This window comes from Dactylosporangium sucinum (assembly GCF_014647515.1).
In the GTDB taxonomy this organism is placed as follows: domain Bacteria; phylum Actinomycetota; class Actinomycetes; order Mycobacteriales; family Micromonosporaceae; genus Dactylosporangium; species Dactylosporangium sucinum.
In genome coordinates this window covers 57,672-102,703 of record NZ_BMPI01000018.1, presented here as the reverse complement: position 1 = coordinate 102,703, position 45,032 = coordinate 57,672, and the positions used below count along the sequence as shown (strand labels likewise).

At 71.8% G+C, this 45,032-nt stretch carries 37 protein-coding genes, 1 other RNA gene and 1 pseudogene (1 of these 39 only partly in view); 13 read left to right on the top strand and 26 right to left on the bottom strand.

Annotated elements, in window-relative coordinates:
- Positions 1–70: 70 nt before the first annotated feature.
- The 9 genes and pseudogenes from ssrA to IEZ31_RS19990 all read right to left on the bottom strand — a co-directional run bounded on the left by ssrA (position 71) and on the right by IEZ31_RS19990 (position 9,351).
- Positions 71–444, bottom strand: a transfer-messenger RNA (tmRNA) gene (ssrA, locus tag IEZ31_RS20030).
- Between the two features lie 94 nt (positions 445–538).
- On the bottom strand, positions 539–1,819 hold the full coding sequence (locus IEZ31_RS20025; RefSeq protein WP_190251425.1) for an SRPBCC domain-containing protein: 1,281 nt from the start codon (positions 1,817–1,819) through the stop codon (positions 539–541).
- Positions 1,820–1,888: 69 nt separating this feature from the next.
- Entirely contained in the window at positions 1,889–2,368 is a 480-nt protein-coding gene (smpB, locus tag IEZ31_RS20020; RefSeq protein WP_190251424.1) for an SsrA-binding protein SmpB, read from the bottom strand.
- Between the two features lie 61 nt (positions 2,369–2,429).
- Complete coding sequence (locus IEZ31_RS20015) at positions 2,430–3,704, bottom strand: M23 family metallopeptidase (RefSeq protein WP_190251423.1); 1,275 nt, start codon at positions 3,702–3,704, stop codon at positions 2,430–2,432.
- A gap of 178 nt (positions 3,705–3,882) precedes the next feature.
- A pseudogene (gene ftsX / locus IEZ31_RS20010) lies at positions 3,883–4,733 on the bottom strand (permease-like cell division protein FtsX).
- Between the two features lie 63 nt (positions 4,734–4,796).
- Complete coding sequence (gene ftsE / locus IEZ31_RS20005) at positions 4,797–5,477, bottom strand: cell division ATP-binding protein FtsE (protein WP_190251422.1); 681 nt, start codon at positions 5,475–5,477, stop codon at positions 4,797–4,799.
- A 199-nt stretch (positions 5,478–5,676) separates the two neighbouring features.
- Positions 5,677–6,795, bottom strand: coding sequence for a peptide chain release factor 2 (gene prfB / locus IEZ31_RS20000; protein WP_190251421.1), 1,119 nt, complete (start codon positions 6,793–6,795; stop codon positions 5,677–5,679).
- Between the two features lie 29 nt (positions 6,796–6,824).
- Positions 6,825–7,340 (bottom strand): PadR family transcriptional regulator, encoded by a 516-nt coding sequence (locus IEZ31_RS19995; protein ID WP_190251420.1) that lies wholly within the window; start codon positions 7,338–7,340, stop codon positions 6,825–6,827.
- Positions 7,341–7,428: 88 nt separating this feature from the next.
- Positions 7,429–9,351 (bottom strand): serine/threonine-protein kinase, encoded by a 1,923-nt coding sequence (locus IEZ31_RS19990; RefSeq protein ID WP_190251419.1) that lies wholly within the window; start codon positions 9,349–9,351, stop codon positions 7,429–7,431.
- Positions 9,352–9,511: 160 nt separating this feature from the next.
- Here IEZ31_RS19990 and IEZ31_RS19985 point away from each other — a divergent pair, with 160 nt between their 5' ends.
- Positions 9,512–11,038, top strand: a complete 1,527-nt coding sequence (locus tag IEZ31_RS19985) for an amino acid adenylation domain-containing protein (protein ID WP_190251418.1) — start codon at positions 9,512–9,514, stop codon at positions 11,036–11,038.
- 4 nt (positions 11,039–11,042) lie between these two features.
- On the opposite strand, the gene pruA is transcribed toward IEZ31_RS19985, so the two are convergent.
- On the bottom strand, positions 11,043–12,668 hold the full coding sequence (gene pruA, locus IEZ31_RS19980) for an L-glutamate gamma-semialdehyde dehydrogenase (protein ID WP_190251417.1): 1,626 nt from the start codon (positions 12,666–12,668) through the stop codon (positions 11,043–11,045).
- Positions 12,669–12,759: 91 nt separating this feature from the next.
- Between pruA and IEZ31_RS19975 the strand changes: the two genes are divergently transcribed.
- A complete protein-coding gene (locus tag IEZ31_RS19975; RefSeq protein WP_190251416.1) occupies positions 12,760–13,659 on the top strand; it encodes a hypothetical protein in 900 nt (299 codons plus the stop codon).
- Here IEZ31_RS19975 and IEZ31_RS19970 read toward each other — a convergent pair.
- Positions 13,652–14,158: a DUF6912 family protein gene (locus IEZ31_RS19970; protein WP_190251415.1), complete on the bottom strand. Its 507-nt coding sequence runs from the start codon at positions 14,156–14,158 to the stop codon at positions 13,652–13,654. The genes IEZ31_RS19975 and IEZ31_RS19970 overlap by 8 nt on opposite strands.
- Before the next feature lie 80 nt (positions 14,159–14,238).
- On the opposite strand from IEZ31_RS19970, the gene IEZ31_RS19965 reads away from it, so the two are divergent.
- Together IEZ31_RS19965 and IEZ31_RS19960 are read left to right on the top strand one after the other, a co-directional pair.
- Positions 14,239–14,475, top strand: a complete 237-nt coding sequence (locus tag IEZ31_RS19965; RefSeq protein ID WP_190251414.1) for a helix-turn-helix domain-containing protein — start codon at positions 14,239–14,241, stop codon at positions 14,473–14,475.
- Between the two features lie 107 nt (positions 14,476–14,582).
- Entirely contained in the window at positions 14,583–15,125 is a 543-nt protein-coding gene (locus IEZ31_RS19960) for an Rv3235 family protein (RefSeq protein WP_190251413.1), read from the top strand.
- A gap of 85 nt (positions 15,126–15,210) precedes the next feature.
- Here IEZ31_RS19960 and secA read toward each other — a convergent pair whose 3' ends face one another.
- Positions 15,211–18,132, bottom strand: a complete 2,922-nt coding sequence (secA, locus tag IEZ31_RS19955) for a preprotein translocase subunit SecA (RefSeq protein ID WP_190251412.1) — start codon at positions 18,130–18,132, stop codon at positions 15,211–15,213.
- Between the two features lie 172 nt (positions 18,133–18,304).
- Between secA and IEZ31_RS19950 the strand changes: the two genes are divergently transcribed.
- Genes IEZ31_RS19950 through IEZ31_RS19940 form a run of 3 tightly spaced genes read left to right on the top strand, consistent with a single transcriptional unit; the run spans position 18,305 to position 21,443 of the window.
- Entirely contained in the window at positions 18,305–19,456 is a 1,152-nt protein-coding gene (locus IEZ31_RS19950) for a GNAT family N-acetyltransferase (RefSeq protein ID WP_190251411.1), read from the top strand.
- Positions 19,453–20,289 (top strand): GNAT family N-acetyltransferase, encoded by an 837-nt coding sequence (locus tag IEZ31_RS19945; RefSeq protein WP_190251410.1) that lies wholly within the window; start codon positions 19,453–19,455, stop codon positions 20,287–20,289. Before IEZ31_RS19950 ends, IEZ31_RS19945 begins: the two co-directional genes overlap by 4 nt.
- Positions 20,290–20,330: 41 nt before the next feature.
- On the top strand, positions 20,331–21,443 hold the full coding sequence (locus IEZ31_RS19940) for a glycerophosphodiester phosphodiesterase (protein WP_190251409.1): 1,113 nt from the start codon (positions 20,331–20,333) through the stop codon (positions 21,441–21,443).
- A 132-nt stretch (positions 21,444–21,575) separates the two neighbouring features.
- Here IEZ31_RS19940 and hpf read toward each other — a convergent pair whose 3' ends face one another.
- The 5 genes from hpf to mtrA all read right to left on the bottom strand — a co-directional run bounded on the left by hpf (position 21,576) and on the right by mtrA (position 28,079).
- The gene (hpf, locus tag IEZ31_RS19935) at positions 21,576–22,217 is read right to left on the bottom strand and encodes a ribosome hibernation-promoting factor, HPF/YfiA family (RefSeq protein WP_190251408.1); all 642 of its coding nucleotides are present in this window, start codon (positions 22,215–22,217) and stop codon (positions 21,576–21,578) included.
- Between the two features lie 732 nt (positions 22,218–22,949).
- Complete coding sequence (locus IEZ31_RS19930) at positions 22,950–23,798, bottom strand: ComF family protein (protein ID WP_190251407.1); 849 nt, start codon at positions 23,796–23,798, stop codon at positions 22,950–22,952.
- A 3-nt stretch (positions 23,799–23,801) separates the two neighbouring features.
- On the bottom strand, positions 23,802–25,715 hold the full coding sequence (locus IEZ31_RS19925; protein WP_190251406.1) for an LpqB family beta-propeller domain-containing protein: 1,914 nt from the start codon (positions 25,713–25,715) through the stop codon (positions 23,802–23,804).
- Positions 25,712–27,370, bottom strand: coding sequence for an MtrAB system histidine kinase MtrB (gene mtrB / locus IEZ31_RS19920; RefSeq protein WP_190251501.1), 1,659 nt, complete (start codon positions 27,368–27,370; stop codon positions 25,712–25,714). Before mtrB ends, IEZ31_RS19925 begins: the two co-directional genes overlap by 4 nt.
- Before the next feature lie 19 nt (positions 27,371–27,389).
- Entirely contained in the window at positions 27,390–28,079 is a 690-nt protein-coding gene (gene mtrA / locus IEZ31_RS19915) for an MtrAB system response regulator MtrA (RefSeq protein WP_190251405.1), read from the bottom strand.
- 151 nt (positions 28,080–28,230) lie between these two features.
- On the opposite strand from mtrA, the gene IEZ31_RS19910 reads away from it, so the two are divergent.
- From IEZ31_RS19910 to IEZ31_RS19890, 5 genes are all read left to right on the top strand, one after another.
- On the top strand, positions 28,231–29,082 hold the full coding sequence (locus IEZ31_RS19910) for a hypothetical protein (protein WP_190251404.1): 852 nt from the start codon (positions 28,231–28,233) through the stop codon (positions 29,080–29,082).
- On the top strand, positions 29,079–29,627 hold the full coding sequence (locus IEZ31_RS19905; RefSeq protein ID WP_190251403.1) for a DUF4129 domain-containing protein: 549 nt from the start codon (positions 29,079–29,081) through the stop codon (positions 29,625–29,627). The genes IEZ31_RS19910 and IEZ31_RS19905 overlap by 4 nt, the downstream gene beginning before the upstream one ends.
- Positions 29,624–31,279, top strand: a complete 1,656-nt coding sequence (locus IEZ31_RS19900; RefSeq protein ID WP_190251402.1) for a DUF4350 domain-containing protein — start codon at positions 29,624–29,626, stop codon at positions 31,277–31,279. The genes IEZ31_RS19905 and IEZ31_RS19900 overlap by 4 nt, the downstream gene beginning before the upstream one ends.
- A gap of 17 nt (positions 31,280–31,296) precedes the next feature.
- The gene (locus IEZ31_RS19895) at positions 31,297–32,277 is read left to right on the top strand and encodes an AAA family ATPase (RefSeq protein ID WP_190251500.1); all 981 of its coding nucleotides are present in this window, start codon (positions 31,297–31,299) and stop codon (positions 32,275–32,277) included.
- A 136-nt stretch (positions 32,278–32,413) separates the two neighbouring features.
- Positions 32,414–33,760 (top strand): DUF58 domain-containing protein, encoded by a 1,347-nt coding sequence (locus IEZ31_RS19890; protein WP_373294637.1) that lies wholly within the window; start codon positions 32,414–32,416, stop codon positions 33,758–33,760.
- A gap of 157 nt (positions 33,761–33,917) precedes the next feature.
- Here IEZ31_RS19890 and IEZ31_RS19885 read toward each other — a convergent pair whose 3' ends face one another.
- Complete coding sequence (locus IEZ31_RS19885) at positions 33,918–34,913, bottom strand: stage II sporulation protein M (protein ID WP_190251401.1); 996 nt, start codon at positions 34,911–34,913, stop codon at positions 33,918–33,920.
- 257 nt (positions 34,914–35,170) lie between these two features.
- On the opposite strand from IEZ31_RS19885, the gene IEZ31_RS19880 reads away from it, so the two are divergent.
- Positions 35,171–36,187: an RDD family protein gene (locus IEZ31_RS19880; protein ID WP_229835550.1), complete on the top strand. Its 1,017-nt coding sequence runs from the start codon at positions 35,171–35,173 to the stop codon at positions 36,185–36,187.
- 98 nt (positions 36,188–36,285) lie between these two features.
- Here IEZ31_RS19880 and IEZ31_RS19875 read toward each other — a convergent pair whose 3' ends face one another.
- The 8 genes from IEZ31_RS19875 to efeU form a co-directional block, all read right to left on the bottom strand.
- Complete coding sequence (locus IEZ31_RS19875; RefSeq protein WP_190251400.1) at positions 36,286–37,332, bottom strand: ABC transporter ATP-binding protein; 1,047 nt, start codon at positions 37,330–37,332, stop codon at positions 36,286–36,288.
- Positions 37,329–38,450: an ABC transporter ATP-binding protein gene (locus IEZ31_RS19870; protein WP_190251399.1), complete on the bottom strand. Its 1,122-nt coding sequence runs from the start codon at positions 38,448–38,450 to the stop codon at positions 37,329–37,331. The genes IEZ31_RS19875 and IEZ31_RS19870 overlap by 4 nt, the downstream gene beginning before the upstream one ends.
- Complete coding sequence (locus IEZ31_RS19865) at positions 38,447–39,367, bottom strand: ABC transporter permease (protein ID WP_190251398.1); 921 nt, start codon at positions 39,365–39,367, stop codon at positions 38,447–38,449. The genes IEZ31_RS19870 and IEZ31_RS19865 overlap by 4 nt, the downstream gene beginning before the upstream one ends.
- The gene (locus IEZ31_RS19860; RefSeq protein ID WP_190251397.1) at positions 39,360–40,346 is read right to left on the bottom strand and encodes an ABC transporter permease; all 987 of its coding nucleotides are present in this window, start codon (positions 40,344–40,346) and stop codon (positions 39,360–39,362) included. The genes IEZ31_RS19865 and IEZ31_RS19860 overlap by 8 nt, the downstream gene beginning before the upstream one ends.
- 76 nt (positions 40,347–40,422) lie before the next feature.
- Positions 40,423–42,180, bottom strand: a complete 1,758-nt coding sequence (locus IEZ31_RS19855) for an ABC transporter family substrate-binding protein (protein ID WP_190251396.1) — start codon at positions 42,178–42,180, stop codon at positions 40,423–40,425.
- A 275-nt stretch (positions 42,181–42,455) separates the two neighbouring features.
- Entirely contained in the window at positions 42,456–43,712 is a 1,257-nt protein-coding gene (efeB, locus tag IEZ31_RS19850) for an iron uptake transporter deferrochelatase/peroxidase subunit (RefSeq protein WP_190251395.1), read from the bottom strand.
- A gap of 57 nt (positions 43,713–43,769) precedes the next feature.
- Positions 43,770–44,897 carry an iron uptake system protein EfeO gene (gene efeO, locus IEZ31_RS19845; RefSeq protein WP_190251394.1) on the bottom strand — a complete coding sequence of 376 codons (1,128 nt, stop codon included), beginning with the start codon at positions 44,895–44,897 and terminating at the stop codon, positions 43,770–43,772.
- 37 nt (positions 44,898–44,934) lie between these two features.
- Positions 44,935–45,032, bottom strand: the end of a protein-coding gene (efeU, locus tag IEZ31_RS19840; RefSeq protein ID WP_190251393.1) for an iron uptake transporter permease EfeU. The gene runs 757 nt beyond the window's last position; the window shows 98 of its 855 coding nt (coding positions 758–855); its start codon lies off the right edge, out of view — the gene reads right to left on this strand; its stop codon occupies positions 44,935–44,937.

Sequence of the window (45,032 nt, the reverse complement as noted above, 5' to 3'; positions counted from 1 at the left end):
AGGCGAAGCCTGCGCGAGGAATCCGGAACCACAAAGCGAAGCGCCCCCCGCGCTGAGCAGGGGGCGCCTGTGGTGGAGGTGCCGGGAATCGAACCCGGGTCCTTCGTCGCTTTGTTAGGACTTCTCCGAGCGCAGCTCGCTGTGCCTCTACTCGGCCCTACCAATCACGCGAGCGAGTTGGTATGACGGGCCCAGTCACGATTAATCTCGCCGTGCGAGCCCCGTGACGAGACTCGGTTGGCCAGCCTTCTAGCTGATGCCGGCTACCGGGCCGAAGGCGATCCCGGGCCGACAGAGCTTATCTCTTGCTTAGGCAGCGAGAGTAAGCTCGGAGCGCTTCATGTTGGCGCTTATTGTTTTCCGACGACTGATTCACGAGACAACGTCGGCTTCCTCGGCTCGCTTCCCCTAACGCTGCGCACAAAGTCGAAACCAGTCACCCCCGCGCGCGGGAAGTGGTGGCGTGCTGCACCACACAGCCCCACCATGTTACACCCTCCGGGCCCAGAAGATCAGGAAGTAAAGAGCCGCAAACGCGTCACTGGGCGGCGGTGCACGAGCGGCCGTCGATGGTGCAGTTGACCGGTCCGTTGCGGGCGCCCAGGCCCGCCACCTCGAACGTCACCGTCACCGAGCCGCCCGGGCGGACCGTGCGCGTGGCCTCGGTCGGGGTGAAGGTGGCGCGCACGTCCGCGCGGGTCATCACCGCGCCCTGCACGTTGCGTACCGTCAGGTCCAGGATCGGCAGGGTCACGACCACCGTCCAGTCGTTCGCCGGCGTCGCGCCCGGGTTGGCGATGGTGATCGTCACGCGGTACGACGTGAGCTGCAGGTCCTCCGAGCGGTAGCTCGCCGTCAGCTCTGGCGGCGTGGTCGGGGCCGGGACCGCGGAGGTCGCGCCCGGCGACGGCGGGGTGGAGCGGGACGTCGCCGGCACCACCGGCTCCGCCGTCGCCCGGATGGACGGGGCCGTCGACGCGGCCGGCACGGTGGCCTGGGCCGGGCCCTCGGTCGGGCCGCCCACGCGCGGTGGGCTCGCCGGGTGCGGGGTCGTCGCCTTGCCGATGAGCAGGGCGGTCATCGCGATGAGCAGCAGGGCCGCGGCGGCCGCGGCCACCGCGTGGCTGCGGCGGTCGGCGGACCAGTCGCGGAGGCCGACGAGCCGGGCCCATGGGCCACGGGGCGGCGGCAACGGAGCCGTCACGGCGGCCACGCCGCGCGCCCGCAGCGCCGCCGCGGCGAAGCCCGGCATCGACGTCGTGGGGCGGGGGCCGGCCGTTGACCGTACCTCCGAGCTCAGTCCCGGCGCGGAACGGCTGGCGCCGCCGGCCTGGCGCGGCAGACGGCTGAACGGGCCGCCCTCGTTGCGGCGCGCGGGGGGCGGCCCCGCCGGCTCCCCCGGCTGGCCCGGCATGCCCTTCGCGAGCGTCGCGACCAGCGGCCCTTCGAAGAGCGCGGTGTAGGTGCCGAGCAGCACCCGCCGGCGCAGCGTCCCCTGCGGGCCCAGGAACCCGCTCTGCGTCATCGTCAGCCGGCTCCCCGGCCCGCGCTCCTCGACCGCCAGCGCGACGACGGTGTGCAGGTTGCGCGCCTCCCACCGCATGACCAGGCGGTGGGGCGCCTCGATGGTGACGACCTCACCCTCGACCGGGTCCTCGAGGCCCTCCAGCCCCTCGGCCTGGAACGTGAAGGTCCCGTTCTCGCGGATCATGAACCGGGATGTCGGCAGCCAATCGGTGACGAGACGGGCCTCGGTGAGCGCGCGCCAGACCGCCGCGGGCGGGTGTTCCAGGTCGACATCGACCCGAATCTCGGTCACGCACGGACTATATGGCCTTCACCCAACGCTCGCATGATGGCCACGCATTACTCATGCCCGCGGGTCAATTTACTCATCGCGACCCTTGTTCCGGCGGCCCATGACGCGAGCGATCTCGCGGTCGGCGTCACGTTTCGCGAGGGTCTGGCGCTTGTCGTAGGCCTTCTTGCCGCGCGCCAGGCCGAGCTCGACCTTGGCCCAGCCGTCCGAGAAGTACACCGACAGGGGCACGAGCGTGAGGCCGCTCTCCCGCACCTTCACCGCGATGCGGTCGATCTCCTGGCGCTTGAGCAGGAGCTTCCGGATGCGGCGGGGTGGGTGGTTGGTCCAGGTCCCCATCGTGTACTCCGGGATGTGCATCGCGTGCAGGAAGACCTCGCCGTCGGAGAGCTGGCCGAACGCGTCGACGAGCGACGCCCGGCCGGCCCGCAGCGACTTCACCTCGGTGCCGGTGAGCGCGATGCCCGCCTCGAACGTGTCGAGGATGTCGTAGTCGTGGCGCGCCTTCCGGTTGGACGCGACGACCTTGCGTCCCTTTTCGCGCGGCATCGACCCCTCCACAGGTTCCCGTACGGACGCAAAGAAGCGTATCGCGCCCGGCAACCCGGATTCAGCAGAGACAGCCTGGCAGCCAGTTGAGCGGTTGCACGGGCGTCCCGTTCAGCCGTACCTCGAAATGCAGGTGGTTACCCGTCGACGCCCCCGTGGTGCCCACCCGGCCGATGAGCTCCCCGCGGTGCACCTGCTGGCCGACCTTGACCAGGATGGCCGACTGGTGGCCGTAGCACGTGGCCAGGCCCTTGCCCTGGTACGTGCCGTGGTGGATGCACGTGTAGTTGCCGTTGCCGCCGGCCCAGCCGGCCCGCACGACCCGGCCGTCCCCCGCGGCGACGATCGGCTGCCCGCCCCCGGCGGCGACGTCGATCCCGGCGTGCAGTTGATAGACCTTGTACACCGGGTCGAAGCGCATCCCGAAGTTGCTCGACTTCCAGCCGCGCACCGGCATCACGAAGAAGGCGCCGGTCCTGGGCGCGACCGCGGTGTTCGCCGGCGGCGCCGCGGGGCCGCTCTTCGTCGTCTTCGGTCGCGTCTCGGCCGCCGCGGCGGCGCGCAGCTCGGCGCCGATCCGGTCACTGTCGACCTTCAGTTGGCGGTACCGCGCGAGCACGGCCTCCCGCTCCGCGTTCGCCGCCGCCTCGGCCTTCGCGCTGCGGTCGAGCAGCGCCTGCACGTCGGCGGCGGCCCGCTCGGCCGCGGCCTGCGCCGCCCTCGACTCCTCCAGCCGCCGGCGGGCCGCGTCGGTCGCCGCCTCGAGCCGCTGCCGGGCCAGCTCGGCGGCGGCGCCGCGCTGCTTGGCGGCCATGCGCGCGGCGGTCACCGCGTCGACGGCCCGGCGGCTCTCGGCGCCGATCTTGTCGAGGTACGCGATCCGCAGCGCCAGATCGCTCGGCGAGCCCGACTCCAGCACGGAGTTGACCATGACGAAGCCGCTGCCCTTGTACACCGCGGCGACGAACACCGACGCGTCCGCCCGCTCCTGGTCGACCCGCTCCCGCGCCGCCGCGTACTCCCCGTCCGCCTCCGTGACGACCGCGCCCGCCGCGTCCTCGTCCCGCTGTGCCTGCCGGACGGCGGCCTCGGCCCCGATGACCTGGCCCTTGGCGTCGGCGAGGCCGGCCTCCGCGCCCGGCAGCGCCGCCTGGGCCGCCTGCCGTTCGGCCGCGGCCGCCTTCGCCCGGTCGGTGGCAGCCTCGAGCGTCGCCTCGGTCTCCTGGAGCTGCCGGTCGACCCGGCTCTTGTCGTCCTTCGCGTCGGCCGAGGCGGTACCTCCACCGAGCAGCACCATCGCAACGCCGATGACAGCGAGAAGCCGGATCCGGTCCACTGCGTCAACCCTCCAGTACCACTTGAGGGTCACCGTACGCGATACGTCCGCTTTTTTGGGGAAATGCCGGTTGGACGGCGAGCCTGGGAACTCGCTGAAAGCGAAGGCGCGGGCAAGAACGCGAAGGGCGGGCCGGTTGCCCGGCCCGCCCTTCGGTGCGGCTGTGTCCCTCGGCGCGTCAGACGCGAACGTAGAAGCGGAGGGTGACCCACGCCGTGACGGCGCTCACCAGGCCGCCCGCGCCGGCCAGGATCGGGAGCATCAGCAGGATGTTGCCCCAGTCCACCGGGAGCAGGACGTTGGTCAATGCTTTCAGCGAGCCGTCGATGACGAACACCTTGGCTGCCACCAGGACGCCGAAGCGAAGACGGCCTCGAGCACGAACGGGAGCTGGATGAACCAGTTCGAGGCGCCGACGAGTTTCATGACCGCCACCTCGCGGCGCTTGCTGTAGGCCGCCACCTGGATCGTGTTGGCGACCAGGAGCAGGGCCGCGGCGCCCTGGACGATGGCGACCGTCAGCGCGAGCGTCTGCAGGGCGCCGAGCAGGTCGAAGACCCGGGTCAGCAGCTCCTTCTGGTCGACGATGTCGCTGATGCCGTCCTGGCTGCGGATCTCCTCGGAGAACTGCTCGACCGTGTTCGGGTCCTTGAGCTTGATCCGGAAGGACTCCGGCAGGGACTCCTCCTTGGTCGCGCTGACCAGGTCGGGGGCGTCCTTGAACTGGGTCTGGAACCGTTCCCAGGCCTGCTTCTTGCTCTCGTACTCGACGGTCTTGACGAGCGGGCTCGACTCGATCGCAGACTTGAGGTTGTTGCGCTGCTCGTCGGTCACGTCGACCTTGAGGAAGACCGAGACCTCTACCCGCTGGTAGAAGTAGTTCTCCATCTTGTCGACCTGGAAGAAGAGCAGGAGGCTCGCGCCCAGCATCGTCAGCGACACGGTCATCGTGATGATCATCGCGATGGTCATGGTGACGTTGCGCCAGAGCCCGGTCAGGACTTCGGACAGGACGTATCTCACGCGCATCGGGTGGGGTTCCTTCCCAGCGGACCCAGCAAAAGTGACAGGGGCGGACGGCCTAGGGCTGGATCAGCCGTAGACGCCGCGTGGCTGGTCCCGCACGATCCGGCCACTTTCGATTTCGACGACCCGCCGGCGCATCTGGTTCACGATGTTGGAGTCGTGGGTCACCATGACCACCGTCGTGCCGGTCCGGTTGATCCGGTCCAGCAGGCGCATGATCTCGATCGACGTGTCCGGGTCGAGGTTTCCGGTGGGCTCGTCGGCCAGGAGGATCAGCGGACGGTTCACGAAGGCGCGGGCCACGGCCACGCGCTGCTGCTCGCCACCGGACAGCTCATGGGGATACCGGTGCTCCTTGCCGCCCAGGCCGACGAGCTCGAGGACCTCGGGGACGACACGACGGGCGACGCCCTTCGACTTGCCGATCACCTCGAGGGCGAAGGCGACGTTCTCGTACGCGGTGCGGTTGGGCAGCAGCCGGAAGTCCTGGAACACGCAGCCGATCTGCCGGCGGAACGCCGGGATGCGCCAAGAGCGCATGGAGGTCACGTCGCGCTCGTTGACGACGACCTTGCCCCGGTTGGGCGTGACCTCGTGCAGGAGCAGCTTGATGATCGTGGACTTGCCTGAGCCGGAGGGTCCGATGAAGAAGACGAACTCGCCCTTCTCGATGTTGACGGACACATCGTCAAGCGAGGGGCGGGACGCCTTCGGGTACGTCTTCGTCACGTGGTCAAGCCGAATCACGGGACGTGAGTCTACGCGGTGTGACAACCGCGCCAAGCACACGAAGTGCGTCAGGCGCGGTTTGCCGGAAATGCGGACCCGATGTGGGGACCCGAACGACAAGGCAGCGCTCGATTCCGCCCGACAGTGTGACGTACGTCTCATTTTTCAGCGAAGTTCGTCGATCACGATCAGTGACTGACGAACTCCGCTCGGGCGATCATGCGCCGGGGTCGAGCTCGCGCTGCTTCCGCCAGCGGATGCCGGCGTCGATGAACGCGTCGAGGTCGCCGTCGAAGACGGCCGTCGGGTTGCCGGTCTCGTGCTCGGTGCGCAGATCCTTCACCATCTGATACGGGTGCAGCACATACGACCGCATCTGGTCGCCCCACGAGCCGGCGACGTCGCCGCGGAGCGCGTCCATCTTCGCCGCCTCCTCGGCCCGCTTCACGGCCAGCAGCTTCGCCTTCAGCACGCCCATGGCGGTGGCCTTGTTCTGGATCTGCGAGCGCTCGTTCTGGCACGACACGACGATGCCGGTCGGCAGGTGCGTGAGCCGCACCGCGGAGTCGGTCGTGTTGACGCCCTGGCCGCCGGGGCCGCTCGAGCGATACACGTCGACGCGCAGCTCGTCGTCGGGGATCTCCACGTCGTCGGTCTGCTCGACGACCGGCACCACCTCGAGCGCGGCGAACGACGTCTGCCGGCGGCCCTGGTTGTCGAACGGGCTGATCCGGACCAGCCGGTGGGTGCCCGACTCGACCGACAGCGTCCCGTAGGCATAGGGCGCCTTCACCGCGAAGGTCGCCGACTTGATCCCCGCCTCCTCCGCGTAGGAGGTGTCGTAGACGTCGGTCGCGTAGCCGTGCCGCTCGGCCCACCGCAGATACATCCGCATGAGCATGTCGGCGAAGTCGGCCGCGTCGACGCCGCCGGCGCCGGCGCGGATGGTGACCAGGGCCTCCCGCGCGTCGTACTCGCCGGAGAGCAGGGTGCGGACCTCGAGCTCCTCGATCGACTTGCGCAGCCCGGCGATCTCCTCGCCGACCTCGGCGAGCGACGACGCGTCGCCCTCGGCCTCCGCCAGCTCCAGCAGCACCTGGGCGTCGTCGAGCCGGCCGCGGAGGCGCTCCAGCCGGTTGATCTCACCCTGGACGTAGGACAGCCGCGAGGTGACCTTCTGGGCCGCCACCTGGTCGTCCCACAGGTTGGGAGCGGATGCCTGCTCCTCGAGCTCGCCCTTCTCCTTCCGGAGCCGGTCGAGGTCGAGCACCGCCTCGATGTTGCGCAGCGTGCCATCGAGCGACTTGAGCGATTCGGCGTGGTCCAGAGCAGTCACAGTCAAAGACTACGCCGCATCGCCGAACGCTATTTGCTGGGCGCGCTCTTGAGCCAGCTGAGCGCCGCCTTGTGATAACCGACCGCGAAGTCGAGCGACGCGGCGGAGAAGTCGTCGCCCGCCTTCTTCGCCTCCTTCGCCATCTCGCGCGCCTCGGCGAGGGCTACCGTGTGGTACTCGGCGGCCTGCGCGTAGACCTCCTGCAGCTGCTGGGCGGACTGCTGAGCGCCGAACGCCACACGGAGCGCGACCGGGTTGCGCAGGGCCTCCCGGCCGGCCGGCTCGGCCAGCCACCGGGCGAACGCCCGCTTGCCGGCCGGGGTGATCGCGTAGGGCTGGCTGGAGCGCGCCCCCGGCTTGCCGAGCTTGACATAACCCGAGTCGGCGAGCGCGGGAAGCTCACGGTAGACCTGGCTGCGCGTCATCGACCAGTAGGCGCCGAGGCGGCGCTGTGCCGCCGCCATCAACTGGCCCCCGGTCATCGGCCCCTCGTGCAGCAGCCCCAGCAGGGCAGCCGCCGTCGCGTTGACTCCAGAATCCGCCATGAACCCTACGCTGTCACTTTTCGCGGGCTCAGTCCAGGATTTCGGCAAATCCACAGTGAACTGTCGCGCTGCGACTGTCGAGTTAGGACTACCCGAACGACGGCATCGTCGGGAACGCCGGCATCGACGGGAAGGGCGGCATCGGATCACCGATCCCGGGGAGTCCCGTTCCGGACGGGTGCGGCGACGGTACCGAGGACGGCCGCTTCGTCGGCGGCTTGCCCGGCGCCGACGATTCGCCTCCGGGCGTCGGCTCGGCGGAGCCCGGGTCCGGCGTCGGCTCGGCGCTCGGCCCGGCGGAGCCCGCGGGCGACGACGCGGGCGCGGTCCCGTTCACCTGTTCGGGTCGGCGCTCGGCGCCGCCGCCCAGCGCGCCGGACAGCAGCAACCCGCCCACCAGCAGCACCACCAGCACCAGGCCGGCACCGACGGCGGCGAGCACGCGCGGCTGCGGCCGGCGGCCCGGCTCCCGGTGCTCCGTGGTGGCCGGCTCGCCGCTCGCGGGCGCCGTCAACCACTCGGGGTAGTCCTTTTCGTCCGGTTCGTCGGCGGGCGGCGGCGCGGAGGGCACCGCGACGACCGCGGTCGGCTCGGCGGGCGCGGCCTCGGCCGGCGGGGCGACGGCCGGAGTGGCCATAACCTCGGTCGGTGGCTCGTCCACGACCGGCGCGTTGTCGAAGCGGAGCGCGGTCGGCGGTTCGTCGTCCGAGGCGGCCCGCTGCGCGGGGATGACCGGCTCGGCAACCACCAGAGGCGACACGGGCTCGTGTTCCGCCTGCGGCTCGGCCCAGAGGGGCTGCCCCGGCCCGGGAAGCGGCGGCTCCGCGTCGACGATCTCAGGCTCAGCAACCGAGGGCTCAGCAACCGCGGGCTCAGCAACCGCGGGCTCAGCAGCCGCAGGCTCCGAGGCCAGCACCTGCGTCGGCGCCTCCTCGACCGAAGCCGGGACCGCGTCGGGAGCCGGCGCGCCCAACTGCGCGGTCGGCAGGTCGGCCACCCCGTGCGGCTCGGTCGGCAGCTCCCCGATCGGCACCGCCATCATGAGGTGCACGGACGCGGCCGCCGGCGACGTCGGCGCGGTCGGCAGCGGCACCCAGTCGACCCGCCGCACCGGGAACTGCACCGGCGCGGTCTGCTCCGCCGAGCGCTGCCAGAACGTCACGGCCTCCGCGGGCAGCCGCGGCAGCGGCTCGAACCCGTCGAGGGCACCCTCGGCGACCCGCAGCCGGCCGACGATCGCGGCGGCCGCCGGGCGCATGCGCGGGTCGAGCTCCATGCACGCCTCGATGATGGGCCAGAGCGCGGCCGGCATGCCGGGCGGCGGCACCGGGACGCAGTCGGCGTGCCGGCGCAGGACGTCGTTCGGGGAGCCCCCGCGGTACGGGCTGCGACCGCAGATCAGCTCGAAGAGCACGACGCCGAGCGCGTACACGTCGGAGGCCGGGCTGGGCGAGCCGCCGGCGACGACCTCGGGCGCGACGTACTCGGGCGTGGCGTGGGTCGGGCCGGCCGGCCGGTCGGCGCGCCGGGCCACCCCGAAGTCGGCCAGGCGCACCGGCCCGCCGTCGAGCGGCACGAGCAGGTTGCCGGGCTTGACGTCGCCGTGGACGATCCCGTTGGCGTGGACGTAGGCGAGCGCGTCGGCCACCTGGGCGACGACCTCGGCGGCGACGGCCGGGGGCAGCGGGCCGTCGGCGCGCAGCCGGCGGCGCAGGTCGGGGCCGGGGACGAGCTCCATGGCGATGGCCATGACCCCGTCGCCGGTGATCAGGTTCTTGACCCTGATCACGGACGGGTGGTCGAGCCCGGCGAGCAGCTCGGCCTCGCCGAGGAAGCCGTCGACGAGCTCGGGCACCTCGGCCGCCTCGGCACGCAGCAGCTTGACCGCCACGTACTCCTTCGTCTCCTCGTCGAACGCCCGCCAGACCGCACCGATGGCGCCGCGGGCGACCTCCGACTCGAGCCGGTAGCGGTTGCCGAGAACCGTCTTTGCGCCGGTGACCGTCTTCATCGCCGTCCCTCCCCCTCAGCTGCGACGTTAGGCCCGCGTCGATGCCTCCGGCGGACCGGACCGGTGCGTTGGCACAAAGAAGGGAGTCAGACTAAGCCAAGATCTACAGCCGGCTGCGCGGTTCCCACAGTTCGGAGCGAACGCTATAAGGTCACGTGTCGTGACGAGAGGCGCACTGGTTGCCTGGCTTCGGGAACTGGACGCGGACGAGCTCGCGGAGGTGCTCCGCCGTCGCCCCGACGCGGTCGCCCCGCCCGCGCCGGCCGACCTGACCCAGCTCGCGGTCCGGCTCTCGGCCCGCGCCGGGCTCGACGAGGTGGTGGCCCGGCTGCCGCTGCCGGCCCTGCAGGTGGTCGAGGCCCTGGCCCGGCTCGGCGTCCCGGCGGAGCGGACCGCACTCGCGGCCGCGCTGGAGCGGGCGCCCGGCGACGCCGCGCTCGACGCCACGCTGCGGGTGCTCGCCCAGCGCGCCCTGGTCTGGCCGGACGGCGACCGGCTGTGGGCGCCGGAGTACCTGGTGGTGGACGCGAACGCGCGGCGACCTCCTGAGGAGCCGTTCGAGCCGGTACCGCCGGGTCCGCCGCTGGCACCGGCCGACCGCACCGCGATCCGGGCCGCCGCGGTGGAGGCCGCGACCGAGCTGCTGGAGCGGGTCGGCGCGTTCCTCGGCGAGGCCGCGGAGCACCCGCTGGCCCAGCGGTCCGACGGCGGCGTCGCGGCCCGCGAGCTCACCCGCCTCGGCGCCGGCCCGCTGCACGCCGAGCTGGTGCTGGCCGCCGGCCTGCTCGGGCCCGACGGCCTGCGGCTGCGGCCGACCGCCGCGTACGGCGGGTTCGCCGGCGCGCCGGCCGCCGAGCGGCTCACCCGGCTGCTCGAGGCGTGGTGGACCGGCCCGGCGCTGCGGCAGGTCGTGGTCCGGGTGCTCAACGACCTGCCCCCGGACACGGCGCTGCCCGACCCGGGAGCGCTCGCGCCGCTGGTGCGGTGGACCGCGCCGCTGCCGGCCCGGCGCCCGGACGACCTGGCCGCCACGGTCGCCGACGTCGTCGCCGAGGGCGAGGTGCTCGGCGTCTGCGCGCTCGGCGGGATCAGCCCGCTCGGCCGGGCGCTGGCCGACGGCCGGGTCGCCGAGGTGGCCGCCAAGCTCCTGCCGGAGCCGCCCACCGACCTGCGCGTGCGGACCGTCGCCAGCGTGGTGCTCAGCGACGACGTCGCGCTGCTGGACGAGGTCGCCGCCGCGCTGCGCCTGCGCCGGCTCGCCCCGACGGTGGCCGGCTCGGCCAGGTCCGCCCCGGACACGATCACGGCGCTGCGGGCGGCGGGCTACGCGGCCCTGAGCGGCGACGACGTGGTCAGCGTGCGCCGCAACCGGCCGGCCGTGGACGCGGGTGAGCTGGCGCGCCGGCTCTCGGTACCGTCGCCGCGACCTGCCTCGCCGCTGGAGCAGATCCAGCAGCGGGCGCCCCAGCTGCGGTCCGATCAGGCACGGCTGCTCGCCGACGCGGTCGAGCACGGCACGCCGGTGTGGATCCGCTACGTCGACGCGGCCGGCCGCACGTCCGACCGCGTCATCGAGAACGCCGAGCTCGCCGGCTCGGTGATCGAGGCCTTCTGCCGGCTGCGCCGCGACGATCGCGCCTTCACGCTCGACAAGATCGTCGCGGTCGCCCGGCCGCGCTCGGAGTGACGGATCAGCCCATGTGCGGGTAGCGGTGGTCGGTCGGCGGCACGAACGTCTCCTTGATCGTGCGCGGCGACGTCCAGCGCAGCAGGTTGTGCCACGAGCCGGCCTTGTCGTTGGTGCCCGACGCCCGCGCACCGCCGAACGGCTGCTGGCCGACGACGGCCCCGGTCGGCTTGTCGTTGACGTAGAAGTTGCCGGCGGCGAACCGCAGCGCGTGCGTGGCCCGCTCGATCGCCTGCCGGTCGGTGGCGAAGATCGAGCCGGTGAGCGCGTAGGGCGCGACGGACTCGGCCTGCGCGACGACCGCGTCGTAATCGGCGTCGGGGTACACGTGCACGCCGAGGACCGGGCCGAAGTACTCCGTCGTGAAGACCTCGTGCGCCGGGTCCGTGCACTCGACGACGGTCGGGCGGACGAAGAAGCCCTCGGCGTCGTCGGTCGTGCCACCGGCGACGACGGTGCACGACGGCGAGTTCTTGATCCGGTCGAGGGCGCCGGCGATCCGCTCGAAGGCCCGCCGGTCGATCACGGCGCCGCCGAAGTTGCTCAGGTCGGTCACGTCGCCGTAGGCCAGCCCGTCGGCGGTGGCGACGAGGTCGTCCTTGATCACCTTCCACAGGCTGCTCGGCACGTACGCGCGGGAGGCCGCGGAGCACTTCTGCCCCTGGTACTCGAACGCGCCCCGGATCAGGGCGGTGACCAGTGCCTTCGGGTCGGCGGACGGGTGCGCGACGACGAAGTCCTTGCCGCCGGTCTCGCCCACGATGCGCGGGTAGGAGCGGTACCGCTCGAGGTTCTCGGCGACGGCCTTGTTCAGCGTGCGGAACACCGCGGTCGAGCCGGTGAAGTGGATGCCGGCCAGGTCGGCGTCGGCGAGGGCGACCTCGGACACGGCCAGGCCGTCGCCGGTGACCAGGTTGATCACGCCGGGCGGCAGGCCGGCCGCCTCGAACAGCCGCATCGTGAAGTGCGCCGCGAACCCTTGTGTCGGCGAGGGCTTCCAGACGACGGTGTTGCCCATCAGGGCCGGCGCGGTCGGCAGGTTGCCGGCGATGGCCGTGAAGTTGAACGGGGTGATCGCGTAGACGAAGCCCTCCAGCGGCCGGTGGTCGAACCGGTTCCACACGCCGGCCGACGAGCCGGGCTGGTCCTGCAGGATCTTCTGCCCGAAGTACACGTTGAACCGCAGGAAGTCGATCAGCTCGCAGGCCGCGTCGATCTCGGCCTGGATCGCGGTCTTCGACTGCCCGAGCATCGTCGCGGCGTTGAGGGTGTCGCGCCACGGTCCGGACAGCAGGTCGGCGGCCCGCAGGAACACGGCCGCCCGCTCGTCGAAGGGCAGGTCGCGCCAGGCCGGGGCGGCCGCCTTGGCCGCGGCGACGGCCCGGGCGGCGTCGTCGGTGGTGGCGTTGCCGGTGACGCCGAGCACATGGCGGTGGCGGTGGGGCTGGACGACGTCGATCGGTGCGCCGGAGGCCATCCGCTGCTCGCCGCCGATCGTCATGGTCAGGTCGAGCTTGTCGGCGGCCAGCTCGGTCAGCCGGCGCTGCAGTGCGGCCCGCTCGGGGTTGCCGGGGGCGTAACCGTGGACCGGCTCGTTCTTCGGCTCGGGCACGGTGGACAGGCCATCCATGAGGGTCTCCCATGTCATCATCGGCTTGGGGTTCCTCTCATCCTTGCACGCCTGCCCGGTCGCGACCGGGCCTCGGCTACAGTCCATGAGCGTGGGAGCGAAGCGTGCTGAGGTGGCCGAGCCGGTCGTGGGCTCGCCGGACGAGTGGCGGCCGGCGGGCGCCCTGATCGTGGCCGGGCTCGCCCTGTTGTTGCTCCTGCTCACCCTGTTCTCGGCCTGGACCGTCATCTCCGGCGCCTCCAGCGAGTTCCTGATCACGACGCTGGCCGCGCTGGTGCTGCCGAGCATCCTCGTGGCGACGGTGCTGGCCGGCGCGGCGCTCGGTGTCGTGGCGATCGGCCGCTTCGCCGACCCGGCCAGGGTCCGCTCGCGGGTGCTCGCCGGTGCCCTCGGCGGCCTGCCGGCCGGCCTGATGTCGCTGGGCGGGACGGTCGCGGCGTACCACAACGGCCCCTCGGTCGCCTTCGTGGCCGCGGTCGCCGCGGTGACCGGCGTGCTCGGCGGCGCGGTCGCCGCGATCCGCCCGATCAGCTCGGTCGCGGCCGGCGTGGCCGGCGGGGTGACGGTCACCGCCATCGGGCTGCTGGTGGCGTACTTCCAGAACGACCTCGTCGACCTGTTCGGCAACCAGGAGACCGTCGGCACGATGGCCGAGGCCGCGGCGCGGCTGCAGCTGACGACGTCGATCGTGAGCGGCGTGCTGGGCGGCCTCGTGGCGTACGTCTTCCTGCGCCGCACCGGGCTGACCCTGCCCTGGCCGGCCTACCTGCTGGCCGGCGCGATCCCCGGCGGGCTGGAGCTGGCCGCCACCCTGCTGGGCTGGATCGGCCGCCTGCCGCTCACCGGGATCATCAAGGACTACAGCAGCTTCGACGCGCAGATCGTCTTCAACCGCCTGCCGGAGCAGGTCAACCACGGCATGATCGTGTTCTTCGCGGGCGCCTTCACGGCGATGATCGCCGTCGGGCGCACGCTGCGCCGCGCTAGCTGACCAGCTGGTCGATCTCCGACGGGTCGTACCACTCCAGCTCGTGGTCCTCGGCACCGTCCACGGTGAACTGCGCGTCGGGGTCGCCGGCCTCGGCCTCCTCGACCACGTCGGCCGCCGCGGCCACGTCCGCCTCCGCGTCGGCGCCGTCCACGTGGATCGCCGCGACCACCCGCAGCGGCACCTTGCCGCCGACCCCGACCTGGCTGGAGCCGAGGTCGAGCCCGTTCATGGTGACCGCCGCGCCGGGCAGGTCGACGCTCACGACCACCCGGCGGCGCGGCGCCTTGCCGTCGTGGCGCAGCAGCCGCAGGGCCGCCTGCGCGGCCCGGGTGAACGCGACGTACTCCAGCTCCTCCTCGTCGCCCTCCGCGTACCACTCGCGCAGCGCGGGGGTCACGGCGTGCGCCTCGGCGGGCGGCGGCAGCTCGCCGCTCTCCCGGAGCACCGCGAGCTGGGCGAGGGTGGCTGGCAGGTACACGCGCGTGAGGTCCGTCGTCACGTCCCCTGTCCTACACCCTCGGCGGCCCGCTTGTCAGGTCGTCGGAGCCAGTCGGCCGCCGTCGATGGCAAACTGAGGCGATGGAGCCGCGATTCCTGCTCATGGCCGACGTGGCGGAGCAGTTGAACGTGTCGACCTCGCAGGTCTACCACATGGTCCGCAGCGGCGAGCTGCCGGCGATCAAGGTGGGCGGCCGCGGCCAGTGGCGCATCGAGCGCAGCAAGCTCGAGGAGTACATCCAGCGCAAGTACGCCGAGACGGCGGAGTGGGTGCGCGCCAACCCCCTCATCGGGGAGACGGACGACGAGCTCGCCTGAAACGACGTTTCCGGACGATCCGGTCGGGCGGCTTGTGATCGATGCGCCTCCATTTCCACACTGGCTTGGAGGCAATCGAAAGCAAACGCAAGGATTCGGGGGCATCCATGGCATCCGTTGCGACGCTCAGCGCCCGGCCGTCCGTCGTCGTCCGCCCGGTGCCGCCGCTCGACCCGCCGGTCGGCGCGGCCCCGCCCGCGATGCCCGGCCTCGACGAGCTGCCGCTGCCCTGGCCGGCCCCGCCGGACGGACCGCCGCCGCGCCGCCCCGACGACCCCCGCCCGGCGGGCGCCCACGCCGCCTGCCGCCGCTTCGCCGGCCTGTGCGTCGAGGTCCTCAACGGCTTCCGCCCGCCGTCGCAGCTGCGCCCGCTCACCCATCCGCACCGCTTCGCCGACGTCTGCGACCAGCTCATGCGCCGCACGGTCCGGATCCGCATGCGGCCGGCGCAGGCCGCCCGCCACGGCCAGCTGGTCCGGGCCCGGCGGATGCTGCTGACCGAGCCGCTGCCGGGGATCGCCGAGGCCGTCGTGGTGCTGGAGCAGGGCGGCACGGCGTGGGCGATGGCGATCCGCCTGGAGCACGACCCGGCGAAGCTCCAGCCGCCGCAGATGCAGGGCTGGCACTGCACGGTGGTCCAGGTGGTCTGAGGCTTGCACCGCGGACCACGCCCGGCAAAAACAGCACCGCCCGCCCTCGCTGACCAGCAAGGGCGGGCGGTGTCTCACGCGACGATCAGGCGCCGCCCGGGGCGCCGTGGCAGCGCTTGTACTTCTTGCCCGAGCCGCAGGGGCACGGCGCGTTGCGGGACGGCCCGTTGCTCGCCACCGCCTGCCCCGGCGAGGGCTTGCGACCGGACGGGGCCGGCGGGCCGGAGCGGCGCGCGCCGTCACCGGACGGGGACGGGCGGCCGTCGCCGAGGCCGAGGGCGGGGGCCTGCTCCTGCTGGTGCTCGACCACGACGCCGGCCTCGCCGTCGACCGTGGGCGCCGAATACTGCAGGGCGCGCGGCATGCGGTTGCCGCCCAGGCCCTTGGCGCGGATCTCGACGTGCGAGTCCGGCAGCGGCACCGCCAGGCCCGCGTCGCCGTCGACCTCGTCGTCCGCGACCAGGGCCGGCACGGGGGCCTCCTCGACCTGGACCTCAAGGTTGAACAGGAAGCCGACGGCCTCCTCCTTGATGCCCTCCTGCATCTGCTGGAACATGTCGAAGCCCTCGCGCTGATACTCGACCACCGGGTCGCGCTGCGCGTAGGCCCGCAGGCTGATGCCCTCCTGCAGGTAGTCCATCTCGTAGAGGTGCTCGCGCCACTTGCGGTCGATGACGTTGAGCAGCACCTGGCGCTCCAGCTCGCGGACGGCCTCCGCGCCGAGCTCCTCCTCGCGCCGGTCGTAGGCGGCGTGGGCGTCCTCGATGAGCTGGACGCGGAGGAACTCCGGGTCGAGCTGGCCGCCGGCCTCGTCCTCCAGGTCCTCGATGGTGACGCCCACGGGGTACAGCTGCTTGAGGCTCGACCAGAGCTGGTCGAGGTCCCAGTCCTCGGCGGTCTCGCCGGTGGCCGTCGCCCCGACCGCGTAGGCGCCGACGACGTCGTCGATCATGTTGCGGACCTGCTCGCTGAGGTCCTCACCGTCGAGCACGCGCTTGCGCTCGGCGTAGATGACCTTGCGCTGCTTGTTCAGGACCTCGTCGTACTTCAGGACGTTCTTGCGGATCTCCGCGTTCTGCGCCTCGATCTGGGTCTGCGCGCTCTTGATCTGGCGCGTGACCATCTTCGACTCGATCGGCACGTCCTCGGGGATGTTGAACCGGTCCATGACCGCCTCGACCGCGCTGGCGCGGAAGCGGCGCATGAGCTCGTCCTGCAGCGACAGGTAGAACCGGGACTCGCCCGGGTCGCCCTGCCGGCCCGAGCGGCCGCGGAGCTGGTTGTCGATGCGGCGCGACTCGTGCCGCTCGGTGCCCAGCACGTAGAGCCCGCCGGCCTCGACGACCTCCTCGGACTCGGTGTCGCAGAGCTCCTCCCAGCGCGGGAGGGCGTCCTCGAAGGCCTTCGTGTACTCGTCCGGGCTCTCGTCCTCGGTGATGCCCTGCTGGCGCAGCTCGGCGTTGGCGAGATACTCGGCGTTGCCGCCCAGGAGGATGTCGGTGCCGCGGCCGGCCATGTTCGTCGCGACGGTGACCGCGCCCCGGCGGCCCGCCTGCGCGATGATCTCCGCCTCCTTGGCGTGGAACTTCGCGTTGAGGACGGCGTGCGAGACGCCCCGCTTGCGCAGCAGCTGCGAGAGCAGCTCGGACTTCTCGACGGAGACCGTGCCGACCAGGATCGGCTGGCCGAGGGCGTGCCGCTCGACGATGTCGTCGACGACGGCGTTGTACTTCGCCTTCTCCGTCTTGTAGATCACGTCGGGGTGGTCGAGCCGGATCATCGAGCGGTGCGTCGGGATGGACACCACGCCCACGTTGTAGACCTTGTTGAACTCGGCGGCCTCGGTCTGCGCCGTGCCGGTCATGCCGGAGAGCTTGGCGTAGAGGCGGAAGAAGTTCTGCAGGGTGATCGACGCGAGCGTCTGGTTCTCCTGCTTGATCTCCACGCCCTCCTTGGCCTCGATGGCCTGGTGCATGCCCTCGTTGTAGCGGCGGCCGTGGAGGATGCGGCCGGTGAACTCGTCGACGATGAGGACCTCGCCGTCGTTGACGACGTAGTCCTTGTCCTTCTTGTAGAGCTCCTTGGCCTTGATCGCGTTGTTCAGGTAGCCGACCAGCGGGGTGTTCACCGACTCGTAGAGGTTGTCGATGCCGAGCTGGTCCTCGACCCGGGCCACGCCGCGCTCGGTGACCGAGATGGTGCGCTTCGACTCGTCGACGGTGTAGTCGGCGGTGGGGTCGACGTCGCCGGAGTTGGCGGGCTCCTTGCCGCGCTTCATGCGGTTCACCACGCGGGCGAACTCCTGATACCACCGGGCGGACTGCTCGGCCGGGCCGGCGATGATCAGCGGGGTGCGGGCCTCGTCGATGAGGATGGAGTCGACCTCGTCGACGATCGCGAAGTTGTGGCCGCGCTGCACCAGCTCGTCCTTCGACCACGCCATGTTGTCGCGCAGGTAGTCGAAGCCGAACTCGTTGTTCGTGCCGTAGGTGATGTCGCAGTCGTAGGCGGCCCGGTGCGCCGAGGACGGCTGGTTGGGCAGCACGGTGCCGACGGTCAGGCCCAGGAAGCGGTGCACCCGGCCCATCCACTCGGCGTCGCGCTGGGCGAGGTAGTCGTTGGTGGTGACGACGTGCACGCCCTTGCCGGACAGCGCGTTCAGGTAGGCGGGGAGCACACAGGTGAGGGTCTTGCCCTCACCGGTCTTCATCTCGGCGATGTTGCCGTAGTGCAGGGCGGCGCCGCCCATCACCTGCACGTCGTAGTGGCGCTGGCCGAGGACCCGGGAGGCGGCCTCGCGGGCGACCGCGAACGCCTCCGGCAGGATGTCGTCCAGCGTCTGCCCGTCGGCGAGCCGCTCCTTGAACTGCTCGGTCATGCCGCGCAGCTCTTCGTCGGTCAGGTCGGCGAACTCGTCCTCCAGCGAGTTGACGGCGTCGGCGACAGCCTTCAACCGCCGCACCATGCGGCCCTCGCCGGCGCGGAGGATTCTCTCGAAAATCGACACGGGTCAGCGCTCCCTCAAACGTCTGCGACCCATCGTAGGCGGCTTTCCGGCGGAACCGCCGCCCCCGCCCACCCACTGTACGGACAGTAACCACCATATCCGGACAAATCACCTGAGGTACCGAGGAAATATCCGCCTCCTGACGATGCGTGATGGGGCAGGATCGGCGGTCATGGAGCCGATCGAACTGACCACCGGCGACGGGCTCGTCCTGCGCGCCTGGCACGCCGAGGACGCGGAGCGCGTCTTCCAGGCGTGCCAGGATCCGCTGATCCAGCGCTGGACCATGGTTCCGGTCCCCTACCTGCGCGAACACGCGGCGGACTTCGTCCGCGTGCTCTCGCCGGCCTCGTGGGCCGCGGAGACCGCGGCCCCGCTCGGGGTGTTCGACGCCCGCACGGGTGACCTGCTCGGCTCGGCCGGCCTGGTCGCGCTCGACCGGGCCGAGCGCCACGCGGAGCTGGGCACGTGGGTGGCACCGTGGGCGCGCGGGCGGCGGGTCGCCGAGCGGGCCGGGCGCGCGGTGGCGCACTGGGCGTTCGAGGTGCTGCGGCTGCGCCGGCTGGTCTGGCGGGCGGAGGTCGGCAACCACGCCTCCCGGCTGGCGGCGGAGCGCATCGGTTTCACGTTCGACGGAGTGGTGCGGGCGGGGCTGCCGGCCCGCGGCGGCGGGTTCACCGACGGCTGGCTGGGTGTGCTGCTGCCGGGCGAGGTCTGCGACACCCCGCCGGCGTGGGTGGCGCCGGGCGGCCCGGGCGCGCTGCGGGCCCAGGCGTTCAGCCACCCGCCCGAGCGGCTCCCGGCCGGGCCGGTCACCCTGCGCCCGGCCCGCGAGAGCGACCTGGACGACATCGTGGCGACGTTCCGCGACCCGGACACGGTCGAGTGGACCTCGGTCCCGCACGACTACGGCCCCGAGCACGCGCACGACTTCATCCAGCACCGGTACCCCGACGGCTGGCTGCGCGGCACCGGCGCGGGGTTCGTGCTGGCCGACGCCGACGACCGGTTCGCCGGCACCGCCGACCTGCGGATCAGCCCGACCGACCCGGTCACCGCCGAGATCGGGTACACATCGGCGCCGTGGGTGCGCGGCAAGGGGTACATGATCGCCGGCGCCCGCGCCATCTGCCACTACGGCTTCGACAGGCTCGCGCTCGGCCGGATCGTCTGGCGGGCGCACGTGGGCAACGACGGATCGCGACGCGTCGCGGAGAGGGTGGGTTTCGTGGTGGAAGGTGTACAGCGGGAAAGCTGCGAGCAGCGGGGTGCCCGCGTCGACGGCTGGGTGGCGACGCTGCTGGCGAAGGACCTCGGCCGATGATCCGGCACGCCGGGCGCGGCGAGGGCGTCGCCGAGGTGTTTGCGGAGGCGGCCGGCCCCGAGGAGCTCGCCCGGTTCGGGGAGGAGCTGTTCGGCAGCGGTCTGCGCCGGTTGTACCTCCAGGCGCCGCTGATCGACGGCCGGACGCAACGGGTCGCGATCGCCGCGGGTTACACCCGCGAGGGGGTCGCCCGCGGGGCCGGCGCCGACGCCTCCGGGGCACGGCTCGACCTGGTCGTCTGGGGCCGGGTGGCCGGCGACCCGGACGGCCCCTCCCCGCGCGCGCTGCCCGACCTGCCCGGCGGCGCGCTCACCGACGGGGTCGTCGTCCTGCGTCCGCTGACCGCCGAGGACAGCGACAGCACGTACACCATGCGCATCCTCCCGGACGTGAGCGGGCGGTCGGTCGTCGGGACGCCCATGGACCCCGCCGTCGTCCGGCGGCAGTGCGCCGAGGCCGAGTCGCGGTGGCTGGAGGGCCGGCGGGCCGAGTGCACGATCCGGCGGGCGGGCGACGGCGCGTACCTCGGCGAGATCGCGCTCTTCTACAACGAGCCTGTGCTGCGCGAGGCGATGATCGGGTACAGCCTGTCGCCGGACGCGCGGGGCAACGGGTACGCCAGCCGGGCGGCCCGGCTGATCACCGACTGGGGCTTCGAGATCGGCATGGCCCGCATGACCGCCGGCACCGCGGAGGACAACGTCGCCTCGCAGCGCGTGCTGGAGCGGGCCGGTTACTTCCGGGAAGGAATCCAGCCCGGCAAACTGCCAGGCCCGGACGGGACTCGCATCGACAACGTTGCGTTCGCCAAACTGCGCCCGGCGGCCACCTAGTCGTCATCCGATGTTGCTGTGCGCCAACTTCCATCAGGCGCATGCGTCGTCGTGCAGTGATTTCCGGCATGGGGGCGGCCGCCGGCGCGGCCGTCCTCCCCGCAACCCTTGTCAGCCCGTCCGCGGCTCACGCCCACGACTCCACGTCGTTGCGCCGTCCGCTGGTCATCGGCCACCGTGGCGCGAGCGGCCACCGCCCGGAGCACACGCTGGCCGCCTACCGGCTGGCCATCGCGATGGGCGCGGACTTCATCGAGCCCGACCTGGTGCCGACCAAGGACGGCCAGCTCGTCGCCCGGCACGAGAACGAGATCTCCGGTACCACGGACGTCGCCTCGAAGCCGCAGTTCGCCTCCCGCAAGGCCACCAAGACGATCGACGGGGTCACGGTCACCGGCTTCTTCACCGAGGACTTCACGCTCGCCGAGCTCAAGACGCTGCGGGCCGTCGAGCGGCTGCCCGCCGTCCGCACGCACAACACGATCTACAACGGGCTCTTCGAGATCCCGACCCTCCAGGAGGTCATCGACCTCGCCCGCACCGAGGGCAAGCGCCTCGGCCGGACCATCGGCGTCTACCCGGAGACGAAGCACCCGACGTACTTCGCCTCGGTCGGCCTCGCCCTGGAGCCGCTCGTCGCCCGGGTGCTCAAGCGCAACGACCTCGCGGGGCGCAACGCGCCGGTCTTCCTGCAGTCGTTCGAGCCGACCAGCATCAAGAAGCTGCGCGCCCTGGTCGACACGCCGTCCGTCGTGCTGCTCGACGCGGTCGGCCAGCCGTACGACTTCCGGGTCAGCGGCGACCCGCGCACCTGGGCCGACCTCGCGAAGCCGGCCGGCCTGGACTGGCTCAAGACGTTCACCAACGGCGTGGGCGCGACGAAGAACCTGGTCATCCCGCGGGACGCGGCCGGCAACCTGCTGGAGCCCTCGCCGCTGATCCGCGACGCGCACGCGCGGGGCCTGAAGGTCCACGCGTGGACGTTCCGCAACGAGAACCAGTTCCTGCCGCTCAACCTGCGCACGGGCACCGACCCGAACGCGTGGGGCGACATCCTGACCGAGATCAGGACGTTCCTGGCCGCGGGGCTGGACGGCGTCTTCGCCGACTACCCGGACACCGCCTACCTGGCCCGGGACCTCTGGAAGTCCTGAGCCGCCGTGCTGACCGACCTGTGGCGCGCCGGTTGTCCGCGCCGTTCGCTCTGACCGACCTGTGGCGCGCCGGCTGTTCGCGCTGTTGCTGAAGGCGGGCCCTGGCACCGGGCCCGCCTTCGTCATCTGCTGTTACATCCCCAGGCTCATGACGCCGTAATCGTAGGCCCGGCGCCGGTAGACCACGCTTGGCCGGCCCGACTCCTTGTCGTTGAACAGGTAGAAGTCGTGGCCGAGCAGCTCCATGTGGAACAGTGCGTCGTCGACGGTCATCGGCTCGCCCGGGTGCTCCTTCTCCCGGACGATGTGCCACGGCTGGTCATCGGCCTCTTCGATCAGGTCGAAGCCGCCGGTTTCGCGCTCCGCGGACTCGGCCGGAACAGCCGCCGCCGCGGTGGAATACCGCTCGGGTGGTGTGAATGCGAGTGACGCGGTCGCCGCGGCGACGGAAACCGGCGCGTGCCGGCCCCGATGGACCCGCCTGCGGTCAGCGGCCCGGCTGAGGCGGCTGTCCAGCTTGTTGATGGCGGTGTCCAATGCGCTGTAGAAGTCCGCGGCGCAAGCCTCCGCCCGGATCACCGGCCCACGCGAGTAGCACGTGATCTCGACGCGCTGGCAGTAGTCCGACTGGCGAGGATTGCGCTCGTGAAACAGCTCGACGTCGACGCGGATGAGCTTGTGGTCGTATCGCTCGACCTTGGCCAGCTTGTCGGCGACATGCTGCCGGTAGTGGTCGGGCACCTCGACGTTGCGGCCCTTGACGACGATGTCCACTCCTGACCTCCCCCACGGGTCTTTCAAAGAAAACAGGGTTCGGGTTTCGGGTTGTGTCTGGACTGCTCGGCCGGAAACGCGCCTCCCCAGAGGCTGAGCCCACGCGGCACGCGACCGAAACTGCGGGTGTCAGCTTCCTCCCTTCGTGGCCTCGGCCACTCAGAGCATTGGTCGTCTCTCGACGTTAAACCGCGGACAGCCGCTAGTCACCCCCGGTTCACAAGAAGAAGGGTGGCGAGTCATGAAACCCTCCTCCGGGATTACCCCACGCAACGCAAGGAGTAACGTTCGGTGCAAACCAACATGAAGCGCAACACCAAACGCTGACGTTGCGTAGCGGCCAGAAGGCCCCGCGGGGGACGGATCGGGATCTCCCCGACCCTCCGGCGCCCGGCCTCCGACGGCCTCCCGCCCGCGCGCCGACGCCGTGCGACGGCGGGTTGGACGGACCGCGACGGCCCGCCCGGCTGACGGGACACACATGACGCGCCGCCGAGCGCGAGGTGGCTCGCGCCCTTTGGTTCGTCCGCTGCCCCGGCCTGTCCGCCGCCCTGGCCCGTCCGGTGCCGTTGGCTCATCCGGTGCCGTTGGCTCATCCGCTGCCGTTGGCTCATCCGCTGCCCCGGCTCGCCCGCCGCCCTGGCCCGTCCGCTGCCCTGGCCCATTCGCTGCTGTTGGCTCATCCGTTGTCCTGGCCCGTCCGTTGCCCTGGCCGACGACCCCGCGCGGCGGCTACATCCCGCGCTGGCGTTGCGTGGCCGCCAGCACCGCCGCGCGCGGCACGGCTCCCCCGACTCGGGCCACCCACGCCGCGGCGGCCGCCAGCGTGGCCCCGGTCGTGACAATGTCGTCGACGACGACCACGGCGGCGCCACCCGCGACCCGCGCCCGCAGCTCGGCCACCCCGCGCGGCCGCAGCGCGAACGCCCCACGCGCCGCCGCCGCCCGCTCACCGGCGGACAACTCGGCGGAGTCCCCACGCTTCGGCAAGGCCCGCAACGGCATGACGACGCCCGCATCGGGCAGCATCCGGGCAGCGGCCCTGGCCAGCCGCACCATGTGATCCCCGTGCCGCTCCCGCACCGCCGCCGCCGTAGCGGGCACCGGCACCAGCACCACCTGCCCGACCCGCCCGGCCCGCCCGACCTGGCCGACCCGCCCGACCTGGCCGACCCGCCCGGCCTGCCCGGCCCGCCCGGCCCGCCCGACCCCAGCCGACCACCGGCCCGCCGCGTTGCTCGCCGGGGCGGCCCATCCCGGTGGCGCTTGGCCCGCCTGCCCCTCGGCCGGAGTGCGCAGGGCGCGGACGACGACCCGGGCCAGCGCCTCGCCGAGGTCCTGGGCCAGCTCGCGGCGGCCCTTCTCCTTGTACTGCAGCAGGGCCGCGCGCATCGACCCCGCGTACGCCGCCAGCGCGTACACCGGCGGCATCCCCGGCGGCTCGGGGTCGGGCCGGGTGCGCTGCGGGACGGCCGCGTGGAAGGCCGCCCGACAGGGGACGCACAGCGGACCGCGGGCCGGCTGCTCGCAACCGGCGCAGGCGGCCGGCAGCACCAAGTCGACGAGATCGGCGAGGAACACGGCTCAGTCCGCGTAGAACGGCGCCTTCGCCACCGGCGGCGCGCCGGCCTGCGCGCTCGGCGAGGCGGACGGCTGCGGGCCGAGCGTGACGGCGCGGATCCCCTCGTTGTCCACCGTGTACGCGATGCCGTTCGACTCGAACATGATCAGCACGCCGCCCTGCGGCCCGAGCGGGTCCGCGGTGCGCACCGACATGTTGTCGATCACGTACGGCGCGGTCGCGAACGGCGAGCGCCCCGGCAGCGGCTTCTCGGCGGTGCCGTCAACCGTGATCGACACCAGCGAATACGCCTGGTCGATCGGCAGGCCCGACCTGACCCCGCCGACGGCGAGCGTCGTCTCGGTGATCCAGCCGACCGACCTGGCCCCGCCGAGCGTGGTGCGGACCTCCTGGAACACGCCGAGACTGATCTTGCCGCTGTCGAACAGCAACGGCGCCACGCTGACGGCCGCACCGGAGACGAAGGCGATCCGCCTCCCCTCGGGCGCGACCGCCAGCGACGTGATGCCGAGGCTGAGACTGGAGTCGGGCTTCGCACCCGCCGGGCCGAGGACCTTTTCGGCCTTTGCCTGGGCCTGGTCGGCGGTCGGCGGTGTGACGGCCCACAGGGACGTGCCGTCGGAGACGAGAAACATCGGTGTCGGACGGTCGATCCATACCGGCCGGCTCAGCGACGCGCCGCTCACCTCGGGCACCGTCGTCACGTACTTCGGCGGGTTCGCGGTGGTGGCATCGGGCGTGCTGACGTACAGCACCTCCTTCTTGTCCACCTTGCGCACGAGCGCGGCCCGGTTCTTCGCTCGGTTGATGGCCGCGGACACCACCGACGTGTTGTCCCCACCGGGCGCGAAGAGGTTCGGCGTCCCGGCCCCGTCGACCGGCCGTGCGGACATGTTGGCGATGCTGAACCGCTCCGGATCGCTGTCGGCGGCGAGGCCGGCCGCCGCGTTGTCGTTCTCGTAGCCGTCGGCCGTGAAGCCCGCATCCCGGCCCTCGATCGTCAACGTGACCTGCGGATGCCCGTCCAGCGACCAGCGGATCTGCCGCGCCGCCCGGCGCACCTCCTCGTCCTTGCCGACGGCCTTGATGCCGAGATTGATGGTGACCGCGTCGCGCCCGGCCGACGGGACGTCCTTGCTGTCGATGTCTGCCGAGAGCGCGCTCGCGACCGGCGCGACCTGATCGGACGGGCCCTTGCGCAGCCAGTCGAGGACCTCCTGGACCCGCTGGGCCCGCGACAGCAGCGTGGACATGTACCGGAGGTCGGGCACCAGCTTCGGGTTGTCGTTGCGCGACTCCCAGAAGTACACCGGTTGCTGCTTGTACCAGTAGTCCAGGCCGGTGCTGCTGATCAGCAGCAGGCCGTCCTGCGGATTGGCGATCAGCAACTGCCCGTTGACCGTCGCGACCTCGGCATCCCACTCGCGGGTCAGCGGCTGGGCGTGCCGCAGGATGCCGGTCGGGGTCAGTATCCCGATCGACTCCATGGTCACCGGCACGATCCACCGGCCGGCGTTCTTCGGATCTGTCGGGTCCTTCGCCTTCTGCGGCTCATAGGTGGCCCGAACCACCTCCAGTTCCTCCCCGGGCTGCCACGTCTTGCGGGCATCGGGCGTCAGGAACTCGCGCATCCGGTTCTGCGTGGTGTTGCGCGCCTCGTCGCCCTCCGCCTGATTGCCCCCGACCGACGCCTCGAGGAAGCGCGAGACCAGCTCCGGCGCGGTCGCCGCGTCCTTCGGCGAGGGCGGCTGCTGGGCGCGGTCGGGGGTCGGGTTGGCGGTGACGGCCGGCTCCAGGTACTTCGGCGGGGTCTCACCCGGCAGCCCGCACCCGGCGACCAGCATCGTGCCGAGCAGCGCCCCGATCGCCAGCGGCCCGATCAGTCGGCGCCGGGTTGCGGGGCGTGGGGCGGTCACGGGGTTTCTCCGATCAGGGCCGCCTCGTCGGCGCGGGCGTCGTCGGGGACGAGGCGCAGGGGCGAGGAGACGAGGCGGTCGCCGTTGCGGGCGGGCAGGGTGAGGCGGAACTGGGCGCCCTTGCCCGGGGCGCCCCACGCCTCCAGCCAGCCGCCGTGCAGGCGGGCGTCCTCCAGGCTGATCGACAGGCCGAGGCCGGTGCCGCCGGTCTGGCGCGCGCGGGACGGGTCGGCCCGCCAGAAGCGGTTGAACACCAGTTTCTCCTCTCCCGTCTTGAGGCCGACGCCGTGGTCGCGGACGGTCACGGCAACCGCGGAGCCGTCTGCGGCCAGCCGGACGATCACCGGCTTGCCCTCGCCGTGCTCGACCGCGTTGCCGACCAGGTTGCGCAGGATCCGCTCGACCCGCCGGGGGTCGACCTCGGCGATGACCTCGGTGTCGGGGGTCTCGATCTTCAGCTCGACCCCGCAGCGCTCGGCGAGCGACTCCAGCCGGTCGCCGACCCGCCGGACGACCGGCACCAGGTCGGTCGGCTCGGCGTCGAGCGCCGCGAACCCGGCGTCGAACCGGCTGATCTCCAGCAGGTCGGCGAGCAGCCCCTCGAACCGGTCCAGCTCGGCCTGCAGCAGCTCGGCGCTGCGTGCCGCGGCCGGGTCGAAGTCCTCGCGGGAGGCGAACAGCAGGTCGGCCGCCATCCGGACGGTGGTCAGGGGCGTGCGCAGCTCGTGCGAGACGTCGGAGGTGAACCGGCGCTGCAGGCGCGACATCTCCTCCAGGCGCACGATCTGGCGCTGCAGGTTGGCCGCCATCTGGTTGAACGCGGCGGCCAGCCGGGCCAGGTCGTCCTCGCCCCTCACCTGCATGCGCTGGTCGAGCAGGCCGGCGGAGAGCCGCTGCGCCGTGCGGGCGGCGACCCGGACCGGCTTGACGACGAGCCGGGTCATCATGGCGGCGATCAGGGCGAGCAGCGCGACGAGGGCGACGCCGGTGACGTTGACGACCAGCGCGACGAACCGGACGAGGTCGTCCTCCGCCTTGAGCGGCAGCAGGTAATACAGCTCGACGGGATCGCCGGCGGTGGCCACCCGGGTGCCCAGCACGAGGTACTTCTGCTGACCCATGCCGACGTCGAGCGTGGCGATCTGCTGGTAGGTGCCCGGGCGGCTGCCGACGACCTGGGAGCGCATCGGCTCCATGGCGCGCGTCGTCATGACGGCGTGAGCGTCCCGCTCCGGCCACGAGGCGGCGAGGTCGGAGCTGCGCCGGAGCAGGATCACCTCGGCGCCGGCCACGTCCATGGAACTGGCCAGCGAGCCGGCGACCGTGCGCAGCTTGGTCGGCAGGCCGGGGTCGTCGGCCTGCGTGAAGCCTTCCAGCTCGTGCGTGGCGTAGTCGGCGCCGTTGGCGATCTGCTCCTTCGACGTGTTGATCTTGCTCTGCAGCACACCTTGGCTGATCAGTGACGCCACCGTGTAGCCGAACGCCAGCACGAGCGTGGCGGACAGCAGCAGGGTGATGCCGACGACCCGGACCTGCAGCGAGCGCCGCCACTGCCGCCGCGCCGCCGCCCAGTAGCGCCGGGTGCGCCGCGCGACGGCGACGGGCACCAGCCGCCGAGGGCGGAGCCGGCGGACCCGGACGATGATCGGATCGATGCGCACCACGAACGACGACCTAACCGGTGCCGGCCTTGTAGCCGACGCCCCGCACGGTAAGGATGATCTCCGGCTTCTCGGGATCCGGCTCGATCTTGGCGCGCAGCCGCTGGACGTGCACGTTGACCAGGCGCGTATCGGCGGCGTGCCGATAGCCCCAGACCTGCTCCAGCAGCACCTCGCGGGTGAAGACCTGGCGTGGCTTGCGCGCGAGCGCCACCAGCAGGTCGAACTCCAGCGGGGTCAGCTTGACCTCGTCGCCGTCGCGCATGACGGTGTGCGCCGGCACGTCGATGGTGATCTGGTTGCCGGGCGGCCCGATGGTCAGCAGCTCGGGTGCCACGTCCTCGCCCCGGCGCAGCCGCGCCCGCATGCGCGCGACGAGCTCCTTGGGCTTGAAGGGCTTCATGACGTAGTCGTCGGCGCCGGACTCGAGGCCGAGGACCACGTCGACCGTGTCGCTCTTGGCGGTGAGCATCACGATCGGCACGCCGGACTCGGCGCGGATGGACCGGCAGACGTCGATCCCGCTCATCCCGGGGAGCATCAGGTCGAGCAGCACGATGTCGGGCCGGGTGTCCCGGAACGCAGCGAGGGCACGCTCACCGTCCGCGACGAACGAGGGGAGGAAACCTTCGCTGCGCAGGACGATGCCGAGCATCTCGGCGAGGGCGGGGTCGTCGTCGACCACCAGGACACGGGCTCTCATGCGGTCCAATATTTCACCTCCTCGCCCGAACGTGGGAACCCGTCGGCCGATCTTGGGCGATCCGTACCCCTCCGTGTCGATCACGTCGACGCTGCGTGACCCAGGTGGCCATCGGCACAAATTTGTCGCTCGGGCCTACTACGGTGTCCGCGTGGAAGACACCCGGGCCGTGATACCGATGCGTCCCCTCACCTTCGGTGAGTTGCTGGACGCCGCGGTGTCGCTGCTGCGCGTGCAGTGGCCCCTGCTCCTGGTGTCAGCCGCCGTGCTGGCGATGTGCGAGCAGGCCGTCCTCTATCCCCTGCGGGCGTGGGCCGGCACGGATCCGCCGCTCCACCTGCCCGGCTTCGACCGGATCGGGCCGACCTGGCTGGCCTTCTGCGCCGGGCTGGCCAGCGAGGGCGCGATCCTCGCGCTGCTCGGCGGGCTGGCCGGCGTGGCCGCCGGACCCGGCCTGCTCGGCCAGCCGGCCGGCTGGCGGCACCTGTTGCGACAGGCGGTGCGCCGGTTGCCGGCGCTGCTGGTGGTGGCGGCGGTGACCGCCGCGATCCTGCTGCCCGCCGCGCTCTTCCTGATGCTGCCCTGGCTGTTCCTCTTCGGTCTGGTCGGCCTGGCGGCGCCGGCGCTCGTGGTCGACCGGATCGGTCCCGCCCGGGCGCTGGGCCGGTCGTTCCGCCTGGCGTCGGTCGGCCTGCGCGGCGCGGCCGTCCGGCTCGGCGGCTACTGCAGCTGGGCCGCCATCCGGCTGGTCCTGGGGTCTACGGCCTACGGACTGCTGCAGGTCGCCGTGCGTCCGGGGACGATCGTGTTCACGCTGCTGATGCTCTCGCTGTGGGTGCTCGTCGACGCGGTGGCCTATGCGACACTCGCGTGCATCGACGCGGTGCTCTACCTGGAGACCCGGATGCGGGTCGAGGGCCTGGACATCGCGATCGGGCGCATCCGCCGGCTCGGCCGGCCCGTCGACCTGGCCGGCTCGGCGATCCTGGGGGCGGCGCGATGACCCGCGAATGGTCCGAGCTGCTGCAGGACGTGTGCAGCGTGCTGTCGCTGGCCTGGCTCCTCTTCATCCTGATCACCGTGTCGGTCGCCTTCGCCGCCCTGCACTTCTTCTATCCCGCCTGGGTGCCGCGGCGGCTGCCCGGCTTCCTGCGCCGGCGCAAGCGGGTGCAGCACGAGGACGCCGAGCTCCCCGTGGTGCCGGCGCCCGAGACCGAGCCGGAGCCCGACGCCGAGCTGCCCGAGCTGCCGGCGCACGCGTTCATGTCGCTGGCCGACCGGCTGGCCGCCGAGGGGCGCTATGCGGAGGCGGTCCGGGAGCGGCTGCGGGCCATCGTCCGCGGGCTCGTCGAGCGCCGGGTGCTGGAGCACCAGCCCGGCATGACCGTCACCGAGCTCGCCCGGGCAGCGGGCGCCGCGCTGCCGGGGCTCGACACCCCGCTGCGCAGCGCGACGGGCATCTTCTCCGAGATCTGGTACGGGCAGCGTCCGGCCACCGCGGAGCACGACGACCGGATGCGCCGGCTCGCCGCGGAGGTCGGGGCATGACGACCGCGATGATCCCGCCGTCGGCACCGGACGCGCCGGCCGAGGCACCGGGGACGACCGCGCCGGACGCGGCGCCGCCGAAGCCGCGGCGGAGCCGGCGGTGGCTGCGACTGGTGCTGCCGCCCGCGATCGTCCTGGTGCTCATCCTGATCGGCACGCTGCTGTATCAGCTGGAGCAGCCGGACGAGGACGACGAGGCATACCTGTCGCCGTCCAGCACGGCCGACATCGGCGCGGCGACGCTCGCCGGCCGCGTGCGTGACGCCGGGGTCCGGATCGAGCGCAGGACGAAGTCGTCCGACGCGCTCGTGTCCGCCCACGACGGCAACGCGACGCTGCTCATCACCACGCCCGAGCTGATGCACCCCTATTACCTGCGCATGCTGAAGCTGCTGCCGTCGTCGACCACCGTGGTCGTGGTCGAACCCCGGTCCAAGACGATGTACGAGGGCTTCCTGCCGATCGTCAGCACCGACCGGCAGTATGCGAGCGTGGTCTCGGAGCCCGGGTGCGGCTTCGCGCCCGCAGCCGAGGCGGGGCGGGCCGCGGTCGGCCGCACGCGGTACGGGCCGGTCGACCCCGACGGGGGGCGCGAGCTGGACCGCTGCTACGACGGCGCGCTCGTGGTGCTGACCCGGGGATCGGGCCGGATCGTCGTCGTCGGGTCGGCCGACCCGTTCCGCAACGACCGGATCGGCGAGCACGGCAACGCCCGGCTCGCGACCGGGCTGCTGACGGGGGCGCCCACCCTGATCTGGCTCGACCTGCACCGCAACGAGCCGCCGCCGCTCGTCGACAAGGACCCGTCCCTCGGCAGCGGCCCGGCCGCGCCGCCGTCGCTACGCCCGCCGGCGTCCGGGGAGCCCGCCGACCCCGAGTTCCCCGTCCGCGACGAGGACAGCGGGTCGGGCGGCCAGCCGCAGGCGGGCGGCGTCGACGGCGACTCCGACGCGCCGCCCAACCCGCTGCTGCAGGCGTTCCCGCCGTGGTCACAGGTGGCGGCGGCGCTGCTCATCGCGATCTTCGTGGCGCTCGCGGCCGCCCAGGCGCGCCGGCTCGGCGGGCCCGTGGTCGAGCCGTTGCCGGTCGTCGTCCGGGCGACGGAGACGGTGTCCGGGCGCGGCCGGCTCTACCTGCGGGCGCGGGCACGCGACGAGTCCCTGCGGACGCTGCGCGAGGCGGCGGTCGCGCGGCTGTCCCGGCTGCTGCGGCTCGAGCCGGAGACCGAGCGCCAGGCGCTCGTCGAGGCGGTCGCCGCGCAGAGCGGCTGGCCGGCCGAGCTGGTCGAGCAGACGCTGTTCGGGCCGCCGCCGCTGGACGACGACCAGCTCGTCGCCGCGGCCACCCGCCTCGAGCGGCTGGCGGACGCGGTCGCCGCGCAACGGCCCGCCGCGTCCCCGTCATCGCCGGCCGACGCCTCGCCGTCGTCGGCCTCGTCACCACCAGCGTCGTCACCACCAGCGCCCTCACCGCCAGCCTCGTCGTCCCCGGCGCCGACGTCACCGGCCACCGCGGCGGGCGGACCGGCCGCACCGGGGCATGACGCCGCGGCACCGACCGCCGGTCCGGCCGCGCCGGCCGGTGGGCCATCCACGACCGAGGCATCAGCCGGCCCGGCAACGCACGCGCCACTCGAAGGAGAGTCACGGTGACCGACACCGCCATTCCGATGACCCAGGGCACCGGGGCCGACGCCGGGACGCAGCAGGCCCGGGCCGCGCTCGGGCGCCTGCGTGCCGAGGTGGGCAAGGTCGTCGTCGGCCAGGACGCTGTGGTGACCGGCATGGTCATCGCGCTGCTGGCACGCGGCCACGTGCTGCTCGAAGGCGTGCCGGGTGTGGCGAAGACGCTGCTCATCCGGACCATCGCGGCCGCGCTCGACCTCGACTCCAAGCGCGTGCAGTTCACGCCCGACCTCATGCCCGGCGACGTCACCGGTTCGCTGATCTTCGACGCGCGCAGCGCCGAGTTCCAGTTCCGCGAGGGGCCGGTGTTCACCAACCTGCTGCTCGCCGACGAGATCAACCGGACGCCGCCGAAGACGCAGGCCTCGCTGCTGGAGGTCATGGAGGAGCGGCAGGTGTCGGTCGAGGGGCGGGCGCGGGCGCTGCCCGATCCGTTCCTGGTCGCCGCCACGCAGAACCCGATCGAGTATGAGGGCACCTATCCGCTGCCCGAGGCGCAGCTCGACCGGTTCCTGCTGAAGCTGACCGTGCCGCTGCCGACCCGCGACGAGGAGCTGGGGGTGCTGCGGGCCCACCACCGGGGGTTCGACCCGCGCCGCCTCCGCGACGCCGGCGTGCAGGCCGTGGCGACCGCGGCCGACCTGGTGGTCGCGCGGGCTGCGGTGCAGCGGGTGGCGGTGGCGGACGGCGTGCTCGCGTACATCGTGGATCTCTGCCGCACGACCCGGGTCTCGCCGTCGCTGGAGCTCGGCGCCTCCCCGCGCGGCGCCACGGCGCTGCTCGCGGCGGCCAAGGCGTGGGCCTGGCTGACCGGCCGCGACTACGTCACGCCCGACGACGTCAAGGCGCTGGCCCGGCCGACGCTGCGGCACCGGGTGCGCCTGCGGCCCGAGGCGGAGCTCGAGGGCGTCACCTCCGACGCCGTCCTCGACTCGGTGCTGGCCACCGTCCCGACGCCGCGATGACCCAGCCGACCAGGCCGACCGGGCCCCTGCCACCCGTGTCCCGAGCGATGGCCCGCGCGTCAGCTGGAGCGGTGAGCCCGGCTCCGGCTCGCAGCGGAGCGGCCGCCGGGCACGCGCCGACGGCGGCGGTGGCGGCGTGATCACCTGGCGGCCGGCGGCGCTGCTCGCGGCGGGCACGGTGCTGCTCTCGATCGTCGGGCTGGTCACGGACGGCGGGATCAGCCCGGCGGTGCTCTGGTCGGTCGCCGGGCTGCTCGTGCTCGGGATCGTCGCCGCCGCGGTGGTCGACGCCCTGAGCGCCCCGTCGCCGAGACAGCTGAAGATGACCCGCACCGGCGACCAGGCCGTCTGGCTCGGCGAGTCGGGCGTCGTGAAGCTGATCGTCCAGAACGGATCCGACCGGATGTTCGCCGGGCAGGTGCGCGACGCGTGGGTGCCCTCCGCCGGGGCCTTGCCAGCGATCCAGGACGTGCGGATCGAGTCGGGGCGGACCGTCGCCCTGACCACCAGGCTCACCCCGACGCGGCGCGGCGACCGGCTGGCCGTGCGGGTGACGGTGCGGGCGTATGGGCCGATGCGCCTGGCGTACCGGCAGAGCACCCGCGCGACCGCGGACGCGTTGACGCCGCCGTGGACGCTGCGGGTGTATCCGCGCTTCAGTTCGCGGCGGCTGCTGCCGGAGAAGCTGGCGCGCCTGCGTGTGCTCGACGGGTCGGTGGTGACGCGCGGGCGCGGGCAGGGGACGGAGTTCGACACGCTGCGGGAGTACGTGCTCGGTGACGACGTGCGCTCCATCGACTGGCGCGGCAGCGCGCGGCGGTCGGACGTCGTGGTGCGGACCTGGCGGCCCGAGCGCGACCGGCGGCTCGTGTGCGTGCTCGACACGGGCCGCACCTCGGCGGCGCGCATCGGTGACGAGCCGCGCCTCGACGCCGCGATGGACGCGGCGATGCTGCTCGCGTCGGTGGCCTCGCGCGCCGACGACCGGGTCGACCTGCTGGCCGTCGACACCGCCGTCCGCGCGTCGGTGACGAACGTCGAGAAGCGCACGCTGCTGTTCCGCCTGGTGACGGCGATGGCCCCGCTGGAGCCGGCGCTGGTCGAGACCGACTTCGGGCTGGTCGCCGGCGAGGTGCTGCGGCGCGAGCGGAAGCGGGCCCTGGTGGTGCTGTTCACGGCGCTGGAGCCGGGCGCGCTCGGCGAGGGGCTCATGCCCGTGTTGCCGCAGCTGGCCGCCCGCCACAAGGTGATCGTCGCGGCCGTCCACGACCCGGAGCTGACCCGGATGGCCCGCGTCGGGCCGGCGGCGAAGCCGGCGGACGTGTACGCCGCCGCAGCCGCCCAGCGCGCCCTCACCGAACGCGACCGCGTGGCCGCCGCCCTGCGACACCACGGGGTCGAGGTCGTCGACGCACCGGTGGACGAGTTCGCCTCCAGGCTGACCGACCATTACTTAGCCCTGAAGCACTCCGGCCGCCTCTGACAGCGGCCGCCTCTCACAGGGGCCGCCGCTGACAAGGGCCGACCCGGTCCTGAGGATTCGAGCGCGGAGGCGACGATCTTGCGAGCAATGGGCGAAGCGACCCCACTCGGGTGCCCGGGCGGGAGCGGCGCGGTGCCGGGCGCGTGGCTGCTGTGGGTCAGGCGGTTGGGAGGGCGGCCTCGGTCTGGTCTTCCGGGAGGGCCGTGGACTCGCCCTTCTGCGACGCCCGGCGGCCGAGGATCACGATGTAGGTCAGGAATGCGCCCCAGACCAGCGCGCCCACCAGGTCCTTCAGGAGCATCGGGATCGGGGCCGGGGTGAGGAAGCCCTCCAGGAGGCCGCTCACGAGGAGTACGACCACCAGGCCCAGGGCCACCAGCATGCCCTCGCGGGCGGTGTCGGCCAGGGCGCGGCCCCTGGTGCGGTACGGGCCGGGGGCTATCCACGACCAGCCGATGCGCAGGCCCACGCCGGCGCCGATGAAGACCGCGGTCAGTTCCAGGAGGCCGTGCGGGATGATCATGCCGAAGAAGACCTCGCTGCGGCCGTACGCGATCATGACGCCGCCCACCAGGCCCGTGTTCAGGGCGTTGAGGAAGAGGATGTAGACGACGGGCACCAGCAGTACACCTGCTGCCAGGACCATGCCGGTCAGCAGGGCGTTGTTGGTCCAGACGCGCAGGGTGGAGTTCTGGGGCTGGAACTCGCTGTAGTAGCCCTCGAACTCGCTGTTGACCAGGGTGGCGATCTCGCGGTCGGAGACGAAGTAGTTCGCCACCTCGGGGTTGGCGGCGATGTACGCCATCATGCCGAACGTGAACAGCGAGAAGGCGGTGGCGACGCCGCACCACCAGGGCCATGCGCGGTACACGGCCAGGGGGAAGGTCGTCGTGAAGAAGCGGCCGATCGTCTGCCACGAGAAGGAGGGCGCGCCCGTGATCGCGTTGCGGGCGGTGAGGACCAGGCGGGACAGGCGGGCCACGAGCGCCGGGTCGGGCGAGCGGCTGCGCACGAGGGACAGGTGCGTCGCCGCGCGCTGGTACAGGGCGACGAGCTCGTCGGCCTCGGCGGCGGTCACGCGACGGCGCCTGCTGAGCTCCTCCAGCCGCCGCCACTCACCGCCGTGCTCGGCGACGTACGCGTCCAGGTCCACCCCGGCAGCGTAGACGGCCCGCGCGACACGCAGGGGGCGCACGGTCCGCGTCGAGGTCGAGGACCCGCGCGGGAGATCAGGCGCCCAAGGGAAGACCACAAACGCGCGGGAAGACCAGAAGCACGGGAAGACCAGAAGCGCGGAAGACCAGAAACGCGCGGGAAGACCACAAGGGCACGGAAACGCGAGGCCGCGCCGCGGGAAGACCGGCAGCGGGCGGGAACACAGGAGTGCGTGCTTGTAGGACACTGGTCGCCATGGCCGTCACGTCCGCCCCCGAGGTTCCCGGCGACCGGCTCGTCAGTGGCGAGGCCGTGGAGCTGGACGTGCGTGTGGCGCGGGCCGGCTCGCGGGTGCTCGCGCTGGTGATCGACATCGCGCTGCAGGTCGTGCTGTACTTCGCGCTCATGATCGTGGCCACGCTGATCATGTGGGCGACGTCGATCGTGGGGCTGCTCGACCTGGGACTGCAGCAGGCGATCTCGCTGGTGTTGATCGCCACGGTACTGCTGGGATACCCCGTCTTCTGGGAAACTCTGCTCCGCGGGCGCACCCCCGGCAAGGCCGCCATGGGGCTGCGCGTCGTGCGTGACGACGGCGGGCCGGTGCGGTTCCGGCACGCGTTCACGCGCGGGCTGGTGGGGCTGGCGCTGGAGTGGCCCGGGCTGCTGATGCCCGTCATCACCTGGCTGGCCAGCCTCGGCACCCTCCTGCTCAACCGGAGCGGCAAGCGCCTCGGCGACCTGGCGGCCGGCACCATCGTCATCCACGAACGTACCCCGGCGAGCTGGGGCTGGGTGCCCGCGATGCCGCCGCCGCTGGCCCGCTGGGCGGCGCTGCTCGACCTGACCGGGCTCGACGACAGCCTGGCCCTCGCGGTGCGGCACTTCCTCGCCCGCAACCGCGAGATCAGCGAGCCGGCCCGCACCCAGCTCGGCCAGGCGCTCGCCCGGGAGGTCGCCGCCTGCACGACCCCGCCGCCGCCGGTCGGGGTGCCGGGCTGGGCGTACCTGGCCGCCGTGCTCGCCGAACGGCACCGCCGGGCGGCCCGGCAGCTGGTGAAGGTCCGGGCCGCGTCGGCGAGCATGTTCCCGAGTCTGGCCGCCGCCCTGAACCCCGCCCCGCCGCCGGCGGTGACGGGAACCATCACGGCGCCGACGTCACCGATGCAGCCGAGCCCGTGGACCCGGCCTTCACGATGCCCCAGACGCCGCCCGGAGCGATGCCCCAGACGCCGCAGGGAACGATGCCGCAGGCGCCGCCCGGAACCATGACGCCGATCCGCCCGGCCGCACCGCACCGCTGATCAGAACAGCGACGCAGCGGCCCGACGCAGCGGCCCCGAGGCAGCAGTGCCCCGGGGCCGCGCGCATCAGACGAGCTTGACCGCCTCCGCGTAGTGGCAGGCGCTCAGGTGGCCCTGGCCGCGGTCGATCAGCGCCGGCTCCTCCGAGACGCAGCGCCGCTGCTCGTCGCCGGAGAGTACGGCGGCGAACTTCGGGCAGCGGGTCCGGAACCGGCAGCCCGACGGCGGGTCCACCGGGCTCGGCACGTCGCCCGTGAGCAGGATGCGCTGCCGCATCCGCTCCTTGCGCGGGTCGGGCAGCGGGATCGCCGAGATGAGGGCCTGCGTGTACGGGTGCGAGGCCTTCGTGAAGAGCTCCTCGACCGAGGCGGTCTCCACGATCTTGCCGAGGTACATCACGGCGACGCGGTGGGCGATGTGCCGTACCACCGAGAGATCGTGCGAGACGAAGAGGTAGGACAGCCCGAGCTCGGTCTGCAGGTCCTCCAGCAGGTTGATCACGCCGGCCTGGATGGAGACGTCCAGGGCCGACACCGGCTCGTCCAGCACGAGGACCTTGGGGCGCAGCGCCAGGGCCCGGGCGATCCCGATCCGCTGGCGCTGGCCGCCGGAGAACTCGTGCGGGTACCGGTTGCCGTGCTCCGCGTTCAGGCCCACGGTCTGCATCAGCTCGCGGACCGCGGAGCGGCCCGAGGAGCCGAACAGGCCGTGGATGCGCAGCGGCTCGGCGACGATCTCGAACACCGTCATGCGCGGGTCGAGCGAGGCGAACGGGTCCTGGAACACGATCTGCAGGTCCCGCCGCAGCGGGCGCATCTGGGCCCGGGACAGCGTCGCCAGGTCCCTGCCGTCGTACTGGATGGAGCCGCTCGTCGGGCGGATCAGGTTGAGCAGCAGGCGGGCCGTGGTCGACTTGCCGCAGCCCGACTCGCCGACGAGCCCGAGGGTCTCGTTGGCGCCGATCTCGAACGACACGTCGCAGACCGCGTGCACCTCGCCGACCCGCCGGCGCAGGATGCCACGCGAGCGGACCGGGAAGTGCTTGACCAGGTTGCGGGCGGAGATGACGGCCTTGGTGCCGACGGTGCCGGCGGCGTCTACGGCGGCGGTCACGCGCCCTCCTCGGTGACGTCGGCCACGTCGGTGGCCAAGGACGTGGACGCCACATCGACCTCGTCGGTGTCGACGTCGATCGAGGTGACCGTGAAGACGTCGGCCGCCGACGCCGACCCCAGCTGGTCGCTGAAGTGGCAGGCCGCGAGGTGACCGTGCTCGACCTGCGCGAGCGGCGGCTCCGACTCGTCGCAGACCTCCTGCGCGAGCGGGCAGCGCGGCCGGAACGGGCAGCCCGGCGGCAGGTTGAGCAGCGACGGCGGGGTGCCGACGATCGGCGTGAGCCGGGCGTCGCGCCCCTCGTCGACGCGGGGCAGGCTGCCGAGCAGGCCGAGCGCGTAGGGCATGCGCGGGCGGTAGAAGATGTCGTCGACCGTGCCCGACTCGACGAGCTTCCCGGCGTACATGACGCAGATCCGGTCCGCGTGCCCGGCGATCACGCCGAGGTCGTGCGTGATGAGCACGAGCGCGGCGCCGATCTCGGTCCGGGCGGCTTCGAGGGCCTCCAGGACCTGCGCCTGCACGGTCACGTCGAGCGCCGTGGTGGGCTCGTCCGCGATCATGACCTCCGGGTTGTTGGCCATGGCGATCGCGATGACGACGCGCTGGCGCATGCCGCCGGACATCTCGTGCGGGTAGTTGTGCACGCGCTGCTCGGCGTGCGGGATGCCGACCACCCGCAGCAGCTCGACGGCCCGGTCCCAGGCGGTGCGTTTGCTGACCTCGTTGTGGACGAGGACGGCCTCCGCGATCTGCTTGCCGATGGGGTACACCGGATTGAGCGACGTCAGCGGGTCCTGGAAGATCATCGCCAGGTGTTTGCCCCGGACGGCGCTCATCTCGCGGTCGTTCTTGCCGAGCAGCTCCTCGCCGCGGAACTTGGCGGAGCCGGTGATCCGGGCGGAGCGCGGCAGCAGGCCCATGAGGGCGAGCGACGTCACCGACTTGCCGGAGCCGGACTCGCCGACGATGCCGAGCGTCTCGCCGCGCTTGAGCGAGTACGAGACCCCGCGCACGGCCTTGACCAGCCCGTCCTCGGTCGGGAAGGCCACGCTGAGGTCGCTGACCTCGAGCACCGTGTCGGTGGCGACAGGTGGGTCCAAAGAGATGCTGGTCATCGGCGCACCAAGGTCTGTCGGGGGTCGAAGGCGTCGCGGAGCCCGTCGCCCACGAAGTTGACGGTGAGCGCGATGAGGATGATGAACAGGCCCGGGAAGTAGAACAGCCAGGGCTGGTCCTGCACGGACAGCTTGGCGTCGTTGATGAGCAGGCCGAGCGAGGTGTCCGGCCGCTGCACGCCGAAGCCGATGAACGACAGGGCGGTCTCGGCGAGGATCGTCGTCGCGATGGTGACGGTGGCCGCGACGATGATCGTGCCGAGCGCGTTGGGCAGCAGGTGCCGCAGGATGATCCGCAGGTCGCTCGCGCCCATCGCCTTGGCCGCCTCGATGAACTCCTGCTCGCGCAGCGAGAGCACGACGCCCCGGACCACGCGGGAGATGCCGGCCCAGGCCAGGAACGACAGCACCAGGGCGAGGCCCCACCAGCTGGCGCCGCCGCGGAAGTTGACCGCGAGGGCCACCGCGATGGCGATGCTGGGGAGGGTCAGGATCACGTCGGCGATGCGCATGAGCACGCCGTCGAGCCAGCCCCGGTAGAAGCCGGCGACGGCGCCCCACAGCGCGCCGAAGGTGGTCGCGATCAGCGCCACCAGCAGCGAGATCTTCAGCGACTGCTGGGTGCCGCGCATGCTCTGGCCGAGCAGGTCGTGGCCGGCCTGGTCGGTGCCGAGCGGGTAGTCCATCGACGGCGGCGAGTAGCTCGGGCCGTCGATGTAGGTGTAGTCGTACTTCCACAGGAGCGGCCCGACGAACGCGAACAGCACGATCAGGAGGAACAGCACCAGGCTGCCGACGGCGAGCTTGTGCCGCAGGAAGCGCCGGACGACGAGCTCGAACTGGGTCCGTTGCCGGGTGGTGATCTCCTGCACGGTCTGCGGCGCCGGGGGCTTGGCGGCGACGGTCGTGTCACTCATAGCGAATCCTCGGGTCGAGCACGGCGTACAGCAGGTCGGCGACGATGTTGAACAGGATGACCACGAGGCCGGAGATGAGCAGCCAGCCCAGGATCGAGTTCACGTCGCGCCGATAGACGGACTCCAGCAGGTACGTCCCCATCCCGGCCCAGTTGAAGACGGTCTCGGTGATGACCGCGCCGCCGAAGATGCCGCCGATGTCGACCGCGGTGATCGTGGTCAGCGGGATGAGCGCGGTGCGCAGCGCGTGGCGGATCATCACCTGCCGGCTGCGCAGGCCCTTGGCCCGGGCCAGGCGGACGTAGTCGCTGTTGAGGACCTCCAGCATGGCGCCGCGCTGGTACCGGCTCCAGGCCGCGTAGGTGATCAGCGTCAACGCGATCGTGGGCAGCACCATGTGCCCGGCGATGTCGGTGATCTTCCCCCACGTGTCGAACCGGTCGTGGTTGTAGTCCTTGTCGCCGAGCGTGTAGAAGGTCTGCGTCCCGGTGCTCTGGTTGTAGGCGATGCCGGCCTCCTTGAGCAGCAGCGCCAGCCAGAAGGACGGGATCGACAGGGCCAGGAAGCCCATGAACGTGAAGCCGTAGTCGACCTTGCTGTACTGCTTGACGGCGCTGATCACGCCGGAGATGACGGCGAGGATCACGGCGAGCAGCATGGCCACGAAGACCAGCCGCAGGGTGACCCAGAGGCGCTCGCCGAGCTGGTCACCGATGTTGATGCTGCGCTCGGTGGACTCGCCGAAGTCGCCGTGCACGACGAGGTCGAACAGCCAGTTGACGTACCGCTCGGGCAGGGACTTGTCCAGGCCGAGCCGGTGGGCCTCGATCTGGCGGGTTTCCAGCGGTACCGGTGGGTTCCGCGCTTCCATGTCGTCGATGGGGTTGCCCGAGAGGGACGCGATGACGAACACGAAGATCGAGGCGGCGAGGAGTACCGGGATTCCGATCAGGAGCCGGCGCACCGCATAGGCAATCATGATCTACCTCCGCTTGACGCAGGACCCCGGACGCCGTCGCCGGCGTCCGGGGTCCCCCGTGTGAGTAAGCCCAGACTCAGGCGGCCTTCTGGCCCCATTCCTGGATGTTGTAGGTCGGGCTCCACTGCGTCGGGTTGTCGCGGAAGTTCACGTAGTCGGAGTACGTGAAGGTGAGCGTCGGCTTCTGCACGAGCGGCAGCACGTACGCGTCCTTGGCCATGATCTCGTTGGCCTGGTTGAGCAGGTCGGCGCCCTTCTTGGGGTCGAGCGCCTGCGCACCCTGCTTGTTGAGGTCGTCGACCTGCGAGTTCGAGTAGTTGCCGTAGTTGCCGCCGCCGCCGGTCACCCAGTTCTGCTCGGCCGAGCCCTGGAAGAGCGGGCTGCCGACCCAGGCGAAGATGATGAAGTCGAAGTCACCGGTGGTGAGCGTCTTGCCGAGGGTCTCGGTGACCTCGATCTTGATGTCGATGCCGAGGTTCTTCAGCGCGGCCTGCACCAGCTCGCCGGTCGTGGCGCGCAGCTGGTTGCCCTTGGTGTGGCGGAAGCGGAAGGCCGGCACGGTCTCGCCCGCCTTGGTGATGAGCTTGCCGCCCTCGATCTTGTAGCCGGCGTCGGTGAGGATCTTCTTCGCCTTCTCGATGTCACCCGAGCCCTGGCCGGTCGACGAGACGACGTCCTTGTAGTTGGGGTCACCGGGGAAGAAGTTGTGGCTGCCGAGCGGCTTGGCCTGCTTGTCGAAGACGCCGTAGGTCTTCTCGATCACCGACTTGACGTTGATCGCCGTGAAGATCGCCTGGCGCAGGGCGGCGTCGGCCAGGTACTTGTTCTTCAGGTTCAGGTCGATGTGCTCCCACGTGTACCCGTGGCCGATGCGGTAGATCACGCCGGGCGTCTCAGCCGCGCCGTTGACGAGCGCCGCGTTCGGCTGCGGCGACATGCCGGTGATCTCCTTGTTCTTCAGCGCCGGGATCACGGAGCCCTGGTCGATGATGAACTTGAAGACGACCTTGTCCAGCGAGGGCTTGACCTTGCCGTACCACTTGTCGTTCTTCTTGAGCACCAGCGACTGGTCCTTGGTGAAGGACTCGATGACCAGCGGGCCGCCGGACCAGGTCGGGACCGTCTCGCTGAACCAGTTGGCGGCGCTGTTGACGCCCTCGGGCTTGTTGAGGTCGAAGCCCTGCTTGGTGGCGAGGTGGGCCGGGTAGAGGCCGTCGGTGGAGTAGAGGCCCTTCCAGTCGGCGTAGGTCTTGCCGTCCTCGAAGGTGAGCGTCACCGTCTTGCCGCCGTCGGAGCCGACGATGCTCTTGATGAGCTCCCAGCCGGACGAGCTCGCCGGCGCGCACTCCGTGCAGTGCTCCTTCTTGCCGGAGTTCTGCTTCCAGGCGAGCGTGAAGTCGTCGATGCCGATCGGCGTGCCGTCGTTCCACACGGCGTCCGGCTTGATCTTGTAGACGACCGTCTGCGGGTTCTGGTTCGTGAGCTCCGCCGAAACGAGCAGGTCGGTGTTGAGCTGTAGCTGACCACCCGGGTCCGACTTGAAGACCTGCGGGATGAGGCCGGACATCGCCTGCGCGGCGACCAGCGTGTTGCCTTCCTCGGTGTTGACGTTCCAGCTCGTGAAGCTCTGCTCCAGGCCGAAGACGTATTCACCACCGGGCTTGGTCTGCCCACTGTTGCAGGTGTTCGGGTTCTTCTCGCAGTCCGCGTAACCGGCGTTGGACGTCGGCGTGTCATTGTTCTTGCTGCCGCCGCCACCGCAAGCGCTCAGGACGAGCACGGTGGCCGCCCCGACCGCAACGAGGCTGGTAAGCCCCTTCGATCTCGTGCGCATGTCCCCTCCAGTCAGAAACGCAGGCCCGGGCCACGACCAGTCCGCGGTCGCGGGCACGACCGTGGGCCAACCGGGCTGCGTTGTGGTGCCTAAAGGAAACGACGCGAGGGGCTACCTGCATAGAGGATGTAGAGATTCGTAACTGTCCCGTTATGCGGACGAATGCGGGACGAATTTGCGGTCCCAACGGACGTTGAGGAGTCGCGAGATTACACATAGTGCAAGTAGATCTTGCCGACCCACGCCCGAAATGCCCCGGAAACAAGCCCCCAAATCTACTCAAACAAGGATCTACCCCAGTAGTCGTCGGCGGCCCTGATGCCCGGCGGGCAGGCGAACAAACCACTTGACACGTGGCGGATGTACTCGTTGAGTGCGTCCTGACGGGAGAGCTGGGTCTGCATGGGGACGAACTGGCGGCGCGGATCCCGTTGGTACGCAATGAAGAACAGGCCCGCGTCGAGCCGTCCGAGGCCGTCGGAGCCATCGACGAAGTTGTAGCCGCGGCGCAGTAACCGGGCGCCGTTGTTGAAGTCCGGGTGCGCCAGCCGTACATGCGAATCCATCGCGATCGTGGACCCGCCCGCGGCGTCCTGCACCGCGAAGGCCGGCTCGTCGAACTCCTTCGTCCCCGTCAGCGGCGCGCCCTCGCCCTTGTTCCGGCCGATGATCGCCTCCTGCTCGCCGAGCGAGGTGCGGTCCCACGTCTCGATGAGCATCCGGATCTTGCGGGTGACCACGTAGGAGCCGCCGGCCATCCACTCCGGACCGTCGCCGGGCTGCACCCAGAGCTGGTCCTGCAGCAGCTTCGTGTCCTCGGCCTTGAGGTTGGCGGTGCCGTCCTTGAAGCCGAACAGGTTGCGGGCCGTGGTCTGGCTGCGCGAGGTCGACGAGGTGCGGCCGAAGCCGAGCTGCGACCAGCGCACGCTCACCGTGCCGAAGCCGATGCGGGCGAGGTTGCGCACCGCGTGCACGGCGACCTGCGGGTCGTGGGCGCAGGCCTGCACGCAGAGGTCGCCGCCGGAGATCTCCGGCAGCAGCGTGTCCTTGGCGAACCGGGGCAGGTCGGTGAGGGCCGGCGGGCGCTTGCCGGCGATGCCGAAGCGGTCCTTGCCGTCGGCGGTGCGGAAGAGGGTCGGCCCGAAGCCGATCGTCAGGGTGAGGCCGGACGGCGGCAGGCCGATCGCCTCGCCGGTGTCGTCGGGCGCGGCCTCGGCCGCGCCGTTCACCGCGCCGATGCTGCCGGCGTCCTTGCCGGCGGTCATCCGCGCGGCGGCCATGGTCCAGCGCTGCAGCAGCTCGACGAGCTCGTCCCGCTTGCTGGTGATGACGTCGAACGCGACGAAGTGCAGGCGGTCCTGGGCCGGGGTGACGATCCCGGCCTGGTGCTCGCCGTAGAAGGGGATGGCGGCGCCCGCGTCGGCGGCCTGCGCGGGCTGTGGGGTGTCGAACACCTGCGCGCCGACGACACCGGCGGCGGCCGCTCCGACGGCTCCGGCCCCGGCGAGGCCGAGCATCTTCCGGCGGTCCATCGCAACCTCCATGGTGGACGGCCGCGGGGGTGCCTCACCCCCGCGGCCGGTGCGTGACTACTTGGTGGCGACCAGCGGGGCGACCTTGCTGATCGGCTCCGCGAGCGCGTTGATCGTGTCGCCGAGCGACTTGAGCTCGGCCTCCGACAGCTCGTTGTGCAGCTTCCAGCCGTCGCCCTTGCGGTGCTTGTCGAGCTCGGCCTGGGCCGCGGCGAACTTCTCGTCGAGGGTCTTGGCCAGCGCGGCGTCCTTCTCCTCGATGACCGGGCGCAGCGCGGCGATCGCCGCCCGCGAGCCCTCGAGGTTGGCCGCGAAGTCCCACAGGTCGGTGTGCGAGTAGCGGTCCTCCTCGCCGGTGATCTTCCCGGTGGCCACCTCGTCGAGCAGCTCCTTGGCGCCGTTGGCCAGGTTCAGCGGGGACAGCTCGACGGTGTTCGCCTTCTCGACGATCGTCTTGACGTCGGTGAGCAGCTTGTCGGCCGTCGGGCCGGACTTGCTGACGTCGTTGTTCACCCAGAGGTCCTGCTCCAGCTTGTGGAAGCCGGTCCACTCCTGGCCGGGCTCCAGGTCGCCGTCGCGGGCGTCGATGGCCGGGTCGAGGTCGCCGAAGCTCTCCGCGACGGGCTCGATGCGCTCCCAGTACGTGCGGGCGATCGGGAAGAGCTCCTTCGCCTTCGCGACGTCGCCGCCCTTGACCGCGTTGACGAATTCGGTGGTCTTGTCGATGAGGGCGCCGGTCTGGCTCTTGACGTACCGCTGGTAGTCGGCCGTCGCCTGCTTGAGCTTGGCGTCGTCGGTGAGCGGCTTGTGCTCGCCGGTCGCCTTGAAGCCGCCCCGGATGCCCTTGCCGATCATGCCGGGCTTGCAGGCCGTCTCGTACGTCCCGGCGGGCAGCTCGACGATGAGCTCGCGGGTCAGGCCGGGCGCGATGTTCTCGACCTCGCCCATGATCCGGTCGCCGCTGGCGTAGACGTAGAACTCGGTGACCTTCCCGCCCTTGTTGCTGACGGTGAACGTCACCGGGCCGGCGACGGCCTCGGTCGTCGCGACGTTGCACTCGGTGTCGGTCGCGGTGACGGTGATCTTGCCGTCGCCCTTGCTCTCCGTGCTCTCGGTCTTGTCGCCGCCGCATGCCGCCGCCAGGCTGCAGGCGACACCGATGACGAGCAGTCGTGAAATGCGCATGGTGCTCCTACACGAAGGGGATTCCGGGGGGGGTACCTCAGGCGTTGGTGCTGGCCGGCTCCGCTGCCGGCGGCGCGTCGGTCTTCGGCTGCCGCCGCAGCAGCGGCAGCAGGAACAGGACGAGGACCGGGATGC

What these genes read in the sequence shown, in the direction of transcription:
- IEZ31_RS19900 (WP_190251402.1), top strand. Translation starts at nt 29,624, where the DNA reads ATGACGACCGCGATGATCCCGCCGTCGGCACCGGACGCGCCGGCCGAG.
- efeO (WP_190251394.1), bottom strand. Translation starts at nt 44,897, where the DNA reads ATGCGCATTTCACGACTGCTCGTCATCGGTGTCGCCTGCAGCCTGGCG.
- IEZ31_RS19945 (WP_190251410.1), top strand. Translation starts at nt 19,453, where the DNA reads ATGATCCGGCACGCCGGGCGCGGCGAGGGCGTCGCCGAGGTGTTTGCG.
- IEZ31_RS19950 (WP_190251411.1), top strand. Translation starts at nt 18,305, where the DNA reads ATGGAGCCGATCGAACTGACCACCGGCGACGGGCTCGTCCTGCGCGCC.
- smpB (WP_190251424.1), bottom strand. Translation starts at nt 2,368, where the DNA reads ATGCCGCGCGAAAAGGGACGCAAGGTCGTCGCGTCCAACCGGAAGGCG.
- IEZ31_RS19895 (WP_190251500.1), top strand. Translation starts at nt 31,297, where the DNA reads ATGACCCAGGGCACCGGGGCCGACGCCGGGACGCAGCAGGCCCGGGCC.
- IEZ31_RS19905 (WP_190251403.1), top strand. Translation starts at nt 29,079, where the DNA reads ATGACCCGCGAATGGTCCGAGCTGCTGCAGGACGTGTGCAGCGTGCTG.
- pruA (WP_190251417.1), bottom strand. Translation starts at nt 12,668, where the DNA reads ATGGATGGCCTGTCCACCGTGCCCGAGCCGAAGAACGAGCCGGTCCAC.
- IEZ31_RS19995 (WP_190251420.1), bottom strand. Translation starts at nt 7,340, where the DNA reads ATGGCGGATTCTGGAGTCAACGCGACGGCGGCTGCCCTGCTGGGGCTG.
- IEZ31_RS19865 (WP_190251398.1), bottom strand. Translation starts at nt 39,367, where the DNA reads ATGAGTGACACGACCGTCGCCGCCAAGCCCCCGGCGCCGCAGACCGTG.
- IEZ31_RS19870 (WP_190251399.1), bottom strand. Translation starts at nt 38,450, where the DNA reads ATGACCAGCATCTCTTTGGACCCACCTGTCGCCACCGACACGGTGCTC.
- mtrA (WP_190251405.1), bottom strand. Translation starts at nt 28,079, where the DNA reads ATGAGAGCCCGTGTCCTGGTGGTCGACGACGACCCCGCCCTCGCCGAG.
- IEZ31_RS19965 (WP_190251414.1), top strand. Translation starts at nt 14,239, where the DNA reads ATGGAGCCGCGATTCCTGCTCATGGCCGACGTGGCGGAGCAGTTGAAC.
- IEZ31_RS19990 (WP_190251419.1), bottom strand. Translation starts at nt 9,351, where the DNA reads ATGAAGACGGTCACCGGCGCAAAGACGGTTCTCGGCAACCGCTACCGG.
- IEZ31_RS19860 (WP_190251397.1), bottom strand. Translation starts at nt 40,346, where the DNA reads ATGATTGCCTATGCGGTGCGCCGGCTCCTGATCGGAATCCCGGTACTC.
- IEZ31_RS19960 (WP_190251413.1), top strand. Translation starts at nt 14,583, where the DNA reads ATGGCATCCGTTGCGACGCTCAGCGCCCGGCCGTCCGTCGTCGTCCGC.
- IEZ31_RS19940 (WP_190251409.1), top strand. Translation starts at nt 20,331, where the DNA reads ATGCGTCGTCGTGCAGTGATTTCCGGCATGGGGGCGGCCGCCGGCGCG.
- IEZ31_RS19880 (WP_229835550.1), top strand. Translation starts at nt 35,171, where the DNA reads ATGGCCGTCACGTCCGCCCCCGAGGTTCCCGGCGACCGGCTCGTCAGT.
- efeB (WP_190251395.1), bottom strand. Translation starts at nt 43,712, where the DNA reads ATGGACCGCCGGAAGATGCTCGGCCTCGCCGGGGCCGGAGCCGTCGGA.
- IEZ31_RS19855 (WP_190251396.1), bottom strand. Translation starts at nt 42,180, where the DNA reads ATGCGCACGAGATCGAAGGGGCTTACCAGCCTCGTTGCGGTCGGGGCG.